This window comes from Muricoccus vinaceus, from assembly GCF_042433125.1.
GTDB classification, from domain to species: domain Bacteria; phylum Pseudomonadota; class Alphaproteobacteria; order Acetobacterales; family Acetobacteraceae; genus Roseomonas; species Roseomonas vinacea.
Window position 1 is genome coordinate 1 of sequence record NZ_JBHLVZ010000029.1, and the last position, 42,418, is coordinate 42,418.

Here is a 42,418-nt window from a genome sequence, read left to right on the forward strand (position 1 = left end):
TTGCATGTGTTAAGCATGCCGCCAGCGTTCGCTCTGAGCCAGGATCAAACTCTCAAGTTCATCCGCAGCATCACTATCCGAAAATAGCAACACCACTTCCGAGAAGACCCAAACCAGAACTCAACCCACTCACTTCTAACTACCCGTAACCCCTCGCCCACTAACGATCCGGAAACACGCAGCACTGGCCACGCATCCTTCCCAAACCATCAACAAACGAAAGAGCAAAACTCTTCCTCGTCTTCAGGAAAACAGATTCGAATTTGAAGGAACGAATGAGCTAAGGTCCCGGGTTGCCCCGGTTGGCTGAACCAACCTTCGCTCGGTGATTGCCCGTCCAAAGGAGCGGGGCGACGTAGCTAGCGGCAGTAAGCCGCCGCGTCAACCTCGCCAAAACCTTTTTCGGACCACCTCAGCCCCGCCTCAGCGGCGCCGTCGGTGTGGGCGGCTTATATGGGGGCCGCCCACACCTGTCAAAGGGCTCTCAGACTATTTCCGCCACTGCATCGACCGGGCCGACTTCCAACCCGTCCGGGCCCACAGACACGCGCAACGTCTCGCCGTCACGCACGCTTCCCTCGAGCAGCATGCCGGCCAGGCGGTCCTGCAGGTTCCTCTGGATCACACGCTTCAAGGGGCGTGCCCCATAAACAGGGTCGTAGCCCGCCTCGGCCAGCCAGTCTCGCGCCTCCTCATCCAGATCCAGCGTGATCTTCTTTTCGTCCAGCAGCTTGCGCAGCCGTCCGAGCTGAATTTCGACGATGGACCCCATGTCCCCCCGTGCAAGGCGGCGGAACAGGACGATCTCGTCCAGGCGGTTCAGGAACTCCGGCCGGAACCGCGTCCGGACGATGTTCATCACCTGCCCACGCACGAGATCCACGTCCTCGCCCTCGGGCTGGGCCGCAAGGATCTCGGATCCCATGTTGCTGGTCAGCACGATCAGGGTGTTCCGGAAATCCACCGTCCTCCCCTGCCCGTCCGTCAGCCGCCCGTCGTCGAGGACCTGGAGCAGGACGTTGAACACGTCCTCATGCGCCTTCTCGACCTCGTCGAAGAGGATGACCTGATAGGGCCGCCGGCGCACCGCCTCGGTGAGCGCGCCGCCCTCCTCGTAGCCGACATAGCCCGGGGGGGCGCCGATCAGCCGGGCTACGGCGTGCTTCTCCATGTATTCCGACATGTCGATCCGCAGCAGCGCCCGGTCGTCGTCGAACATGAAGCTCGCCAGCGCCTTGGTCAGCTCGGTCTTGCCAACGCCGGTCGGGCCCAGGAACAGGAAGCTGCCGATCGGCCGCCCAGGGTCCTGCAACCCGGCGCGCGCGCGCCGCACGGCCTTCGAGACGGCCTCGAGTGCCTCCTCCTGCCCGACGACCCGCTTGCGCAACTCGTCCTCCATGCGCAGCAGCTTGGCGCGCTCGCCCTCCAGCATCTTTTCCACGGGCACGCCGGTCCAGCGGGAGACGACGGCCGCGATGCCTTCCTCGGTCACGGCCTCGTTCACCAGCCGGCCGCCGTCGTCGGCTCCCTCGGCAATCTTCTTCTCCAGGCCGGGGATGACGCCATAGGTCAGCTCACCGGCGCGGGCATAGTCGCCTCGGCGCTGGGCCGCCTCCACCTCCGTGCGGGCGCGGTCCAGCTCCTCCTTGGCCTTCTGGGCCTCGGAAAGCTTGTTCTTCTCGGCCTGCCAGCGCCCGGTCAGCGCCGCCGACTGCTCCTCCAGGGAAGCGATCTCGCGCTCAAGCTTCTCCAAGCGGTCGCGGCTGCCCGCATCCGTTTCGCGCTTCAACGCCTCGCGCTCGATGCGGCTGCGCAAAAGGTCGCGGTCGATCGCGTCCAGTTCCTCCGGCTTGCTGTCCACGGCCATACGCAGACGGGATGCCGCCTCGTCCACGAGGTCGATCGCCTTGTCCGGCAGGAAGCGGTCGGTGATGTAGCGGTTGGACAGCGTCGCCGCCGCGACCAGCGCGGAGTCCGCGATACGCACGCCATGGTGCAGCTCGTACTTCTCCCGGATGCCGCGCAGGATGGACACCGTGTCCTCCACGCTCGGCTCACCCACGAATACGGGCTGGAAGCGACGCGCCAGCGCCGCATCCTTCTCCACGTGCTTGCGATACTCGTCGAGCGTCGTCGCGCCGATGCAGTGCAGCTCGCCACGGGCCAGGGCGGGCTTGAGCAGGTTGGACGCGTCCATCGCCCCATCCGCCTTGCCCGCGCCCACCAGCGTGTGCATCTCGTCGATGAAGAGGATCACCTCGCCGGCCGCGTTCTCGATCTCGGTCAGAACCCCCTTCAGGCGCTCCTCGAACTCGCCGCGGTACTTGGCGCCGGCCACCATGGCGCCGAGGTCGAGCGCGAGCACGCGCTTGCTCTTCAGCGCTTCCGGCACGTCGCCGTTGACGATGCGGTTGGCCAGCCCTTCCACGATCGCGGTCTTGCCCACGCCGGGTTCGCCGATCAGAACCGGGTTGTTCTTGGTGCGGCGGGCGAGCACCTGGATCGTGCGGCGGATCTCCTCGTCACGGCCGATCACCGGGTCGAGCTTGCCGTCGCGCGCGGCCTCCGTCAGGTCGCGCGCATACTTCTTCAGGGCGTCGAACTGCTGCTCGGCGCTGGCGCTGTCCACGGTGCGGCCCTTCCGGACCTCCGCCACGGCGGCCTCCAGCTTCTGCGCGGTCGCGCCGTTCTTCACCAGAACGCGCCCGGCCGGCGTGTCGCTCGCGGCGAGCGCCACCAGCAGCCTGTCCTGTGCCACGAAGCTGTCGCCGGTGCGGGTCGCGTTGCGCTCGGCGGCGTCGAGCAGGCGCACGAGCTCGGGCGTCACCTGCGGTTGGCCTGCGCCGCCGCCGGAGACGCGCGGGTTGCGCGACACCTCCGTGTCGATCTCCTGCTTCGCCACGGCCGGGTTGCCGCCGGCGGTGCGGATCAGCCCGGCCGCCGCGCCTTCCTCGTCGTCCAGGAAGGCCTTGAGCAGGTGCTCGGGTGTTACGCGCTGGTGGTATTCGCGGATCGCGATGGTTTGCGCGGCCTGCAGGAAGCCCCGGGCACGCTCGGTGAGTTTCTCGATGTCCATTCTCTGTCCCTCCGCCGCGGACCAGGCCGCGGGATCACTGGCGACCGCCATCCCCACCCCTCAAGAGGCAGCGGGTTCGGCGTTTGATCCGGATGTGGTATCCCGCTCGGGCCGGCTTCAAGAGGCATCCCGATGCGCGTGGAACATCTTTATCGCTACCCCGTGAAGGGCCTGACCGCCGAAAGTCTGGAGGAGGTTGTCCTCGCCCCCGGCGAGACCATCCCGCACGACCGGCGCTTCGCCCTCGCCCAGGGCGACTCTCCCTTCGACGAAGCCGCTCCGCGCTTCCTGCCCAAGCAGAACTTCGCCTGCATGATGAAGAACGGCCGCGTGGTGCTCGTCCGCGCCGCGCTGGACCCGCATGACGGCACCCTGTCCCTCGCCGCGGAAGGGCACCCGCCTTTGTCGGCTCCGACCGGGACGGCGCAGGGAAAGGTAGCGCTCGGGGAATGGCTCATCCGCTTCCTCGGGGACGAGGCCCGGCAAGGCGTTGCGCCTGACGGCACTCCCCGGCCGCCCCGCTTCACCGAGGCCCCCGGCCACGCCTTCACCGACCAGGCGCGCAAGGGGGTGTCGTTGATCAACATGGCGAGCCTGCACGCCCTGGAGCGGGCGATCGGCCGCCCCCTGAACCCGCTGCGGTTCCGCGCCAACATCTACTTCTCGGGCCTTCCGGCCTGGGCCGAGCATGACTGGGTTGGCGGCGAGGTGCTGCTGGGCGGCGCCCGGCTCTCGGTCTTCAAGCGCACGGTCCGCTGCCCCGCGACCCAGGTCGACCTGGAAACGGGGGAGCGTGACCTCGACGTGCCGCGGCTGCTGGAGCAGCATTTCGGCCACAAGGACCTGGGCGTGCACGCCGCGGTGATCGAGGGCGGGCGGGTCGCGGTCGGGGACGCGCTCGAAGCCGCCTGAGCCGGCCGCGCCGCCCGGTATCCTGCGCGGCGCCGGTCCGTCGGTAAGCCAGCCGGCCGCGTCCACGCACGGCTCATGACAAGGCGCCCGCAAGGCGGGGAAAGCGCCAGGGAGTGGAACGAATGGACGACAACGGTGGCCATCAGCCGCCCGGTGATGAAGGCGCGTGGAACGTCGCCTCCACCGCCGCCACCGCGCTGGCCTTCTATCGCCCGCGCACCCTGAAGAACGGCTCGTCCTTCCTGGTGCTGGACCATTCCGGTGACGCCCAGGCGGCTGGCGCAACGGCGGAGGGGCTGTTCCACGACGACACCCGCTTTCTTTCCCGCCAGTCGATCCGCCTGGCCGGCCTTCGCCCGCTTCTGCTTTCCTCGGCGGTGAGCACGGACAACACCGTCCTCACGGTCAGCCTGACCAACCCGGACATCCCGGTGGGGCCTGACCGCAAGCTGGTGCGCGATTCCATCCATGTCGAGCGCCAGATGGTGCTCGGCAACGGCCTCCTGCGGGAGCGCATCACGCTGCGCAACTTCTCCGACGCCCCGCTCGCCTCCGAGCTTCTGCTCAGCTACGCCGCCGATTTCGCCGATATCTTCGAGGTGCGTGGCCATCAGCGTGCCCGGCGTGGGGAACGCCGTGCACCGGAGGTGCGTTCCGACGGCAGCCTCGTCCTCTCCTATCGCGGCCTCGACGAGGTGGAGCGCCGCACGCGGCTCCGCTTCGAACCACCGCCCGAAGGCGTGCCGGGCCGCGACAACCGCTGGCGGCTCGACCTGGCCCCTGGGGCCACACGCGTCATCGACATCATCATCACCTGCGAGTCAGGGCCGGAAGCGGCGGAGGCTCACCCTCCCCTGGGCTTTGACGCGCTTCTGGCCGGAATCCGCGCCTGGACGGCGACGCGCGAGGCGGAGCAGGCACGGGTCTCTTCGTCCAACCAAGCCTTCAACGACTGGTTCGCACGCTCCGAGGCCGACCTTTCCATGCTGACCACCGAAACGCCGGTGGGGCCATTCCCCTATGCCGGCATTCCCTGGTTCTCCTGCCCCTTCGGCAGGCATTCGCTGATCACGGCCATGCAATGCCTTTGGGCCGATCCAGCCATGGCGCGCGGCGTCCTGCGGTTCCACGCCAGAGCGCAGGCGACCACCCTCGATCCCTCGCGCGACGCCGAACCCGGCAAGATCCTGCACGAAAGCCGCAGCGGCGAGATGGCGGCGCTGCGGGAGGTGCCCTTCGGCCGCTACTACGGCTCCGCGGATGCGACGCCGCTCTTCGTGCTGCTCGCCTCCCAGTACGCCGACCGCACGGGCGACTGGCGGCTGGTCCGCGAGATCTGGCCGAGCATCGTCGCTGCCCTTCGCTGGATCGAGCGGCACGGCGACATCGATGGCGACCTGCTGCTGGAATACGACCGGCAGTCGGCGAACGGCCTGATGAACCAGGGTTGGAGGGACAGCTGGGACAGCGTCTTCCACGCCGACGGCCGCCTTGCGGAAGGACCGATCGCGCTGATCGAAGTGCAGGCCTATGCGGAGGCCGCATGGCGCGGTGCCGGCCGGCTGGCCCGCGCGCTCGGCCACGAGAACGAGGCGGAGGTCTGGACCGCCAATGCCGACGCGCTCCGCGCGCGCGTGGAGGAGGCCTTCTGGTGCGAGGAGCTTTCCACCTACGCCATGGCGCTCGATGGCGAGAAGCGGCCTTGCCGCGTCCGCTCGTCCAATGCCGGCCATGCGCTGCTGACCGGCCTCGCCTGCGCCGAGCGGGCGCAGAAGATCGGGGAGGTGCTGATGGCACCCGGGAGCTTCGGTGGCTGGGGCATCCGGACCGTCGCCGAGGGCGAGGGGCGCTACAACCCCATGTCCTACCACAACGGCTCGGTCTGGCCCCACGACAACGGCCTGATCGCGCTCGGGATGAAGCGCTACGACCTGCGCCGCCCGCTGGAGCGGCTGCTGACCGGCCTTTACGACTCCGCGCGGGCGCTGGACATGCACCGGATGCCCGAACTCTTCTGCGGCTTCCCACGACGCCCAGGGGAGGCGCCAACCTCCTACCCCGTGGCCTGCCTGCCGCAGGCCTGGGCCGCGGCCAGCGTTTACGCGGTGCTGGGCGCCATGCTTGGCGTGTCGTTCCGGCCAGAGGAAAAGGCGGTTCGCTTTATGCGCCCCTTCCTGCCCTCCTGGCTGGATGAGCTGCGCATCAGCAACCTCGCTCTCGGCGAGGCGCGGTTGGATGTGCGCCTCCGGCGGCACGGGCCAGACGGGAGCGTCTCGCTCAACCTGCTGCGGCGCGAGGGCGAAATGGAGGTGGCCGTCATCACCTGACGGCAGCCACCCTCAAGCCCGGAAAGCCTACTGGACCGCCTCGCGCACGTCGCCGTCCATCGGCTGGCCGTCATAGCCGTTGGCGGAGCCTTCGCCCTCACCCTCGGAATAGCCGTCCTGCTGGCCGTCATTGCCCTGGTAGCGGCGGCCGCCGTGCTGCGGCCCCGGGGCACCGCCGCCCTGCTGCTGCTGAGCCTGGTTCATCGCGTTGAGAATGCGGAAATAGTGCTCGGCGTGCTGGAAATAGCCTTCCGCCATCACCCGGTCGCCCGAGCCGGTGGCATCGCGGCCGAGTTGCAGGTACTTCTCGAAAAGCTGCTGGGCGGTGCCCCGCATCCGCATGTCCGGCCCGATCGAGTCGAACACGTGGTTGCGGTTCATCGGCTGGTTGCCGCTGCTCTGCGGGCGGGGACCGCCGCCGCCTCCGCCACTATGGCCTCCGCCATGTCCGCCCTGACGGAAATTCCCGCGGCCGCGCATACGCTTCATGTTCATCTGGATCTGGTTCGCACTTCCATGCTCGCGCCGCCGCCCCGGGTTTGGTTCAAGATAGCGGCCCCTGGGGTCCGGCTGGCGAGATGATGATCGTTGTGCCGAGCGGCTTGCCGGCGGCTTGACCCGCCCTGGTCAGGGCAACGGGGGCCGGGGCTCCGACGGGCCCATTGCGCTGCTCGCGCGATGGAAGCCACAGGCCCAAACTAGTGAGGCCCGGCGATTCCTCCAAATGGTTTTTTCAGGAGCCCGATTCCAGTACCAGGGCGCGGGCAATGCCCCCCAGGTCGTCACGGCACCCGCAGGCGCGAAGACCCGCCGCCTCCATCACCGCCTCCACCGGGCCGCGCTGCCCCTGCCCCAGCTCCAGCACCGCACGTCCACCCTCCGCCAGGAGCATGGGCAGCGCAGCCGCCAGCGCCCGGTAGGCATCCAGCCCGTCCGGGCCGCCATCCAGGGCGAGGGCGGGCTCGTGCAAGGCCACCTCCGGCATCAGGCCCATGATGGCGGCGCGTTCGATGTAAGGCGGGTTGGAAAGGACGAGCTCGAAGCGCCCCGTGAGCGCGGCGGCCCAGTCTCCGGCCAGGACGGCGGCGCGCTCGGCCAGGCCGTTCCGCCTGGCATTGGCATGCGCCAGGGCGGCGACCTCCGGGCTGCGGTCCACGCCCACTCCGAAGGCACCGGGGAACTCCGCCAAGGCCGCCAGCAGCAGCGCCCCCGTCCCGGTGCCGAGGTCCAGCACCCGGCGGACGGCGCGGCGATCGGGAAAGGCATCCAGCGCCGCCTCGACCAGGGTTTCGGTGTCGGCACGCGGGATCAGCGTGGCGGGACTGGTGAGGAGGTCCAGCGTCCAGAACCCGGCATGGCCCAGAAGATGGGCAATCGGAACATGGCGGGCGCGAGCGGAAAGGGTTTGGCGGAACCGGGCCTGGGCCGCCTCGGGAACCGGAGCCCGCGGGTCGCGCAGGAGGTCCTCCTGGCGGCACCCCATCGCCTCGGCGAGAAGAAGCCGCGCCTCCTGCCGCGGAGCCTCCACGGCGGCGGCCCGCAGAACCTGCCCGGCCTGGCAAAGGAAGGCCCCGACGGAATCGCCGGGTTCGCAGCCGCTCACTCGCTCTCGGCGGCCAGCCGCGCCGCCTGGTCCTCGGCCATCAGGGCGGAGAAGATCTCCTCGAAGTCACCCAGCATCACGCGCTCCACCTTGTGCAGCGTCAGGCCAATCCGGTGGTCCGTCACGCGGCCCTGCGGGAAGTTGTAGGTGCGGATGCGCTCGCTGCGGTCGCCCGTGCCCACCTGCCCCTTCCGGTCCGCCGCCCGCGCCCCGGCCAGCGCCTGGCGCTGCGCCTCGTAGATCCGCGCGCGCAGAACCTTCATGGCCTTCGCGCGGTTCTTGTGCTGGGACTTCTCCTCCTGCATCGCCACCACCGTGCCCGTGGGGAGGTGGGTGATGCGCACGGCGCTGTCGGTCTTGTTGACGTGCTGCCCGCCGGCGCCGGAAGCGCGGTACGTGTCGATGCGCAGGTCGCTCTCGTTGATCTGCACGTCCACCTCCTCGGCCTCGGGCAGCACGGCGACCGTCACGGTGGAGGTGTGGATGCGCCCCTGCGTCTCGGTCGCCGGCACGCGCTGCACGCGGTGGACGCCGCTCTCGAACTTCAGCTTCGCGAAAACGCCGCGCCCGGCGATGCTGGCGCTCGCCCCCTTGATGCCCCCCGCATCGCTCTCGTCCCATTCCAGCAGCTCGAAGCGCCAGCCCTGCCCTTCGGCATAGCGCTGGTAAGCGCGGAACAGCTCGGCCGCGAAAAGTCCGGCCTCGTCGCCACCGGCCGCGGGGCGGACCTCCAGGATCGCGGAGCGGTCATCGGCCGCGTCGCGCGGCAGCAGCATAATGCGGATCTCGTGCTCCAGCGCGGGCACGCGGTCGCGCTGCTCGAAGTACTCCGCCTCGGCCAGCTCCCGCAGCTCGGGATCGGCCATCATGGCCTCGGCGTCGTCGCGGGCGCGCTCGGCCAGGCGCAACTCGCCCATCTTGGCGACCACCGGCTCCAGCTCGGACAACTCCTTCGAAAGCGCGCCGAAGCGGCTGCCATCGGCGGTGCCCAGCTCGTGCCGCAGCTCCTCCGCACGGGAGAGAAGGCGGTCCAGTTTCGCGGGAAGCGCCATCAGCTCAACCGCGCCGCGAGTTCCGCCGCCGGAACGCGCTCCTGCGTGCCGGCATCGAGGTCACGGAGTTGCACCGAGCCCTCCGCCATCTCCTCTTCCCCGATGATCACGGCGGCGCGGGCGCCAAGCCGGTTGGCCCGCTCCATTCGGCGCTTGAGGTTGCCCTTGAAGGCGATCTCGGCCGCGACCCCCGCGCGGCGGAGGGCCTGCACCGTGTCCAGCGCCGCGGCCTCGGCGGCCTCTCCCACCGGGATCACGGCCACGGGACGCGGCGCGGCCGGGGCCTCGTCCAGCAGCATGGACAGCCGCTCCACGCCCGCGGCCCAGCCGACGGAGGGAGTGGGCGGCCCGCCCATTTCCTCGACCAGCCCGTCGTAGCGGCCACCGGCCATGACCGTGCCCTGCGCCCCCAGGCGGTCGGTCACGAACTCAAAGGCGGTGTGGCTGTAGTAATCCAGCCCGCGCACGATGCGAGGGTTCTCGCGATACGGGACGCCGAACCGGTCGAGCGCGCGCTTGACACCTTCGTAGAAGGCGGCGGCGGCCTCCGTCAGGTGCAGCCCGATCGTCGGCGCATCCGCCACCAGCGCGCGGTCGCCAGGGTCCTTGCTGTCCAGGATGCGCAGCGGGTTCTTCTCCAGCCGCGCCCGGCTGTCCTCCGAAAGCCGCTCGGCGCCGGCGGTGAAATGCGCGACCAGCGCGGCGCGGTAGGCCTCCCGGCTCGGTCCGTCGCCGAGCGTGTTGATCTCCAGCACTGCGCCCTGGTCGATCCCCAGCGCCTGCTGGATGTGCCAGCCGCAGGCGATCACCTCGGCATCCGCCAACGGCTCCGCGGCCCCCATCACCTCGCAGCCGATCTGGTGGAACTGGCGGTAGCGTCCCTTCTGCGGCCGCTCGTAGCGGAACATGGGACCGGCGTAGAACACCTTGCGCGGCAGATTCGTCTGGGTGAGCCCATTGGTCACCAGGGCCCGGCAGGCCCCCGCCGTCCCCTCCGGGCGCAGCGTCACGCTTTCCCCGCCGCGGTCCTCGAAGGTGTACATCTCCTTCGAAACGACATCCGAGGTCTCCCCCAGGGTGCGGGCGAAGACGCGCGTGTCCTCGAAGATCGGCGTCGCCCATTCCTCGAAGCCGTAGAGGGCGGCGATGCCGCGCGCGGTGTCGATGACATGACGGTGCCGCCGGAACTCCTCGCCGATCAGGTCATGCGTGCCGCGCGCGGGCTGGAGGCCCTGCTTGGAATTCTGGGGTTTCGCCATGGTGGGCGGCGGATTAGCACCGCGCGCCCCGGATGTCCCTACCCCCTGCCCCGGACAGGCCCGCGTTGCGGCCGGCGGGGCAAGCCATGGCTGGCCAACGCCCTGCTCCTGGTCCCCGCCTTGCCGGGCCTTCTCGCCGGGATGGTCATGCTGTGGCTGGTCATCGCCCAGCCGACCTTCCATCATTGAGGTCGCGGCGCCGCCCCTCAGCCCTCGCGAAGAAGCGCGACGGTGCGTCGAAGCTGCTCCTTCGCCGCCTCGAACACCTCCGCGTCCCGCGCCTCCATGACGCCGTGCCCTTCCTCGAACTCCTCCAGCAGGTCGAGGATGGCCTGCTCCATCGCGGCCAGGACCGGGTGCTGGTCGTCCTCGGCGGAGGGGGCCATCACTCGGCCGCCGGAACCAGCGCGGCCGCCTCGGCGGCCTTCGCGGCCTCCTTCTCGGCCGCGAGCTGCGCCGCGCGGGCCTCAACCAGCCCGACGATGTGATCCACCATGTCGTCGCTCCGGGTGGTGTGGCTCGTCCGCCCGGCCGAATAGACCATGTGCGTGCCCGCGCCGCCGCCGGTCAGGCCGATGTCGGTCATCAGCGCCTCGCCGGGCCCGTTCACCACGCAGCCGATGATGGAAAGGCTGATCGGCTGCTCGATATGGGCCAGCCGCTCCTCCAGCGCTTCCACGGTCTTGATCACGTTGAAGCCCTGCCGCGCGCAGGAAGGGCAGGAAATGATCTTCACGCCGCGGTGGCGGATGCCCAGCGACTTCAGGATGTCCCAGCCGACATGGACCTCCTCCTCCGGCTCCGCCGAAAGAGAAACCCGGAGCGTGTCCCCGATCCCGGCCCAGAGAAGGCTGCCCAGCCCGATGGAGGACTTCACCGTTCCCGTCCGCTTCCCGCCGGCCTCGGTGATCCCGATGTGCAGCGGGTGGTCGCAGGCCTCGGCGAGCTGCTGGTAGGCGGCCACCGCCAGGAACACGTCGCTGGCCTTCACGCTGATCTTGAACTCGTGGAAGTCGTTCTGGAGCAGGTGGTCGGCGTGCCACAGCGCGCTTTCGACCAGCGCCTCCGGGTTGGGCTCCCCGTACTTCTCCAGCAGGTGCTTCTCCAGGGAACCGGCGTTGACGCCGATGCGGATGGAGCAGCCGTGGTCCCGCGCCGCGCGCACGACCTCCTTCACCCGCTCGGGCGAGCCGATGTTGCCTGGATTGATCCGCAGGCAGGCAGCCCCCGCCTGGGCGGCCTCGATCGCGCGGCGGTAGTGGAAGTGGATGTCGGCCACGATCGGGACGTTCACCTCCCGCACGATCTCGGCCAGGGCCGCCGTGGCCTCCTCCGTGGGGCAGGACACGCGGACGATGTCCACCCCGGCCAGCTCCGCCCGCCGGATCTGGGCGATGGTGGCCGCCGCATCCTCGGTGGGGGTGTTGGTCATGGTCTGGACGGTGATCGGCGCGTCACCGCCGACGGGAACGCGGCCCACCATGATCTGGCGGGACTTGCGGCGCTCGATCTGCTGGTAAGGACGATAGGACATGCGCGGGCTCTTCCCCGAAATTCCGCGAAGATATGGCAGGGGCGGCCCCCCGGGCCAAGGGCGAAGCGGCTAGCGTCCCGCGGGAGAAGCGGAACGCGCCTGCCGGAGCTGCTCGGCAACGAGCGGCAGGTCTCGCACCAGCCCGGTTCGCCCGGCCAGCGCGCGGGTTGGCCTGCCATCCACCAGCACCTCCACCGCCTGGGCCTTGCCGGTGGTCAGCACCAGCCCCTCCCGCGGAATCGCGAAGGACTCATTGGCCCGGAAAACCCGGTTGAGGATGGTCTGGCCCGTGGCGGGATCGCGGACCTGCACCCAGGTCTCGTCGGACAAGCGAAGAGAGACGCGGCTCGGCGCCTCCGGCGGCTCGGGCGGAACGCCCGGCAGGGCCGGGCGGGTCGCCGGCTCGGCAGGGGATGGCTGGGCAGGGGTGGCGGAAGGCTCGGCCACCGGCGCGCGCGGCGCAGCAGCCACCGGTGGGCGAGGCGCAGCGACCACCACCTCCGAGGGGGGCGGGGTGGCGGGCCCTTCCCCGCCAAGCGGGATCAGGCCGTCGCTCCAGGCCCACCAGCCGGCGGCTCCGGCCCCGAGGAGAAGGACCAGCGCGAGCCATCCCTTCCCGCCGGCGCGCCGCGGCTCGGGCTCCGGCTCGGGCTGCCGCGCCACCGGGCGGCGGGCGGCGGGCGCGGAATCGCGATAGCGGCGCGCCAGATCGTCGGCGTCCAGGCCGAGGGAGGTCGCATAGCTGCGCACGAAGCCCAAGGCATAGGCCATGCCCGGCAGCTCCTGGCCCCGCCCCTCCTCCAGCGCCGCGAGGTAGCGGCGGTTGATCTTGAGGGTGCTCTCGACCTCCTCGAGGGTCACGCCGAGCTCGAGCCGCTTCGCGCGCAGCTCCTCGCCAACGCGGACCGATTCCGCCACTGCCTCGGGCTTCGCCATGGAGCGCCTCGGTTCCTGCGGCGCGGCTCAGACCGCCCGGGCGGAGAGCACGGCGGCCGCCTGCTGCATCAGCTCGGCCAGGATCGTCGCCACCGGAGCCTCCCGGGTCACCATGCCCACGCTCTGCCCGGCCATCAGGGAGCCGTTCTCGACATCGCCGTCGATCACCGCCCGGCGAAGGGCGCCGGCCCAGTAGTGCTCGATGTCCAGCTGCGCCGCGTCCTTGTCCAGTTCGCCCGCGCGGTGGCGGCGGATCACCTCCGCCTGGTGCTCCAGGAAGCGCTTGGTGCCCTCGTTCTGCAGGGCGCGCACGGGGATCACGGGGAAGCGGGCGTCGAGCTGCACGGTCGGCAGCGCGTCGCGCGCGGCACCGCGGATGAAGGCCTGCTTGAAGCGGGCATGGGCGATGCTCTCGGTGGCGCAGACGAAGCGCGTGCCGATCTGCGCGCCCGCCGCGCCCATCTCCAGGTAGGACAGCAGCGCCTCGCCCCGGCCGATGCCGCCGGCCACGAAGACGGGCACCTCGGATGCCATGACCGGCAGGATCTCCTGCGCGAGCACGTTCAGCGAGACCGGGCCGATATGCCCGCCCGCTTCCGAGCCCTCGATCACCAGGGCGTCCGCGCCGGAGCGCACCAGCTTCTTGGCCAGCGCGAGCGCCGGGGCGAAGCAGACCACCTTCGCGCCGCCTTCCTTCGCCTTGCGGATGGCCGTGGTGGGCGGGATGCCGCCCGCGAAGACGATGTGCCCGATCCTGGCCGCCAGGCACACGTCCACCAGCGCATCCAGGCGCGGGTGCATGGTGATCAGGTTCACGCCGAAGGGCCGGGCGGTCAGCGCCTGGGTGGCCGCGATCTCCTGCGCCAGCCGGTCCGGCTCCATCGCACCGCAGGCGATCACGCCGAAGGCGCCCGCACTGGACAGGGCGGCGACCAGGTGGCGCTCGCTGATCCAGGACATGGCGCCGCCCATGATGGCGACCTCGCTGCCCAGGAAGGCCGCGCCGCGCGCCATGAGCCGGGCCAGGCGAGCCCGGGCCGCCTCGTCCGGGGCCGGAAAGGCCGGTGCGACCGCGGGCGGCACCTCCGGCTTTTCGGCCGCGGCCTGCGCCGCCGCGCCGCCGTAGCCGGCGCCTCCCTGGGAGGCCGGGATGTCCGTCAGGTCCAGCGCGGCCATCAGGGCGCGTCCAGCCCGTAGGCGGTGTGCAGCGCGCGCACCGCCAGCTCCGTGTACTCGCCGCCCACCAGCACGCTGGTCTTGATCTCGCTGGTGGAGATGACCTGGATGTTGATGCCCTTGGCGGCCAGGGTCTTGAACATGGTGGCGGCAACGCCCGCATGGCTGCGCATGCCGATGCCCACCACCGAGATCTTGGTCACCTCCGGGTCCGCCACGATCTCGGAGAAGCCGATTTCCGGCCGGGCGCCCTCCAGCACCTCCCGCGCGCGGGGAAGGTCGGCCTTCCCCACCGTGAAGGTCATGTCCGTGGTCCCGTCCGTGCCCAGGTTCTGCACGATCATGTCCACGTTCACGTTGGCGTCCGCCAGCGGCCCGAACACGGTGGCCGCGATGCCCGGCTTGTCCGGCACCCGCCGCAGGGTCACCTTCGCCTCGTCGCGGGAATAGGCGACGCCCGTCACCAGCGGCTGTTCCACGATCTCGTCCTCGTCCACCACCAGGCTGCCCGGCTTGTCCTCGAAGGAGGACAGCACCTGCACCCGCACCTTCTGCTTCATCGCCAGCTCGACCGACCGCGTCTGCAGCACCTTGGCGCCGACGGAGGCCAGTTCCAGCATTTCCTCATAGGCCACGTGCGTGAGCTTCCGCGCGCGCGGCACGATCCGCGGGTCGGTCGTGTAGATGCCGTCCACGTCGGTGTAGATGTCGCAGCGATCCGCGCGCACCGCGGCGGCCACCGCCACCGCCGAAAGGTCCGATCCTCCCCGCCCGAGCGTGGTGATGCGGTTCCTGGGGCCGATGCCCTGGAACCCGGCGATCACCGGCACCTGACCCTGCCCCATGCGCTCGACCAGCAGGGCGCCGTCTATCTCCTCCACGCGGGCCTTGCCATGGGCGCCATCCGTGCGGATCGCCACCTGCCAGCCCTGCCAGGAGCGGGCATCCACCCCGATGGTCTGCAGCGCGATCGCCAGCAGCCCCGTGGTCACCTGCTCCCCGGTCGCGACAACCGCGTCGTATTCCCGCGCGTCGTGCAGCGGCGACAGGTCCTGGCACCACTTCACGAGCTGGTTGGTCACGCCCGACATGGCCGAGACCACCACGGCCACCTCGTTGCCGGCATCGACCTCCCGCTTCACGCGGGTGGCGACGTTGCGGATGCGGTCGAGGTCGGCGACGGAGGTGCCGCCGAACTTCATGACGATGCGGGACATAAGCGGATCGGGAACTGCCGGGTGGAGGATGCGCGGGTTGCGTCCCGGCGCGGGGCGGCACAGATACCGGCCCAGGCCCGGGGGAGCAACCTTCGGGACGGGGATCGGGGTTCCGGATGGCGCAGGGCACGGTTGCGGCGGGCATGGAGCCGGGGATGTCGGGCGCCGCCAGGGGCGGCGGTACGGTCCTGGCCGGCGAGATCGCCAAGTTCGACGCGCTGGCCCGGGAGTGGTGGGATCCCCGCGGCCCGATGGCGCCGCTCCATGCCATGAACCCCCTTCGCACCCGCTGGATCGCGGAACGGCTGGGTCGGCCGCCCGAGGCGCTGGCCGGGCTGACCCTTCTCGATGTCGGCTGCGGGGCCGGGCTGGCGGCGGAGGCGCTGGCACGGCGCGGGGCCGTCGTCACGGGCCTCGACATGGCGCCCGAGGCGCTCGAGGCAGCCCGCTTCCACGCCGCCGGCCAGGGGCTGTCGATCCGCTACCAGCAGGGACGCCCGGAGGAGCTGGACGAGACCTTCGATGCCGTCACGGCCCTGGAGGTCATCGAGCACGTGGCGGACCCGGATGCCTTCCTTTCCGCCCTCGCGCGCTCCGTGCGGCCGGGCGGCACCGTGTTCCTGTCCACGCTGAACCGCACGGCGCGGAGCTTTCTGTTCGCCAAGCTCGGTGCCGAATACCTGCTCCGGCTGCTGCCGCGCGGCACGCATGACTGGCGCCGGTTTGTTACCCCCGCCGAACTGGGCGCCGGGCTGCGCCGGGTGGGGCTCCGGGTGATCGACGTCGCGGGCATGGTGCCCGACCCCCTCACGGGCGGCTGGCGGGAAAGCCGGGACACCCGGGTGAATTACATCATGGCCGCCCGGAAGGGCTGAACCGGCCTCAGCCGTCTGCCCGCGGCACCCAGGGGATCTGGCCGACCTCGATGCCCTCGTCGGCCAGCGCCTCCGCCTCGTCGGCCGTCGCCTCGCCATAGATCCCGCGGCGGTCGCTCTCGCCGCGGTGCATCCGGCGCGCTTCCTCGGCGAAGTCCCGCCCCACATGGTCGCAGTTCCTTTCCACCTCCGCCCGCATGCGCTGCAGGAGGGAGAGGAGTTGCGCCGGCAGGGGTCCCGCCGTGCTCACCGGCGCCGCCGCCGGGGATGGAGCTGGCTCGGGCGGCGATTCGGCAGGCGCGGCCGCCGCCGCCGGTCGCGCCTTGCCGATCGCGGGCGCCATCAGGTCGCGGCGCACCTTGGTGTCACCGCAGACCGGGCAGTCCACGAAACCGGCTGCGGCCCCCTTCTCGAAGGCCACGCTGTCCTTGAACCACCCGTCGAAGCCGTGGTCCTGGCTGCAGCGCAGTTGGTAATGGATCATGGTTGTTCTTGTAGGTCTCCGGCCGGTGGCACGGCCAATCCTGGCACTTGGCAGGGGCCTGTGCCAGGCATTCCCAATGGTGGCCGCTGGCGCCGGCGCGACGCCGGCACCCGGCCCCGCGCTGCCGCCGTCAACCCGCCAGCAGAGCGTCGAGCTTCCCGGCCCGCTCCAGCGCCGCCAGGTCGTCCGAACCGCCGATCGCCTGCCCCCCGATGAAGATCTGCGGCACCGTCGACTTGCCCCCCGACCGCTCGATCGCCGCCTTGCGCGCGGCGGACCCCGTGGGCGCGTCCAGCTCCTCGAAGGCGACGCCCTTGCGGGTCAGCAACGCCTTGGCGCGCTCGCAATAGGGGCAGAAGGGGATGGTGTAGATCTCGATTTGGGCCATTCCCTCCATTTCGGCGAAGCCGGCCCTCCGTTCAAGGCGTCCCCCCCGCTCCGGCATGCGGGCTGGCCATGCGCGGATCGGGCACCCGCGCGGCCGCCAGCACCTCGACGCGGGCCGCGCCGATGCCCAGCAGGGCTTCCGCGCAGGCGTTTGCGGTGGCACCGCTGGTCAGCACGTCGTCCACCAGGAGCACCCGGCGCCCGGCCAGACGCCCGACCGCGCGCGGTGCCACGCGGATCGCGCCCGCCATCAGGGCACGCCGTGCCTCCGCGCCCAGCGGCCCGAGCGACGGAGTCGCCCGAACTCGCCGCAAGGCGTCCGGCACCACCCTGACCCCGGCCATGCGCCCCAGCCGCATCGCCAGCAGCGCCGACTGGTTGTAGCGCCGCGCGAAGAGGCGCCGCCGGTGCAGGGGCACGGGCACGATCACATCCGCCTCGGCGAGGAGGTCCGCCCCGGCACGTGCCATGTGCCGCGCGAGGGGGCCGGCGAGATCGGTGCGGTCGCCGTGCTTGAGCGGCAGAACCAGCCGCGCCAGCGCGTCGTTGTAAACAAAGGCCGCTCGCGCCCGCTCGAACGCCGGGGGCCGCGCGATGCAGCCCGGGCAGAGCCCGTCCTCCGCCACGCCCTCGTGCTCGAAGGGCTGGCCGCAATTGTGGCAGAAGGGCGGCACGATCCCATGCAGGCCGGAGAAGCAGGCGGGGCAGAGGGTTCCCTGGTCCAGCACGGGCTCCTCGCAAGCCAGGCAGTGCGGCGGCAGCAGGACGTCCAGCGCGCCCAACCCGCCGCGCCGCGCCAATCCGGCCACCCGCCCCGCGAAACCCATGACAGACCCCTGCGACGAACCTTCATCCTACACCCGGAACGATGCCGGCCGGAACCGCCCCCCCTGGCGGCAGACAGTGCGGGGCGACATATCCAGGGCATGAGCGAGTCACACCTCATCTTCGACCGCCGCCTCCTCCGCCTCCGCCGGGAGCGCGCCGCAGCCACCCAGCACCGGGTGCGCCCGGTTCTCGAAGCCGTGGCCGAGCGCCTGCTCGACCGGCTGGACGATACAACCCACCAATTCGGGAGGGCGCTGGAGATCGGCGGCCGCGGACTCGTCGCGCCGGCGCTCCGGGCGCGCGGCATCGCCTCGGTGGTCTCGATGGACCTTTCATCCCGGCAAGCCGCCGGGGCCGGCGGCTCGCCCGTGGCCGGGGACGAGGAATGGCTCCCCTTCGCCAAGGGCAGCTTCGACCTCGTTCTCGCCAATTTCTCGCTGCACTGGGTGAACGACCTGCCGGGCGCCTTGGCCCAGATCCGGCACGCCATGGCCCCGGACGGGCTCTTCCTGGCCACGCTTCCCGCGCTCGGCACCCTGCAGCCCCTTCGCGAGGCAATGACAGGGGCGGAATCCAGCTTGCGCGGGGGGGCCTCCCCTCGGGTGTCCCCTTTTCCCGAGCTGCGTGACGGCGCCGCGCTGCTGCAACGCGCCGGCTTCGCCCTGCCGGTCGCCGACGCGGAGGACATCGCCCTGGCCTACCGCGACCCGCTGGCGCTGCTCCGGGACCTCCAGGCGGCCGGAGAGGGAAGCGCTCTCCTGGCCAGGGACGTGCGCATCCCGCCCCGGGCGCTGTTTCCAGCCGCCCTCGCCGCCCTGCCGGAAGGGCCGGAGGGCACGCCGGTGACCCTGCGCCTGCTGACCCTCACCGGCTGGAGCCCCGGGCCCGACCAGCCACGCCCTGCCCGGCGCGGAAGCGCGAACGTGCGCCTGGCCGATGCGCTGGGCACCCGGGAACAGGGTACGGGCGAGCCGCCAGGCCGAGGCCCCGCGCCCGTCCGCGAGGCTGGGCCTTCGTAGCCCGCCTGCCCTCGATCAGGCCCCGTAGCGAAGCACGGCGCTGGCGGCACCGTGGCGGACGATCTGCGCCGACACGTCCGGCTCGGCGCCTGGCTGGGCCCCGATCCAGCCGCCATGCAGGCCTTCCAGCACCGGCCCCAGCCAGCGGCCCTCGGCATCGGTGGTGGTTGGCAACACGGGAAGGGCCTCATGCGTCAGCACCAGCGCGGGGCCATGGGAGTCGAGCGCGATGGAGACCACGCCCCATCGCTGGTCCGCCAGCCGCTCGTTGATCCGCGCCTCCAGCGCCCCCAGCGTTCCCTCCGGCGCGATGGGCGCCAGGGCGGCCATCTGGCCGCCGATCGCGCGCAGCAGCACCGCCTGCTCCTCAGGCTGCATATGGGCCTCCAGCGTTTCCATCAGGGCTCGCAGGAAGCCGTCCCATTTCGGGCGGCCAAGCTCAGGGGAGGTCATGGGGTTCTGCGCCTGCTCACGGGTCAAAGCGGTAGCGGGCGTAAACAAGGGCGCGCGTCTCGTTGAAATCGGCCGAGCGGTCGTAGCGGGCCGTCGCTCCGATCCGCAGCACGGGCGTCAGCGCGTACTCGACGTCCGCACGCAACCCTGCCGTAAGCGTGGTGGACCGCTGCGAGCCGTAGCGCGTGGCGATGGAGGTGTCCGACGCCGCCTGCTGATCAAGCGTGGATTGCAGGCCCGGATCGGTCGGGAAGACCGGAGAGGATTTTTCGCGGAAGTTCGCGACACCCAGGCTGGCGCCGACATGATAGGCGAAGTTGCCGAGCCGCTCCCGGTAGTCGATGGGCACCGAGGCGTTGATATAAGTCTGAGGGCTGAAGTAGCCGCCCTGGCCGAAGGTGAAGTTCCGCAGGTTCCTGTCATAGGCGTAGTAGCTGAGATCGAGCCCCGTCGTCAGCTCGCGGGTGGGCGACCGCATCACCGCGTAGCCGATGCCCGCCGATGCCTCCAGGCGGTTGTTGTCCGCCACGTTGCGCCCTGTGATGGAGGAGTACCCGCCGCCCGCGTAGGCGCTGATCTGGTTGGCGGAATACTCCACCTGCGCGCGGCCCGTGGTGCGCGTCACGCCGCCGAACACCGTGCCGCTCGCACTGTCGCGCGTACCGGACCAGGACAGGAGGCTGTCCGTGACCGAGCGCCGTTCGCCGCGAAGGCGGAGCTGGATGTTCTCGGAAATCCGCGGCGTGAACTCGATCCCGCCGAGCAGCCTTTGCTCCCGGAAGCCGAGCGGCGTGGAACCGAGATCAACGGTCACGCCGCTGCGCGCATAGGCGGCACCGATCGCCGTTCCCGTGACCGACTGGTCGCGCGGCCGGAGCGCGGTGGCCTGCGCGTCCGCAAGAAAGCCCGCGGAACCCGGCAGCAGCACGGGGTTGGTGCCGAAGCGGCGCAGATTGGAAAGCCCGCTGTCGAGGCGGCCGGCGTCGATGTTCACGGCCTGCACGCGCGCGCTCAGCTCCCCGCCGAGGCCCGGCAGCGGCATGGCGGCCTCGGCTCCGCCCCCGTGCTCGCGCAGCCGGTCAAGCCCGTTGCTGCCCGAGCGGCTGCGGAAGGCAAAGCTGGGCACCGCGCGTCCCGCGGCCAGTTCGTTGACCTCGGCCAGTTGGCGGCCAATCTCGGCCAGCAGCGGGTCATCCGATGCACGGAGCTGCGTCGGGGTCACCCCGCCCGCGGCGGCCCCGGCGGGGTTGGCGTCCAGCGGTTCGAAGGAAGAGCCCTGCCCGCCGCCGGCCAGCATCGTCCGCCGGCCCGCCGGTCGCGCGCCGGCCGCAGCTCCTGCCGGCGCGATCTGCGCGCGGCGCTGGTCCGCCGCCAGGAGAAGAGCCGCCTGCGCCCTGCGCCCATCGCCCTGCGCCCGGGCTAGCCGCGCCTCGGCCACCGAAAGCCGGGGGTCGCTGCCGTGCAGCACGCGGCCCTCGGCGAGCAGCGCCTCGGCGGCGGGGAGGTCCTCCAGCGCCACCGCGGCCTCCACGGCGCCCATGCGGGCCCCGGCATTGCGCGGATCGCGGCGCAGGACAGCCTCGGCCACGCGCGCGGCGACGCGCGGATCGCGCGACGCATGAAAGGGGTGAGGCGCTTCCGCCTGGGTGGCCACCGGCCCCGGCGCCTCCTGCCTGATGGCGAGGGAGGGCTCCGCCAGACCCGCCAGCCGGCGCCGCCGGGCTGTCTCAACCCCCTCGGCCGCCATGAGGGGGCGCACCATCGCGGCCGCTTCTCCGCTCAGCCCCGCATCGGCCAGAGCTTCCGCCAGGGCAACCCGCAGCGCGGCGGCACCCGCCCGGCTGGCTTCGAGGGCAAGGCGCGTCGCCTCTTCCAGAGCATCCCTCTGTTCAAGGCGCAGCAGCGCGCGCAGCGCGCGGAGACCGGCCTCCCCGCCGCCATCCGCGCGCCCGGCGATGGCAAGCAGGGCGGCCCGCGCCTCGGCGGGTGGGCGGACCATGGCGGCAGCCACGTCCACCTGGAGGCGCAGGCTGCGCAGCAGGCTGGCCTGGTCCGCGCTGCGCAGCCGGTCGGGTAGCCTTTCGAGCAGGCGGATGCCCTCCACCGGGCGCCCGTCCTCCCCGGCGAAGAGCGCCGCGGCCTGCAGGAGCTCCGGCCGGGCCGTCGGACCCGCCGCCATCACCTCGCGCGCCTCGCTCGTGCGGCCCTGGCGCGCCAGCGATCGGGCGAGATCCAGGCGGGCCCAGGCATTCGCGGGCGATCCTTCCGCGGTTGCGGCCAGTGCGCCGCGCAGCAAGGCAAGGGCGGCTTCGGGCTCCTCGGTCCGGTCGGCCTCCTGGCGGAGCGCGTCGGCGCGCAGCGGGGCCTCGGGCTCGCCCAGCAGGGCATCGGCTTCGGCGATCCGCCCCTGTCGCCGCAGGCTGTCGAGCAGCCCCTCGCGGACCGCGCCCAGGCCAGGGCGCCTGTAGTTCGCTGCGCGGAAGCGCGCCTCCGCCTCCCGCGCGTCGCCGCGCGCGAGCTCCAGGCGCCCGAGCAGAGCCTCGGCCTCCGCCCGGCCCGACGTGTCGCGGCGGACCGCGCGGGCGAGGAGCAGCCCGGCGGCCTCCTGCTGGCCGAGCGCCATGAGCCGGCGCCCCTCGGACAGCTCTGCCCAGAAGGAGGCCTCCTCCAGCAGGGGCGCCCATCGCCCGGCCTCGGCCGGGTTCGCCGAAGCTCGCAGCAGCAGGTCCCGCGCCTCAGCGGGGCGGCCCTGGCGCAGCCGGGCCACCCCGAGCGCGATGAACTCCTGCGTGCTCGCCGTTGGCGTGGCCACCGGGGCGGTACGCACCGGCTCCGCCGCCTGGACCGGGGTGCCGAGTGCCATGGCCGTCGCGGCTGCTGCCAGCAACCTGCTGCGGAAAGAGGTCATGCGCGCATCCTCAGGCGGCTGATCGCACGCCGGCGCAGCGTCCAGTACAACGGGACGGCGACCGCAAGCGCGGCGAGCACGAGAAGGCCCAGCATCAGGTCCGGGCGCGAGGTGAGGTAGCGCTGCGGCAGCAGCGTGACCGGCAGGCTGCCGACACCGTAGTTGCGCGACACCTTGAAGGAATCCACCCGTCCGTTGACCAGGTGGGCGACATCCCCCTGGATGCGCGGCTGCTGTTCGGGATCGCGAAGCGCGCCCGCCATGGCCTCCATCGCCTGGGGGGTCGAGCCGGTCAGGGCGATCACCGAGCGGCTGGCGTCCAGCGGGCTCTGGAACCCGATCAGCAGGCCGTTTCCCTCGCCGGCATTGCCGCCCAGCGTGGCGGTCAGCCGCTCGCGCTCCAGCCGCCCGTCATCGGACAGGAAGATGTTGCGGAAGCGCTGCAGCGCGTCCGGCAGGGACACGCTCAGCCGGTTCCCCTCCACCGCGATCGGCCCGTTCTTCAGCAACGCGGCCAGGGCGGGCTGGCGGTTCAGCGGCCCCACCACCAGCAGGTCCCGGTTCGCGACGGCGTCCAGCCCGCCGGGCCGGGCGATCTCGATGCGGGTCGCGGGATAGCCGGTGAGCGCCGCCATCCGGCCAACCATGTTCAGGCCGGAGGAAATCTCCAGCGGGCTCGCCCGGTCCGGCAACACGACGGCGGTGGAGGAAAAGTCCGCCATCCGCGTGTAGGGAAAGCCGCTGCCGACGAAATAGGCGAGGTTGGGCAGTTCGGTGTAGCGATAGGCGGCCGACAGATCGATGGTGCTGTCGGGATCGATGGAGGAGCGGATGTCGCCGGGCACGCTGACGCAATCCCCGCGATGCAGCGGGCGCAGGTCGAAGCGGAACTGGAGTTCGTTCAGGCCAAAGACGAGATAGGGCGGCAGGCCGACCTGGCCTTCTCCCCGCTCGGCACCGGCCGCACCCACGGTGCGATAGAGCCAGTTCCACGGCCAGCCCGGTTCCCCTTCGCGCAGCGGGAAGGACTTGAGGTAGACATCGTTGAGCGCGGCATCGAGGCGCGACACCGCGAGATCGAGGATCGGCCCGGGCGGGGCGCGAAAGCGCAGGTCCACGGGCAGGTTGCGTTCGCGCGCCGTGTAGAGGTCCGGCGCGGTCCGGAAGGGCACCGAGATCGCCCCGGGCGCGTAGCCGAAGGACTGCAGTTCGACCGGATCCACCAGTTCCCCGAAGCGCACCGGTCGATCGTTGCGGATCCAGCGGGGGGCATCGTAGGGCTCGCGCGCAGGCAGATCCGTCACCTGCACCGTCGCGACCTCGCCGGAGAGGCTCTGCTTCGCGGTGGCCAGCGCCTGGGCCGCCACGGCGGCCTCCGCGCCCGAGCGCCCGCCGATCAGCAGCAACAGGGCGTTGGCGTCATTCGGGTTGGGCAGGATCGCGAGCGTGGGCCCTTCCATCCGCGGCAGGGCCAGGCCGGGCAGCGAATCCGCGCCCGTCGCGATGACCATGGCGTTCCCGCGGGATGGCACGACGGAACTGACCGGAAAGGTCGCGCCGCGGTAGTCCGCCTGCACCGCGAACCAGGAGGAGGCCACCACGGATGCGCGCACCGCGTCGTTCCCCGCGCCCTCGGCCATGACCACCGGCAGGACCAGCGGCTCGCGCAGGAGACGGGGATCAAAGAAGGGCTCGGGAAGCCGGGCAAGATCGCGGGTCAGCGGGAGTCGCTCCAGCGTGAGCTGGAGGGTGGAAAGGTCTGACACCGTGGACCAGAGCAGGCCCGAGAGCGGATCGTTGCACTCCACCGCGTAGCGCCCGGTGAAGCGAATGTTGAGCCGGTTGCTGTCCGCAAAGAAAACCGGGTTGATCGGGTATTCCACCGGGCCGAAGGCCGGGCGGGCGCGGTCGGGCGTGATGGTCCCGACGAACTGCTCGTTGATTGTGACCGCGATCTGCGACAGCTCCGGGATCAGCGCCGGGCTGGTCGCCCCCTGCAGCACGAGCTTCGCGCCGGTGACCACCTCGTCCGAACGGATGCCGAAGAGAATGCCCTGGAGATCCGCGAGGCCGCGCAGCTGCATGGGGCTGCGCAGCCCGAGTTGCCGGAGGGTGCGCGTCTCCACCCGCGAGGAGGCGCCCGGCGGCGGGGTGCCGCCGAAGGTCACGGGGACACCGGGTGCCACCTGCACGGGCGGCAGGGGGGGCGAGGCGGCCGGCGCGGCCTGGAAGGATGGCTGCGCGGACTGGGTGAGGAAGGCGGACGGCGACGCACCCGGCAGCGCGGGCGGCGTGAAGGCGCCGCCCTGGGGGGCGAGCGAGGTCGGCGCCTGCCGCGTTCCCTGGGCCATGCCGGCCGCGGGAAGGCCGAACGAAAGGGCGAGCAGCACGGCAGCGGTCCGCCGCGCCCGCTCCGCGGCACGGCGCCGCGCAGCCTCCGCGCCGCGGCCGGTGAGCACGGCGCCATTGGGGGCCACCCGTCCGGTCGCCTGGGCCGGCATTCCCCGGGCCGCCTGGGCCTTTGCCGCGCGCGCGGCGGCCTCCCGCCGCGCCCGCCGGGCACGGAAGGAGAACTGACTGTCGCCGCGGAACAGGCCGCCGATGCTGCGCAGCACCTCGGCGAGCGAGCGCAGGGGGCGATCGTGGCGGACGTCGTCCCAATCAACCCAGGCATCGGCGCGCCCGAGCACCAGCCGCGTGATATTGCCCTCGTCGCGCACGTCATGCGGGGCGAAGCGGACCTGCAGGCGGCCCTCCCGCCAGCGCAGGGCCTCGGCCGGAAGGGACACGCGCTCAGAGCCCAAATCGATCTCCAGTGTCACGTAAGCATTGTCGGACAGCCCGTCGGGACGCGGCGCGGAAATGGCCGCGCCACCGAGGGAAAGGTCGGCGGTCTGGCCGGGAATGAGGCGGCCGTCCGGCAGCACCACTCCCACCGGCATGATGGCGCCGACCCGCGCGCGCTCTCGCACCTGGCGCCGCTCGCGGCCCACCGCGAGGCCGGCGAGCACCGTGAGCAGCGACAGGACCACCCAGATGGAGTTCAGGGCATAAGCCTGGAACTCGAGGCTTTCCGGAGGGCTCGCGGACATGCCGTAGATGCCCGAAAGCAGGCCGAGCACCAGCACCACCGCCAGCGCGAAGTTCGGTCCGGTGGCGCGCAGGTCGAAATACCCTTCTTCCAGCGTGCCGCCCTTGTCGGTCACGTTGAACTTGCCGCGCTTGGGGTCGAGCAGCGTGGTAAGCACCACCGGCAGAAGGTAGAGCGACAGCACGGTCTCGTAGATCTCGGACCAGAAGGAGTGCCGCACCTTGGCCTGGAGCTTGGAGTTCGTGAGAACCGCGTGCACGACGTGCGGGCCGGCATAGGCAACGATCGCGAGCGGCGAGGCCGCGATGATGTTCTGCTCGAACAGAAGGTAGGCGAGCGGCGCCGTCAGGAAGATGAAGCGGGGCACCGGAAAGAGGAAGTGCCACATCGATGCGACGTAGCAGAAGCGCTGCGTGGGCGTGAGGCCCGGCCCGAGCAGCGGGTTGTCGATGCGGAAGATCTGCACCATGCCGCGCGCCCAGCGCATGCGCTGGCCGATATGGGCCATCAGGCGGTCCGTCGCGAGCCCGGCCGCGAGCGGCAGCCGCAGATAGGCCGTGCGCCAGCCCAGGCGCTGCATCTTGAGGCTGCAATGGCAGTCCTCCGTCACGGTCTCGGTGGGCACGCCGCCCACCTGCTCGAGCGCCGTGCGGCGGATCACCGCGCAGGAGCCGCAGAAGAAGGCGGAGTTCCAGAGGTCGTTGCCCTGCTGGATCAGCCCGTAGAACAGCAGGCCCTCGTTCGGGACACGGGCGCCCGAGGCAAGGTTCCGCTCGAAGGGGTCGGGGGAATAGAAGTGATGCGGGGTCTGCACCATGGCGAGGCCGGCGTCACGCATCAGCCAGCCGACGGTCATCTGCAGGAAGGCCCGGGTGGCGACGTGGTCGCAGTCGAACACCAGGACGTACTCGCCCTCCGTGCGCGAGAGCGCGTGGTTGATGTTGCCGGCTTTGGCGCCCTTGTTGTCGGGGCGCGTCATGTAGCCGCAGCCCACCTGCTTGCAGAAAGCGCGGAATTCCTCGCGCCGGCCGTCGTCCAGAAGGATCACGTTCATCCTGTCGCGCGGCCAGTCCATGGCCATCGCAGCGAAGATGGTGGGCTTCACCACATCGAGCGGCTCGTTGTAGGTGGGGATGAAGATGTCCACCGTGGGCCACTGATCGGGATCGTCGGGCAGCGGCACCGGACGGCGGTCGAGCGGCCAGAGCGACTGCAGGTAGGACAACAGCAGCGCGACCACGGCGTAGATCTCGGCGAGCAGCAGACCGGTGCCCAGGAAGGTTGCCCAGAAGCCCGCGTAATCGAGCGTATCGGTGATGCGCCAGTAGATGTAGCGCATGGAGATCGTACCGGAGACAAGCGCGAGGAAAACCAGCGTGCCGCGGCCCGGCACCATGGCGCAGATCGTGAAGACCAGAAGCCCCCCAACCGCCACCCAGGCCTGCTGCTCTGCCTCCAGCGGCGCCACCACGAAGGGCAGTGCCAGGAGGAAGCCGAGCGCCACCATGGCTCGCGCGATCCAGATGCTGCCCCCGAGGAGGCGGCGAAGGCGCCTCATTGGCTTGCCTCGGCCGTCGCCCGCGGCGCCGCAGGCGCCATGGCGGAGATAACACCTCCGACCGGCGCAGAAGCCAGCGCGACGCAGGCGGTGGCGGGCGGCAGCGCGGCGGCGATCAGCCGCGCGATTTCCTTCAGGTCGGAGGCGGCTTGGCTGTCGGGGGCGTGGTCCAGCAGCAGGCGCTGGCAGGCCAGGCTCTCGGCCACGGTTTCCTCGCGGCTCATCGCGCCGATCATGCGGTAGCCCAGGTGCCGCGCCACCGCCTCGGCCGAGGCGCGGGAAAGGCGGGAAGCGAGGTCCACCCCGTTCAGGACCACGCGAAGCCGGCCGGCCAGCAGCGCCGCCATGGTGCCCGTGCCCAGGAAGCGGCCGCTCTCGATCTCCGGAACCAGGGCGGCGCTGATCGCCTCGGCCTGGAGCACGCCGATCACCATGGTGGCCATGGGCGCGAGCAGCGCCAGGGCCTGGGTGGGGCCGGGGGGCAGGTCGGCAACGACGACGAGCCCGGGCTCGGACAGCATCTCGCGCATCGGATTGCCGAGAAGGTCGGGGTCGCGCTCCAGCGCCGCGGCCATGTCCAGCGCGCCGCGCAGGTCCATGGCGCCGTGCGGCAGCAGCAGCACGCCCGAGGGCGTCTGGCGGAGCTGCCCGCGCCAGTCACCGCCGCCCTGGGTCAGGCCGGCAAGGAAGCCGCCACGGTCGGTCAGCGGCACGCCGAAATGCAGCCGGAGGGCGTTCTGCGAGTCCAGGTCGATCGCCAGGACCCGGTGACCCAGGCGGTGCAGCGCATCGGCGATGTTGGCGGTGAGGGTTGTCTTGCCGACCCCACCTTTGGGCGACGCGAAGCAGATCAGCGACACGGCGATGCTCCTGAACTCAGGCGGCGCTTCGGGCAGTACGGAGACCGGCGGCCACGCGCCGCAGCAGCTCCGGAAGCGCGATGTCGACGCGCGCAGCGGACCAGTGGCGCGGCGAGGGATCGGCGGACGTGCCCAGCATGGCCGCGCCGAGCGCATCGAGCAGGGGATAGTGAACACCCCCCGACGGCGCGGGCGCGCCTCTTCCGGCACCCGCGCCAACCAGCGTGTCCAGGAGCGAGGATCCCGTGCTCAAGCCCGGGCGGAACGGTGCCGGAGGCAGCGGAAGAAGGGACACCGGCGTGGCGGCCCGGGGCGTGCCGGTCGCCGGGGTGGCGGACGTGTTCGCGGCGAGGCCGGGCGGGGGCGAGGCCGGCGGAGCCACCCGCGGCGCAATGGGCAGGCGGCCCATGCCCAGCAACTCCTGCAGCAGCGTGGAACCATGGCCATCGCCGCGCGGCGCGTCCCGGCGCGAAGCGGAAGGTGGCGCCTGCATCACGGGGGCGAAGACTGGCCGCGGTGCGGCGTCGACATCCGCCGCGGGCCAGGGCGGCGGGACGGCACCGGCCTCGGTCGACCTCTCCGGCACGAAGACAGGGGGGCGGTGGCCGGCGACGGCCTCGGCGAGAGCCACCTCCCTCCGGATCGCGGGCGCGCCACGGCGGGCGCCGGCATCGCCACGCCCGGCGGCCGGCTCGGCGTGGGCAACTTCGCGGCGGTGAAGGGCGGGCGAGGAAAATTCGGCCTGGGACGTCTCCGCTCGCGAAGCGTGCAGGCGGAATGCCTCAGCGCCCGAGGCTGCGTAGCGGGAAGGCTCGAACGGCACCGGATCAGAGTTCTGCGGCAGCAAACCACCGGCGTCGAATTGCGCATCACCCAACACGGCCTCGGCGGAAAGATCGTTCAGGCCCGCCAGGACGTCGTCCAGAATGCCGAGCGCCTGCTCCTCTCCCAATGCTGGCACAGGCGCGGCGCAGCGCACCGGCTCATTGCCGAAACTGCGATATTTCAGGGAAGGCGTCCGGAGGGCAGCCGCCATGCGAGCGACATCTGTGTCCTGACGCATCCGTAACACCCCGACGATCACGCCCGTTCGCCACTGGTCGCAGACGCAACAAGCGTACGGTCAGGTTTTGCCGCTCGCTGTTGCCCTAGAGGCTTGTCCCCCGCTCCGCGGCGGCCATGCGTGCGAGGAGCGACAGCGCAACGTCATAATAGTCACGATTTTGGGAGATAACGTCAAGTTGAAAACGATCGGTGCGGAATCCCCGCTGCTGTGAGACGAAGCGACCGATCTGCAAAACGCCCGCGCCCGCCGCGTAGGGCGCCACATTGTCCGTCGTCAGGTCTGCCCATGCGGGGATCTGCGGAAACGCCGGGTCCGACCAGAAGCGCAGCGGGGCCTCCACCGCAGCTTCGTCCGAAAGGCCGGCCCAGCCGAGCCAAAGCGGCACCCGGACGGCATCGTAGGAGAACCGGGCGGGCCATCCCTCCGCCGGCACGAGCGAACGGTCGGCGCGCGACACCGAGACCCAGTCGGGCGACAGCCCCCAGCGGCCAAAGCGGGCGGCACGCAGCAGGCGCAGCCCGTCCGAGGCGACCCGCAGCCAAGCCGGATCCGGCACGGCCTCGGCCACAGAGGCGATGGCAGGGTAGGAATAATAGGAAGGGTTCACCACCATGTGCCCGCGGTGCTCGAAGCCGTGGGCCCCGGGCAGCAGCACGAGGCGCCCGCCGGCGCGCCGCACGAGCAGGCGCAGCACGTCGCGCGCGATGGCCGTGCCCTCCTCGGTCAGCGCGCGATCCGACCAGCGGCGCCCACCGCGCAGCAGGGCGCTCGCGATGAAGAGGTCGCCATCGGTCGCGTTGTTGCTGTCCGAGATGGCCGGCTGGCGGTCCGGCCTCCAGCGCCAGGCGTGGAGGTGGTCGGTCTCCCGCCGGAGATTCCGGCGCGTCCAGGCCAGGATGCGGTCGAAGGCGGCACGGTCGTCGTGGTGCTCGGCCAGCGAGAGACCCCAGCCCTGCCCTTCCGAGTGGGACTGGTTGCCGTTTGCATTGTCCACCACCCGGCCCTCGGGCAGCAGGAAGCGCGACTTGAAGGCGACCCAGTCGCGCGCCTCCTCGGCCGCGACGGCGGTGCCGCCACGGCGGATGGCGGCCGCTCCTGCGGCAAGGAAGCCAATCGCGGCGCGACGCGGGATCAGAATCGGCATGGGTCCAGGCTGCACGCCGAACCGTTACGAAGGGCCTACCCGCGGAGTGGCGTGGCCTTCATCCGGCATGTCGGCGGAAGCCTACCGCTCACGTGCGCGTGATGACAAGCGCCAGGCGCAGTATCACCCGCCATACCCGGGCAGCGCTGACCTGTTCGGAATACCCCGTGTCATCGGCGCCACGCAGTGCCATATCCCCCGCCGATGGCACCCCCTCTCCTTCTTCTTCAAGGCATCCGGCAGGGCTTCGGCACCACGCCGCTCCTGCGCGACGCCACCCTCTCGGTCGGCCAGGGCGAGCGGCTGGCCCTGATCGGGCGCAACGGCTCGGGCAAGTCCACCCTGCTGAAGGTCGCGGCCGGGCAGGTCACCTCCGACGGCGGCACGCGCTTCGTCCAGCCCGGCGTCACCCTGCGCTACCTGCCGCAGGAACCCGATCTGTCGGGCCATGCGACCACCCTCTCCTACGTGGAGGCGGCGCTCGGCCCCGGGGACGACCCCTACCGCGCCCGCCACCTTCTGGGCGAACTCGGCCTAACCGGCGACGAGGAGCCCGCGCGGCTCTCGGGCGGCGAGGCACGCCGCGCGGCGCTCGCCGCGGTGCTCGCCCCCTCGCCCGACATCCTGCTGCTGGACGAGCCGACCAACCACCTGGACCTGCCGGCCATCGAGTGGCTGGAAGCCGAGCTTGGCTCCATGCGCTCGGCCCTTGTGCTGATCAGCCACGACCGGCGGTTCCTCGAATCCCTCTCGCGCGCGATGGTCTGGCTGGACCGCGGCACCACGCGTCGCCTGGAACAGGGCTTCTCCGGCTTCGAGGCATGGCGCGACCAGGTGCTGGAGGAGGAGGAGCGCGACGCCCACAAGCTGGCCCGCGAGATCGTCCGGGAGGAGCACTGGCTCCGCTACGGCGTGACGGCGCGGCGCAAGCGCAACATGCGGCGCGTCGGCGAACTGCAGTCCCTGCGCGAGAAGCACCGGCAGCGCCGTGGCCCGCAGGGCGGCGTGCGCCTGGCCGCCACCGAGGCCGAGGGCTCGGGCAGCCAGGTCACCGTCGCCGACCACATCTCCAAGGGATTCGACGGCCGCGTGGTGGTGCGCGACGTCTCCGCCCGTATCCTGCGCGGCGACCGCGTGGGCATCGTTGGCCCCAATGGCGCGGGCAAGACCACCCTGCTGAACATGCTGACCGGCGTGCTTTCCCCGGATACGGGGGAGGTGCGGCTCGGCACCGGCATCGAGATGGTCACCCTGGACCAGCGCCGCGCCAGCCTGGACGACGCCATGACCCTGTCGGACTCCCTCACGGAAGGCCGGGGCGACATGGTGCATGTCGGCGGCTCGCCCCGCCACGTCATCGGCTACATGAAGGAGTTCCTGTTCCTGCCGGAACAGGCGCGCACCCCGCTCGGCGTGCTCTCGGGCGGCGAAAGGGCCCGGGTCCTGCTGGCGCGTGCCATGGCGCGCCCGAGCAATCTCCTGGTGCTGGACGAGCCCACCAACGACCTCGACCTGGAAACGCTGGACCTGCTGCAGGAGATGATCGCGGACTACCCCGGCACGGTGCTGGTGGTCAGCCACGACCGCGACTTCCTGGACCGCGTCGCCACCAGCGTCATCGCCTACGAGGGCGAGGGACGGTGGCAGGAATATGCCGGCGGCTATTCGGACATGGTGGCGCAGCGCGGGCACGGGGTGCGGGCGCGCGGCGCCGCCGCGCCGGCCGCCCCGCGGCGCAGCGCGGGCGGCCCCGCCGCCGCGCCGGCCTCCGCTTCGGCGCCCGCCCGCCTCACCATGGGCGAGCGGCAGGCGCTGAAGACCCTGCCCGGCGAGATGGAGAAGCTTTCGGCCGAGATCGCGAAGCTGGCCGATATCCTGGCCGACCCGCAGCTCTATGCGCGCGATCCCGGCCGCTTCGCCAAGGCTACCGAAATGCTCGCGGCGCGCCAGCAAGCCCTGGCGCAGGCCGAGGAGCGCTGGCTGGAACTCGAGATGCGGCGCGAGGAGGCCGAGGCCGTCCCCGCCCGCTGACGCCGCGGAGCGCTCAGCGGCACATCATCACGGGCATGTCGGCGTTCTCCAGCACGTGGCGGGTGACGCCGCCGAGGATGAGCTGGCGGATGCGTGAATGGCTGTAGGCGCCCATGCAGAGCAGGTCCGCCCCGAAGTCGCGCGCGGCGCCGAGAAGCCCCGCGCCCACCTCACGCGTCACGGGCGAGAACTCCACCGGCTCCGCCGTGATGTTGTGCCAGCGGAGATAGGAGAGGATGCCCTTCACGTCCGGCCCGCGCCGCTGGTAGTCGCGGCTGTAAAGGATGCGCACGGCATCCGCGCGGTGCAGCCAGGGCAGGGCCGCGGCAATGGCGGCGGAGCTTTCCGCCGTGCCGTTCCAGGCGCAGCAGACCCGCGCGCCGATGGTGGCGGGCGGCTCGCGCGGGGCGATCAGCACGGGCCGTCCGCTGTCGAACAGGATGGCGTGCAGTGCATCGGACGAGGAGACGTCCTCCCCGGCATCCGGATGCGGCACCACCGCCATGTCGTACAGGCGCGACTGCTGGGCCACGAGATCCTCCTCCCGCCCGGCGACGGAGGCGAAGGAGATGGTCGCGGCATCGGCCTTCTCGGCCGCCTCGGCGCTGGTCGCCACCACCACCTCGCGGCCTTCCACGAAGCGGTCGAACAGCGCCTGCACGCGGGAGGCGCGGTCGCCCGACTCCCGCTCGGTCGCGGCCATCATCTCCTCGATCATGGCGCCCGACAGGCCTTCGCCCGCCAGGGGCGCGACGTCGCGCGCGTCCACGCGGACATGGATGCAATGGACATGACTATGCCAGATGCGCGCCGTCAGCAGCGCCGTGTGCAGCGCCGCCTCGCCGGCCGAGGTGCCGGTGAGCGGCAGGAGAATGCGGCGGTAGGCCATGTTTCTGAGGCTCCGTCGTGAACCGCTGGACGGGATGCGTTGGCAGCCCTTCCGTCCACGCCCCGCCGAATCCGCCGGGGCGCCACTCCGTCTAGCACGATCAGAGGTGGAGCGCCGCAAGGGCCTCCGCGAGCGGGTCCGCCGAGGCTTCGATCCGCGCCCATGCGATGGCGCCGAGCGGGCGCGAGGCGGCGTGTTCCAGCACCGCCACGCTCGCGTCCGAGGCATCCCCGCGCCGTGCCGCGACACGGTCCCGCAGCAGGACCAGCGGTGCCTCCAGCCACAGGCCGGTGAAGGGCACGCCGGCCTCGCGCGCCACCGCCTCGATCCCGGCGCGGCGCGCGGGGTGAAGGAAGGCCGCGTCGGCCAGCACGGAGTGGCCGCCGCGCAGCGCCTCCGCCGCCTCGGCGAACAGCGTTGCGTGAACAGCGTCGCTCGCCGCCTCCGTATAGCAGCCGGGCGGCAGCGGGCTCTCGGGCACGACGCCCGCCAGGCGCTTGCGGATCGTGTCGCTGCGCAGGTGCAGCGCGCCGGGCGCAGCGCCGAAAAGCGGCGCCAGCGCCCGCCCCAGGCGCGTCTTGCCCGTGCCCGGCAACCCGCCCACCGCGACCAGGCGCGGCGGGGGCGGCGAGAGGTAGGCCTCGGCATCCGCCAGAAAGCCGCGCGCCTCATCCCCGCGCCCCTCCATGCGCGCGAAGCAGTGGGCGCGGATCATCGCGCGGGTGGAAAGCCAGAGCGGCAGCGCCGCGACGAGCCCGGCGTCGTTTCCCACCGCCACCGCGCGCCCGAGCACCCGGCAGGCCGCCGCGCGTCCGCAGCGCCGCAGGAGGTCCGCGAGGAGAAAGGCGAGGTCGTAGCCCGTGTCGATGGTCGCCAGCGCCTCGTCGAACTCCAGCGCGTCGAAGGCCGTCGGGCGCCCCTGCCACAGCAGCATGTTGCCCAGGTGCAGGTCGCCATGGCAGCGCAGGACACGTCCCGCAGCCGCACGCGCTCGCAGCACCGGCGCCAGCCGTCGCAGCCAGCGCCCGGCGGCGCGGCGCCAGGCCAGCACCGGGGCGGCCGGCAGCCCTGCCCCGAGCGCCGCGCGCGCGTTGGTGCGCAGCAGCGCGGCGAAGGCGGCGGGCGCGTCGATCGGGGGCACCGCGGCATAGCTGTGGCGCAGGTCCACGGCGGCGTCGCCCAGCGCGTCTTGCATCGCCTCGCCCAGCCCGCCCCGTGCCGCGATGTCATCCAGGAAGAGCCCGGGCGGGACCGGGGCCATCTCGACCACCCACTCGGTGGCCTCCGGATCATCGGCGGAAAGGAGCCGGTCGGCGCCGGGGGCGATGCCGTGCACGGCACGGTAGAGGCCCGGCGCGGCCGGTGCGTTCAGCGCCAGCTCGCGCTCGGCGAAGTGCCTGCGCGCCTCCGGCCGCGAGAAGTCCAGGAAGCCGAGGCTGACCGCCTTGCGCAGCTTCAGCACCCGCTCCCGCCCGACGAACACCGCCGAGATATGCGTCTCCACCGGCCGATCCGCCCCGGTGAGCCGCGCCAGCAGCGCCGCGGCCGGCGCCTGGGCGGCCGGGATGGTCACGGAAACAGGCGCCCGGTGCTCCACCCCTCCCCAAGGCGCTCGAAGACCAGGCGGTCATGCATGCGGAAGGGCATGTCCTGCCAGAACTCGATCCGCGCGGGCAGAACCCGGAAGCCGCCCCAGTGCGGCGGGCGCGGCACCGTTTCCCCGGGGTTGGCCGCCTCCAGCGCCGCCACGCGCGCGGCGTAGTCCGCGCGCGTGGCCAGCGGTCGGGACTGGTCCGAGGCCGCCGCCGCGATGCGCGACCCGCGCGAGCGCGAGGCGAAATAGGCGTCCGATTCGGCCGCCGTCACCCGCTCCACCGTGCCCTCCACCCGCACCTGGCGGCGGGTCGACTTCCAGTGGAAGCACAGCGCGGCGCGCGGGTTGGACAGAAGCTCGTCGCCCTTCCGGCTCTGCTCGTTGGTGTAGAACACGAAGCCCTGCTCGTCCCGCCCCTTCAGCAGCACCATCCGCGCCGATGGCCAGCCATCCGCGGTGGAGGTGGCCAGGCAGACCGCGTTGGGGTCGTTCGGCTCCCGCGCGACCGCCTCGGCCATCCACTCCTCGAACAGGGCATAGGGTTCGGCGGTGTCCGGGATCGGCCCGCGCGCGGCGTCGGCGGGGAGCTCGGTGGTCAGGCTCATGCGTTCGGCCCCTTGTTCCGTTCGGAGCGGTGTGCCACCCCTCCCCGCCCGTCGCAACAACGCCTGCCCCCGGTGGAGGACGCCCTCATGGATGATGCCGAGACCGCGCGCCGGACAGAGGCGGAGACGGCGGCGGACGCGCCCGCCCTTCCCGCCCGCGGCACGCTCATGCAAGGGCTCCGCGGCATCGTCATGGGCGTCGCGAACGACCGCTCGATCGCCTGGGCCATCGCCCAGGCCGTCGCCGCCCAGGGGGCCGAGGTCGCCTTCACCTATCAGGGCGAGGCGCTGGAGAAGCGGGTGCGCCCGCTGGCTGCCAGCATCGGCGCGGACCTGCTCGTGCCCTGCGACGTTTCCGACGAGGCCGCGATCGACACCGCCTTCGCCAAGGTGGCGGAGCGCTGGGACGGCATCGACTTCCTGGTCCACGCCATCGGCTTCGCCGACAAGCAGTACCTGCGAGGCCGCTACCTCGACACGCCGAAGGAGGCCTTCCTCCAGGCGCTGGACATCTCCTGCTATTCCTTCGTGTCGGTTTCGCGCCGCGCCGCGGCGATGATGAAGCCGGGCGGCTCGCTCCTCACGCTGTCCTATCTGGGCGCGGAGCGCTGGACGCCGCACTACAACGTCATGGGCGTCGCCAAGGCCGCGCTGGAGGCGAGCGTCCGCTACATGGCCGCCGACCTCGGCGACTCCGGCATCCGCGTGAACGCCATCTCGGCGGGGCCCATCAAGACCCTCGCGGCCAGCGGTATCGGCGACTTCCGCTACATCCTGAAGTGGAACCAGTACAACTCACCCATGCGTCGCAACGTCGGCCTCGAGGAGGTCGGCGGCGCCGGGCTCTACCTCCTGTCCCCCCTCTCGGGCGGCGTGACGGGCGAGGTGCACCACGTCGATTGCGGCTTCCACATCGTGGGCATGAAGCACCCGGACGCGCCGGACATCGCGACGGTCTGACGCCCGCGCCGTGTCCCACAACTCCTTCGGCCATCTCTTCCGCGTCACCACCTGGGGCGAGAGCCACGGTCCGGCCATCGGGGGGGTGGTGGATGGCTGCCCGCCCGGCCTTTCCCTCACCGAAGCCGATATCCAGCCATGGCTGGACCTGCGCCGGCCCGGCCAGTCGAAGTTCGTGACCCAGCGGCAGGAGCCGGACGAGGTCCGTATCCTGTCGGGCACCTTCGAGGGGCTGACCACCGGCACTCCCATCTCGCTCCTCATCGAGAACCAGGACCAGCGGTCGCGCGATTACGGCGAGATCGCCGACAGCTTCCGTCCCGGCCATGCCGACCTCGCCTACCATCTCAAATACGGCGTGCGGGACTATCGCGGCGGCGGCCGCTCCTCGGCGCGGGAAACCGCGATGCGGGTGGCCGCCGGGGCGGTTGCGCGCAAGGTGCTGGGCATGGGTGTCTCCATCCGCGGCGCCCTGGTGGCCATGGGGGGCGACGCCGTGGACCGCGCGGCCTGGGACTGGAAGGCCGTGCGCGAGAACGACTTCTTCTGCCCCGACCCCGCTGCCGCCGCACGCTGGGAGGAACGGCTGCTGGAGCTCCGAAGGTCCGGCTCCAGCGTCGGCGCCGTGGTGGAGGTGGTGGCGGAGGGCATACCCCCCGGCCTCGGTGCCCCGATCTATGGCAAGCTCGACGCGGAGATCGCTGCCGCCTTCATGTCGATCAACGCCGTCAAGGGCGTCGAGATCGGGGAAGGCTTCGCTGCGGCCGCCCTGACCGGGGACCGCAACGCCGATGAGATGCGCATGGCCCCGGACGGCACCGTGGAGTTCCTGGACAACCACGCCGGCGGTGTCCTGGGCGGCATTTCCACCGGCCAGCCCCTGGTTGCCCGTTTCGCGGTGAAACCGACCTCCTCCATCCTTGTTCCCCGCCGAACGGTGGATCGTCACGGGCGGGACCGCGAGCTCGTCACCAAGGGGCGCCACGACCCCTGCGTGGGCATCCGTGCCGTGCCCGTCGGCGAGGCCATGATGGCCTGCGTGCTGGCCGACGCCCTGATGCGCCACCGGGCCCAGGTGCCGGACGCCCCACTCACCACGCGGCTCCCGAGAAACTGAACGCGAGACGCTTTATCCGACCGGCGCAGTCGGGTATTCCCTTGGACACAATCCGAGGTTCGTCATCGCATGCCGAGTGCCGACCAGACCGCCACCAAGGCGCATGATCCCAAACCCTCCGACCCCAAGGTCCTGGCGGGATTCTTCGGTCTGGCCGGTGCCAAACGCTGGGATGCCCGGCTGGCCGAAATCGGCCGGCGGGCGGCCTGCGGCTCCCTCGCGGCCCGAGCCGCCCAGGAGCGCCACGCGCTTGAACTCACCCTTCACCGCCTGTCCTCCCCGGAGGCCATGGCGGGGGCTGGTGCGGCCGAGCGCCAGCTTCTCTCCTATGCCCGGGAGGCCGTGCGCCTCGCCGAGGCCCTGCCCGCCGAGCCGCGCAAGCGTCTGCGCGCCCAGGTCCTCTCGGGGCTGACGGGTGAGGCGAACCTCATTCCCCTGTTTCATCTTCTCCGCGTCGCGGCCCTGCACCGCGCCCGCGGCTTCGAGGTGCGGTTCACGGGCCTGGCCGACGGCACGCCGCATGACCTGCTGATCACGCGCGGCGACACGCAGGCGGAGATCGTCTGCGAGACCGTCTCGGCCGAGGAAGGCCGCCCGGTGCTGCGCAACGACTGGTGCGCCTTCGCCGACGGCATCAATCCGGACCTTCAGACCTGGCTCGCGGCGCATCCGGGCAAGTACGTGCTGAAGATGACCTTGCCGGAAGGGCTGCGCCGGGACGCGCTCGACATCCACGTCCTGCAGCGCCGCATCATGGAGATGCTGCGCGACCGGCGGCGGCAGGACTCCGCGGCCGACGCGATGCTCAAGCTGGATCCTCTGCTCCTTGCCGGTGCCCAGGCCGCGATCCCCGCCTCCGCGCTTCGCGCCCTTTTCGGGCCCGAGGCCCATCTCGCGGTGGCGCAGGGCGGCGGCAACATCCTGGTACTCGCGGCGCGGGCCGGGCAGGCCAGCGATGTGGCGCGCGCGGTCTGCCGGCGGATCGAGGCATCCGCAACCCGCCTCAGCGGTGACCGCCCGGGTATCATGGCCGTCTTCCTCGACGATCTCGCCCGGCAGGAATGGCGGGGGCTGCGGGACCGGATGGAGCTTGAAGGGGCGGTGCGCCGGTTCCTGACGACCCCGCAGGCGCGTCGCATCTCCGCCGTCTCCTGCGCCTCCCGCATGGAAATGTTCGGCATGGCCGCGCCGGACGCCGTCGCGGGGGGAGAACTGCGCTTCCGCAACCCCGCCCAGGTCATGCCCCGCGACCCAGCCCTTCTCTCGGTCCTCGCTTCCAACGGCTGATCCCGGCGCCGCAGGGCGATCCGGCGTAACCGATTGAAACTCTGGCCAGAACCGGTCGTTCTTCATCCACTTCACTGCCAAGAAGAAGAAGGTGGGTTCCCGTGACCGAGACAGAGATGGAGAGGGCCGAAGCCGAGCTTGACCGGCTGCTCAACGATCCGGACGTGCGGATGGACCCCGAAAGGGTTTGGATGCTGGCCGGCAGCCTCTCGCGCGCGGCCGGCGGCGGACTCGCCTGCCCCCTCCCCGCCGCCGATTAGGCGACGCCGCCCGGATCAGGCGCGGGTGGCGCCGATCAGGAACTCCCGGTTTCCTTCGGGCCCGGTAATGGGGCTCTCCGTGATCCCGATCACCGTCCATCCCGGCAGGGCGGACCACCAGGCGCGTACCTTCGCGCAAACTGCCCGGTGGACGGCCGGATCCCTCACCACACCCCCCTTTCCCACCAGACCCGGCCCGGCCTCGAACTGCGGCTTGATCAGCGCCACCGCGAAAGCGCCCGCCCCGGCCAGCGAGAGCGCGGCCGGCAGCACCGTGGACAGCCCGATAAAGGAGGCGTCGCAGACAACGGCGCCCACCGGATCGGGCACCTGGGCCGCTTCCAGATAGCGGGCGTTCACCCGTTCCATCACCACCACGCGCGGGTCGTTCCGGAGGCTCCAGGCCAGCTGGCCGTGGCCCACATCCACCGCATAGACCCGTGCCGCGCCATGATGCAGCAGCACGTGGGTGAAGCCCCCGGTGGAGGCCCCCACGTCGATGCAGACCCTTCCTTCGGGGTCGAGCCCGAAGGCCTCCAGGCCGTGGGCCAGCTTCAGCCCGCCGCGGCTCACCCAGGGATGGTCCTGGCCGCGGACCTCCAGCGCCTCGTCCTCGCGAAGCTCCTGGCCCGACTTCTCGATCCGCCGCTCCCCGCTGAACACCTTTCCCGCCAGGATCAGCGCCTGCGCGCGGGTGCGGCTCTCGGCCAGGCCGCGCTCCACAAGGGCGGCATCGGCCCTCTGCTTGGACGGCTTGGTCTGGGGCAAGGCGCTTCTCCCTATCTCGCGCGAACAGCATAGCAGGCTTGGCGGGGGTTGCCGCTGGGCGCGGAGCGGCAGAGACAGGCGGGAAGAGCGTGCCACAAGCCTGGAGGAGCCGCCCCCGTGACCACCCGCCGTGCCCTTGCCGCCGCGCCGCTTGCCGCCATAATGCCCTGCCCCGCGCTGGCCCAGTCCGCCTGGCCGGCCGGGCGTCCCATCGAGGTCATCGTTCCCTACCCGCCCTCGGGCGGGATCGACCTGATGGCGCGGCTGCTGACCCGACACCTGCCGGCGCAGCTGCCCGGGGCCGCGTTCGTGGTCACCAACCGTGTCGGCGCGGGCGGGCAGATCGGCAACGAGGCGATCTTCGCGGCCCGGCCGGACGGCTACACGCTCGGCGCGGTCGCGACCCTCGGCTTCATCACCAAGGCGCTCGAGCGCCCGATGCGCTGGCGCACGCTGGACTACACCTTCCTCGCGAACGTGGTGGACGATCCCGGCGGCCTCTGGGTCCGCGCGGACTCGCCCCTGCGCAACGCCACCGACCTGCGCGCGGCCGCGGGCCGGCGGGCGGAGGCCGTGTCGGTCGGCACCGCTGCCGGCACCTCCTCCGACGACCATCTCCTGCTCCTCGCCTTCGAGGCGGCGACCGGCGTGAAGGCGCTGCATGTTCCCTACAACGGCACGGCCATTGCCATCCGCGACCTGCTGGGTGGGCAGCTCGACGTCGCTTCCTACAACCTCGGTGAAGGGCTGGCCCTTCTGCGGGAGGGGCGCACGCGCTGCCTCGGCCAGGCCGCCGGGGCACGCTGGTCCGCCATGGCGGAGGTACCGACCTTCCGCGAGCAGGGCATGGAGGTGCTCGGCGGTTCCGCGCGTGGCTTCGTTGGCCCACCCGGCTTACCGGCGGAGATCACCGCGAGGCTGATCGTCGCCTTCGGCGCCATCCTCGCCGATCCGGCCTTCGTGGCCGAGGCCGAGCGGCTGAACATGCCGCTCCGTCCGCTCCTGGGCGCGGCGTACCGCGCCAGCGTGCAGGCCGAGGAAGCCTCGGCCAGGGTGCTCTACGAGCGCTCGCCCTGGTCCACCCAACCCTGACGCGGAGCCTGCATCCCATGCCCCATGTGGTCGTCGTCGACCCCATCCATCCCGGCGGGATCCAGCGCCTTCTGGACGCGCCCGGCATCACCCTGGACCATCCGGGCGCCGCGACCGGCGGAGACCTCGCCGCCCGCTTGCGCGACGCGGAGGCGGCCATTGTCCGCGGCACGGCGGTGAACGCCGCCTTCCTCGCCATGGCGCCGCGCCTTCGGATGGTTTGCCGCCACGGCGTGGGCTACGACCTGGTGGACGTGCCCGCGATGACCCGGCGCGGTGTCGTGGTGATGATCACCCCCGAGGCCAATGCCGCCTCGGTCGCCGAGCACGCGCTGATGCTGATGCTCGCCGTTGCCCGCCGGGTGCTGCCGGTGGATGCCGGCGTGCGGCGGGGCGAGTGGCGGGTGCGCGGCCAGTCGGAGACCTTTGAGCTGGGCGGGCGGCGCGTGCTGGTGCTGGGCTTCGGGCGCATCGGCACGCGCGTCGCCCGGCTCTGCGCGGCCTTCGGGATGCGCGTGGCGGTCCACGATCCCTTTATCCCCGCGGGCACCATCCGCGGCGCCGGGTTCGAAGCCGTGAAGGACCGCGACGCCGGCCTTGCCGCCGCCGACGTGGTCACCCTGCACCTGCCCGCCGGCGAGGCGACGCGCGGCATGGTGGACGCCGCCTTCCTCGCCGCCATGAAGCCCGGCGCCGTGCTGATCAACACCGCCCGCGGCACCCTGCTGGACGAGGCGGCGCTCGAGGCCGCGCTCCGCTCCGCCCATCTGTCGGGTGCCGGGCTAGACGTGCTGCGGGTGGAGCCGATGGTGACGCCGCCGCCGCTGCTGGCGTTGGATAACGTCGTCGTCACCCCGCACGTCGCCGCCAGCACGGCCGAAGGGCTGCAGCGCATGGCCTGGGACGCCGCCGGGAACGTGCTGGACTTCCTGGCCGGCCGGCCGGACCCTGACGCCGTGGTGAACCGCGAGGTGCTGGCGCCGCGCTGACGGCCCGCCTTCCCCGCCGGGCCTCCTTACAGGTCCCTTTGCGCGGGAATCGCCTGCTGCCCCTCCCCGTTCCCGGCTATCCGGAAGGGGGCCGGGCGCTCGCCCGACCAGGGGAGGAAGCCTGAACATGTCGGTCGGCCGCTACTACGACGAGATGCACGAGTTCACCCTCCGGCACGCCCCCTTCCGCGACCACTCCGGCTTCGCGCACGACACCATCCACCGCGCCCTGCAGGACCGCGCGGATGGCACGTTCTCCCCGGACACGATCTACCGCCTGCTCGCGCCGCACCTGCCCTCCGGGGAGGCGTTCCGTGGCCTGGACGCCGGCTGCGGCTATGGCGGCACCTGCTTCCGGCTGCTGCCCGTGACGGGCGGCACCTGGCACGGCGTCACCGTCTCGGCGAAGCAGGTGGAGGTTGCGCGGGAACTCGCGGCCGCGCGCGGGCTCTCCGGCCGTGTCGGCTTCTCCCTCCGTTCCTACGACCTGCCGATGGATGGGCGATACGACGCCATCGTGGCGATCGAGAGCCTGGCCCACAGCGAGGACACCTCCGCCTCCGTGCGGAACCTGGCCGCGCACCTGCGCCCGGGCGGCGTGCTGGCGGTGGTGGACGACGTGCCCCGCGATGGGCTGGGTGCCACCGAGGCCGCTTGGCTCCGCGAGTTCAAGCGGTTCTGGCACCTTCCGGTGCTGCCCGGCCGGACGGCCTGGGGCGCGATCTTCGCCGGTGCCGGGCTGGTCGCGGAATGCGACGAGGACCTGACGCCCCTCACCCGCCCGCGCGATGCGGCGATGCTGGAGGAAGCCTGGGCCCACCACGCCGCCGTGCTCCCGGCGCGCAAGGCCGAGGGGCTGGGTTCCGTCGCGGCCGGCGAACTCGGCGGCATCCGGCTGGAGCAGCTCACCCGCGCCGGTGCGGTGTCCTACCGGCTGATGGTCGCGCGGGCACCCTGAGCCGGGTCACGCGCGCGCGTTCTGTTCCGCCGGAAGGGTCCCCAAGGCGCTGATGGCGGCTTGTGCGATCTGTGGTGCGTTGAGGCCGGCGAGGTCGTACTGC

35 protein-coding genes are annotated in these 42,418 nt (G+C 71.7%); 12 read left to right on the top strand and 23 right to left on the bottom strand.

From position 1 onward, the window contains the following. Positions 1–484: 484 nt before the first annotated feature. Positions 485–3,076, bottom strand: coding sequence for an ATP-dependent chaperone ClpB (clpB, locus tag ACFFIC_RS12355; RefSeq protein ID WP_377050694.1), 2,592 nt, complete (start codon positions 3,074–3,076; stop codon positions 485–487). A gap of 132 nt (positions 3,077–3,208) precedes the next feature. Between clpB and ACFFIC_RS12360 the strand changes: the two genes are divergently transcribed. Further along, the gene (locus ACFFIC_RS12360) at positions 3,209–3,988 is read left to right on the top strand and encodes an MOSC domain-containing protein (protein ID WP_377050696.1); all 780 of its coding nucleotides are present in this window, start codon (positions 3,209–3,211) and stop codon (positions 3,986–3,988) included. Positions 3,989–4,110: 122 nt separating this feature from the next. Continuing rightward, positions 4,111–6,315 (top strand): amylo-alpha-1,6-glucosidase, encoded by a 2,205-nt coding sequence (locus tag ACFFIC_RS12365; protein ID WP_377050698.1) that lies wholly within the window; start codon positions 4,111–4,113, stop codon positions 6,313–6,315. A gap of 27 nt (positions 6,316–6,342) precedes the next feature. Here ACFFIC_RS12365 and ACFFIC_RS12370 read toward each other — a convergent pair whose 3' ends face one another. From ACFFIC_RS12370 to ACFFIC_RS12410, 9 genes are all read right to left on the bottom strand, one after another. Continuing rightward, the gene (locus ACFFIC_RS12370; RefSeq protein ID WP_377050700.1) at positions 6,343–6,810 is read right to left on the bottom strand and encodes a DUF4167 domain-containing protein; all 468 of its coding nucleotides are present in this window, start codon (positions 6,808–6,810) and stop codon (positions 6,343–6,345) included. 238 nt (positions 6,811–7,048) lie between these two features. After that, a complete protein-coding gene (gene prmC, locus ACFFIC_RS12375) occupies positions 7,049–7,918 on the bottom strand; it encodes a peptide chain release factor N(5)-glutamine methyltransferase (protein ID WP_377050702.1) in 870 nt (289 codons plus the stop codon). After that, positions 7,915–8,970, bottom strand: a complete 1,056-nt coding sequence (gene prfA / locus ACFFIC_RS12380; RefSeq protein ID WP_377050704.1) for a peptide chain release factor 1 — start codon at positions 8,968–8,970, stop codon at positions 7,915–7,917. The genes prmC and prfA overlap by 4 nt, the downstream gene beginning before the upstream one ends. Then, positions 8,970–10,229, bottom strand: a complete 1,260-nt coding sequence (gene hisS, locus ACFFIC_RS12385; RefSeq protein ID WP_377050706.1) for a histidine--tRNA ligase — start codon at positions 10,227–10,229, stop codon at positions 8,970–8,972. The genes prfA and hisS overlap by 1 nt, the downstream gene beginning before the upstream one ends. Positions 10,230–10,435: 206 nt before the next feature. Further along, positions 10,436–10,615: a hypothetical protein gene (locus ACFFIC_RS12390; protein ID WP_377050708.1), complete on the bottom strand. Its 180-nt coding sequence runs from the start codon at positions 10,613–10,615 to the stop codon at positions 10,436–10,438. Further along, positions 10,615–11,763 (bottom strand): flavodoxin-dependent (E)-4-hydroxy-3-methylbut-2-enyl-diphosphate synthase, encoded by a 1,149-nt coding sequence (gene ispG / locus ACFFIC_RS12395; RefSeq protein WP_377050710.1) that lies wholly within the window; start codon positions 11,761–11,763, stop codon positions 10,615–10,617. Before ispG ends, ACFFIC_RS12390 begins: the two co-directional genes overlap by 1 nt. 69 nt (positions 11,764–11,832) lie before the next feature. Further along, positions 11,833–12,699 (bottom strand): helix-turn-helix domain-containing protein, encoded by an 867-nt coding sequence (locus ACFFIC_RS12400; RefSeq protein WP_377050712.1) that lies wholly within the window; start codon positions 12,697–12,699, stop codon positions 11,833–11,835. A gap of 27 nt (positions 12,700–12,726) precedes the next feature. After that, positions 12,727–13,713: an NAD(P)H-dependent flavin oxidoreductase gene (locus tag ACFFIC_RS12405; RefSeq protein ID WP_377050758.1), complete on the bottom strand. Its 987-nt coding sequence runs from the start codon at positions 13,711–13,713 to the stop codon at positions 12,727–12,729. Positions 13,714–13,874: 161 nt separating this feature from the next. Beyond that, a complete protein-coding gene (locus ACFFIC_RS12410) occupies positions 13,875–15,092 on the bottom strand; it encodes an aspartate kinase (RefSeq protein ID WP_377050714.1) in 1,218 nt (405 codons plus the stop codon). Positions 15,093–15,247: 155 nt separating this feature from the next. Here ACFFIC_RS12410 and ubiG point away from each other — a divergent pair, with 155 nt between their 5' ends. Continuing rightward, positions 15,248–15,967, top strand: coding sequence for a bifunctional 2-polyprenyl-6-hydroxyphenol methylase/3-demethylubiquinol 3-O-methyltransferase UbiG (gene ubiG, locus ACFFIC_RS12415; protein ID WP_377050760.1), 720 nt, complete (start codon positions 15,248–15,250; stop codon positions 15,965–15,967). Between the two features lie 7 nt (positions 15,968–15,974). On the opposite strand, the gene ACFFIC_RS12420 is transcribed toward ubiG, so the two are convergent. The 3 genes from ACFFIC_RS12420 to ACFFIC_RS12430 all read right to left on the bottom strand — a co-directional run bounded on the left by ACFFIC_RS12420 (position 15,975) and on the right by ACFFIC_RS12430 (position 17,665). After that, positions 15,975–16,451 carry a DUF1178 family protein gene (locus ACFFIC_RS12420; protein WP_377050716.1) on the bottom strand — a complete coding sequence of 159 codons (477 nt, stop codon included), beginning with the start codon at positions 16,449–16,451 and terminating at the stop codon, positions 15,975–15,977. A gap of 130 nt (positions 16,452–16,581) precedes the next feature. Continuing rightward, on the bottom strand, positions 16,582–16,839 hold the full coding sequence (gene grxC / locus ACFFIC_RS12425; RefSeq protein WP_377050718.1) for a glutaredoxin 3: 258 nt from the start codon (positions 16,837–16,839) through the stop codon (positions 16,582–16,584). Between the two features lie 31 nt (positions 16,840–16,870). Continuing rightward, complete coding sequence (locus ACFFIC_RS12430; protein WP_377050720.1) at positions 16,871–17,665, bottom strand: ComF family protein; 795 nt, start codon at positions 17,663–17,665, stop codon at positions 16,871–16,873. Between the two features lie 99 nt (positions 17,666–17,764). Here ACFFIC_RS12430 and ACFFIC_RS12435 point away from each other — a divergent pair, with 99 nt between their 5' ends. Continuing rightward, positions 17,765–18,685 carry a methyltransferase domain-containing protein gene (locus tag ACFFIC_RS12435; RefSeq protein WP_377050722.1) on the top strand — a complete coding sequence of 307 codons (921 nt, stop codon included), beginning with the start codon at positions 17,765–17,767 and terminating at the stop codon, positions 18,683–18,685. 15 nt (positions 18,686–18,700) lie between these two features. On the opposite strand, the gene bcsD is transcribed toward ACFFIC_RS12435, so the two are convergent. The 6 genes from bcsD to ACFFIC_RS12465 all read right to left on the bottom strand — a co-directional run bounded on the left by bcsD (position 18,701) and on the right by ACFFIC_RS12465 (position 29,765). Further along, entirely contained in the window at positions 18,701–19,138 is a 438-nt protein-coding gene (bcsD, locus tag ACFFIC_RS12440) for a cellulose biosynthesis protein BcsD (RefSeq protein ID WP_377050724.1), read from the bottom strand. A gap of 16 nt (positions 19,139–19,154) precedes the next feature. Beyond that, complete coding sequence (locus ACFFIC_RS12445; RefSeq protein ID WP_377050726.1) at positions 19,155–22,046, bottom strand: cellulose biosynthesis protein BcsC; 2,892 nt, start codon at positions 22,044–22,046, stop codon at positions 19,155–19,157. Beyond that, on the bottom strand, positions 22,043–26,695 hold the full coding sequence (gene bcsA / locus ACFFIC_RS12450) for a UDP-forming cellulose synthase catalytic subunit (protein ID WP_377050728.1): 4,653 nt from the start codon (positions 26,693–26,695) through the stop codon (positions 22,043–22,045). Before bcsA ends, ACFFIC_RS12445 begins: the two co-directional genes overlap by 4 nt. Continuing rightward, positions 26,692–27,555, bottom strand: coding sequence for a cellulose synthase operon protein YhjQ/BcsQ (locus tag ACFFIC_RS12455; protein ID WP_377050730.1), 864 nt, complete (start codon positions 27,553–27,555; stop codon positions 26,692–26,694). Before ACFFIC_RS12455 ends, bcsA begins: the two co-directional genes overlap by 4 nt. Positions 27,556–27,571: 16 nt before the next feature. Next, positions 27,572–28,639, bottom strand: a complete 1,068-nt coding sequence (locus ACFFIC_RS12460) for a hypothetical protein (RefSeq protein WP_377050732.1) — start codon at positions 28,637–28,639, stop codon at positions 27,572–27,574. A gap of 64 nt (positions 28,640–28,703) precedes the next feature. Then, entirely contained in the window at positions 28,704–29,765 is a 1,062-nt protein-coding gene (locus tag ACFFIC_RS12465) for a glycosyl hydrolase family 8 (protein ID WP_377050734.1), read from the bottom strand. A 204-nt stretch (positions 29,766–29,969) separates the two neighbouring features. On the opposite strand from ACFFIC_RS12465, the gene ACFFIC_RS12470 reads away from it, so the two are divergent. Next, complete coding sequence (locus tag ACFFIC_RS12470; RefSeq protein ID WP_377050736.1) at positions 29,970–31,796, top strand: ABC-F family ATP-binding cassette domain-containing protein; 1,827 nt, start codon at positions 29,970–29,972, stop codon at positions 31,794–31,796. A 13-nt stretch (positions 31,797–31,809) separates the two neighbouring features. Here the strand turns inward: ACFFIC_RS12470 and ACFFIC_RS12475 are convergent, their stop codons facing one another. The 3 genes from ACFFIC_RS12475 to pdxH form a co-directional block, all read right to left on the bottom strand. Then, complete coding sequence (locus tag ACFFIC_RS12475) at positions 31,810–32,685, bottom strand: universal stress protein (RefSeq protein ID WP_377050738.1); 876 nt, start codon at positions 32,683–32,685, stop codon at positions 31,810–31,812. Between the two features lie 100 nt (positions 32,686–32,785). Continuing rightward, a complete protein-coding gene (locus ACFFIC_RS12480) occupies positions 32,786–34,258 on the bottom strand; it encodes a bifunctional aminoglycoside phosphotransferase/ATP-binding protein (protein ID WP_377050740.1) in 1,473 nt (490 codons plus the stop codon). Beyond that, positions 34,255–34,884 (bottom strand): pyridoxamine 5'-phosphate oxidase, encoded by a 630-nt coding sequence (pdxH, locus tag ACFFIC_RS12485; RefSeq protein ID WP_377050742.1) that lies wholly within the window; start codon positions 34,882–34,884, stop codon positions 34,255–34,257. Before pdxH ends, ACFFIC_RS12480 begins: the two co-directional genes overlap by 4 nt. Before the next feature lie 168 nt (positions 34,885–35,052). On the opposite strand from pdxH, the gene fabI reads away from it, so the two are divergent. The 4 genes from fabI to ACFFIC_RS12505 all read left to right on the top strand — a co-directional run bounded on the left by fabI (position 35,053) and on the right by ACFFIC_RS12505 (position 38,508). After that, the gene (gene fabI / locus ACFFIC_RS12490; protein WP_377050762.1) at positions 35,053–35,844 is read left to right on the top strand and encodes an enoyl-ACP reductase FabI; all 792 of its coding nucleotides are present in this window, start codon (positions 35,053–35,055) and stop codon (positions 35,842–35,844) included. Positions 35,845–35,854: 10 nt separating this feature from the next. Continuing rightward, positions 35,855–36,961: a chorismate synthase gene (aroC, locus tag ACFFIC_RS12495; protein ID WP_377050744.1), complete on the top strand. Its 1,107-nt coding sequence runs from the start codon at positions 35,855–35,857 to the stop codon at positions 36,959–36,961. A 69-nt stretch (positions 36,962–37,030) separates the two neighbouring features. Further along, positions 37,031–38,248 (top strand): hypothetical protein, encoded by a 1,218-nt coding sequence (locus tag ACFFIC_RS12500; RefSeq protein ID WP_377050746.1) that lies wholly within the window; start codon positions 37,031–37,033, stop codon positions 38,246–38,248. 101 nt (positions 38,249–38,349) lie between these two features. After that, the gene (locus ACFFIC_RS12505; RefSeq protein WP_377050748.1) at positions 38,350–38,508 is read left to right on the top strand and encodes a peptide chain release factor 1; all 159 of its coding nucleotides are present in this window, start codon (positions 38,350–38,352) and stop codon (positions 38,506–38,508) included. 15 nt (positions 38,509–38,523) lie between these two features. On the opposite strand, the gene ACFFIC_RS12510 is transcribed toward ACFFIC_RS12505, so the two are convergent. Beyond that, a complete protein-coding gene (locus tag ACFFIC_RS12510; protein ID WP_377050750.1) occupies positions 38,524–39,276 on the bottom strand; it encodes a TlyA family RNA methyltransferase in 753 nt (250 codons plus the stop codon). A 117-nt stretch (positions 39,277–39,393) separates the two neighbouring features. Here ACFFIC_RS12510 and ACFFIC_RS12515 point away from each other — a divergent pair, with 117 nt between their 5' ends. From ACFFIC_RS12515 to ACFFIC_RS12525, 3 genes are all read left to right on the top strand, one after another. Next, positions 39,394–40,368 (top strand): tripartite tricarboxylate transporter substrate binding protein, encoded by a 975-nt coding sequence (locus tag ACFFIC_RS12515; RefSeq protein WP_377050752.1) that lies wholly within the window; start codon positions 39,394–39,396, stop codon positions 40,366–40,368. A 17-nt stretch (positions 40,369–40,385) separates the two neighbouring features. Further along, on the top strand, positions 40,386–41,357 hold the full coding sequence (locus tag ACFFIC_RS12520; RefSeq protein WP_377050754.1) for a hydroxyacid dehydrogenase: 972 nt from the start codon (positions 40,386–40,388) through the stop codon (positions 41,355–41,357). Positions 41,358–41,484: 127 nt separating this feature from the next. Continuing rightward, positions 41,485–42,315, top strand: coding sequence for an SAM-dependent methyltransferase (locus ACFFIC_RS12525; protein ID WP_377050756.1), 831 nt, complete (start codon positions 41,485–41,487; stop codon positions 42,313–42,315). Positions 42,316–42,418 lie beyond the last annotated feature (103 nt).

What these genes read in the sequence shown, in the direction of transcription:
- clpB (WP_377050694.1), bottom strand. Translation starts at nt 3,076, where the DNA reads ATGGACATCGAGAAACTCACCGAGCGTGCCCGGGGCTTCCTGCAGGCC.
- ACFFIC_RS12360 (WP_377050696.1), top strand. Translation starts at nt 3,209, where the DNA reads ATGCGCGTGGAACATCTTTATCGCTACCCCGTGAAGGGCCTGACCGCC.
- ACFFIC_RS12365 (WP_377050698.1), top strand. Translation starts at nt 4,111, where the DNA reads ATGGACGACAACGGTGGCCATCAGCCGCCCGGTGATGAAGGCGCGTGG.
- ACFFIC_RS12370 (WP_377050700.1), bottom strand. Translation starts at nt 6,810, where the DNA reads ATGAACATGAAGCGTATGCGCGGCCGCGGGAATTTCCGTCAGGGCGGA.
- prfA (WP_377050704.1), bottom strand. Translation starts at nt 8,970, where the DNA reads ATGGCGCTTCCCGCGAAACTGGACCGCCTTCTCTCCCGTGCGGAGGAG.
- hisS (WP_377050706.1), bottom strand. Translation starts at nt 10,229, where the DNA reads ATGGCGAAACCCCAGAATTCCAAGCAGGGCCTCCAGCCCGCGCGCGGC.
- ACFFIC_RS12390 (WP_377050708.1), bottom strand. Translation starts at nt 10,615, where the DNA reads ATGGCCCCCTCCGCCGAGGACGACCAGCACCCGGTCCTGGCCGCGATG.
- ispG (WP_377050710.1), bottom strand. Translation starts at nt 11,763, where the DNA reads ATGTCCTATCGTCCTTACCAGCAGATCGAGCGCCGCAAGTCCCGCCAG.
- ACFFIC_RS12400 (WP_377050712.1), bottom strand. Translation starts at nt 12,699, where the DNA reads ATGGCGAAGCCCGAGGCAGTGGCGGAATCGGTCCGCGTTGGCGAGGAG.
- ACFFIC_RS12405 (WP_377050758.1), bottom strand. Translation starts at nt 13,713, where the DNA reads ATGGCGCGCGGCGCGGCCTTCCTGGGCAGCGAGGTCGCCATCATGGGC.
- ACFFIC_RS12410 (WP_377050714.1), bottom strand. Translation starts at nt 15,092, where the DNA reads ATGTCCCGCATCGTCATGAAGTTCGGCGGCACCTCCGTCGCCGACCTC.
- ubiG (WP_377050760.1), top strand. Translation starts at nt 15,248, where the DNA reads ATGTCGGGCGCCGCCAGGGGCGGCGGTACGGTCCTGGCCGGCGAGATC.
- ACFFIC_RS12420 (WP_377050716.1), bottom strand. Translation starts at nt 16,451, where the DNA reads ATGATCCATTACCAACTGCGCTGCAGCCAGGACCACGGCTTCGACGGG.
- grxC (WP_377050718.1), bottom strand. Translation starts at nt 16,839, where the DNA reads ATGGCCCAAATCGAGATCTACACCATCCCCTTCTGCCCCTATTGCGAG.
- ACFFIC_RS12430 (WP_377050720.1), bottom strand. Translation starts at nt 17,665, where the DNA reads ATGGGTTTCGCGGGGCGGGTGGCCGGATTGGCGCGGCGCGGCGGGTTG.
- ACFFIC_RS12435 (WP_377050722.1), top strand. Translation starts at nt 17,765, where the DNA reads ATGAGCGAGTCACACCTCATCTTCGACCGCCGCCTCCTCCGCCTCCGC.
- bcsD (WP_377050724.1), bottom strand. Translation starts at nt 19,138, where the DNA reads ATGACCTCCCCTGAGCTTGGCCGCCCGAAATGGGACGGCTTCCTGCGA.
- ACFFIC_RS12445 (WP_377050726.1), bottom strand. Translation starts at nt 22,046, where the DNA reads ATGACCTCTTTCCGCAGCAGGTTGCTGGCAGCAGCCGCGACGGCCATG.
- bcsA (WP_377050728.1), bottom strand. Translation starts at nt 26,695, where the DNA reads ATGAGGCGCCTTCGCCGCCTCCTCGGGGGCAGCATCTGGATCGCGCGA.
- ACFFIC_RS12465 (WP_377050734.1), bottom strand. Translation starts at nt 29,765, where the DNA reads ATGCCGATTCTGATCCCGCGTCGCGCCGCGATTGGCTTCCTTGCCGCA.
- ACFFIC_RS12470 (WP_377050736.1), top strand. Translation starts at nt 29,970, where the DNA reads ATGGCACCCCCTCTCCTTCTTCTTCAAGGCATCCGGCAGGGCTTCGGC.
- ACFFIC_RS12475 (WP_377050738.1), bottom strand. Translation starts at nt 32,685, where the DNA reads ATGGCCTACCGCCGCATTCTCCTGCCGCTCACCGGCACCTCGGCCGGC.
- pdxH (WP_377050742.1), bottom strand. Translation starts at nt 34,884, where the DNA reads ATGAGCCTGACCACCGAGCTCCCCGCCGACGCCGCGCGCGGGCCGATC.
- fabI (WP_377050762.1), top strand. Translation starts at nt 35,053, where the DNA reads ATGCAAGGGCTCCGCGGCATCGTCATGGGCGTCGCGAACGACCGCTCG.
- ACFFIC_RS12500 (WP_377050746.1), top strand. Translation starts at nt 37,031, where the DNA reads ATGCCGAGTGCCGACCAGACCGCCACCAAGGCGCATGATCCCAAACCC.
- ACFFIC_RS12520 (WP_377050754.1), top strand. Translation starts at nt 40,386, where the DNA reads ATGCCCCATGTGGTCGTCGTCGACCCCATCCATCCCGGCGGGATCCAG.
- ACFFIC_RS12525 (WP_377050756.1), top strand. Translation starts at nt 41,485, where the DNA reads ATGTCGGTCGGCCGCTACTACGACGAGATGCACGAGTTCACCCTCCGG.